Source organism: Candidatus Omnitrophota bacterium, from assembly GCA_041650805.1.
GTDB lineage: Bacteria > Omnitrophota > Gorgyraeia > 2-01-FULL-45-10 > 2-01-FULL-45-10 > JBAZKM01.
Map to the genome: position 1 here is coordinate 57,672 of JBAZKM010000002.1, position 57,671 is coordinate 115,342.

The following is a 57,671-nucleotide window of genomic DNA, read 5'->3' on the forward strand; positions in this document are numbered from 1 at the left end:
CATCTCTTTCACCGTCGTCTTACCGTTGCTCCCCGTAACGGCTATCACCGGGATGGCAAACTTAGCCCTGTGGTGCCCTGCTATATCATGGAACGCCTTTATGGTGTCGCGCACCTTTATTATTATGGCCTTACCCCCGGGCAATTTCCCTCTCCATGACGATACCATGACGCCCCTGGCGCCTCTTTTGAGGGCATCCTTCGCAAAGAGATCGCCGTCAAAAGACGTTCCCTTGATGGCCAGGAAGAAGCCCCCTTCCGGGATCGTCCTGGAATCGGTCGATATCTTCGACGGCTCTACGATATCATTCATCCTGCCGGACAGGAGCTCACCCGCCGTAACCCTTACCATCTCTTCTACTTTCACGCCTTATCCTCTATTCAATAAGACCGATCTCGCGACCTTGCGGTCGTCAAAAGGCATCGTCTTGTCGCGTATTATCTGGTATCTCTCATGGCCCTTGCCCGCTATCACTACGATATCGTCTTTTGAGGCCATGCCCAGGGCCCGCCTTATGGCTCCGCGCCTCTCTTCCACTACGACGTAATTCGAGAATTTACCCCGTATGCCCGTCTCTATCTCCCCGATTATCTCCCGCGGTCTCTCGAACCGCGGGTTATCGGACGTAAGTACTACACTGTCGGAAAACCTGCATGCCACCGCTCCCATACCGGGCCGCTTATTCCTGTCCCTGTTGCCGCCGCACCCGAAGACCGTTATGATACGGCGCGGGGCAAGCCCTTTCAGGACGCTCAATACATTATATAGCGCGTCTTCGGTGTGCGCGAAGTCGACGAATACCCTGAACGGCTGGCCCGCATCCACCGGCTCAAGGCGTCCCGGCACAGAGGAGAACGACTCGATGCCTTTCTTTATAGCGTCGAGAGGTATACCGCAGGCGATCGATGCGGCTGAGGCCGCAAGTATATTGGATATGTTATACTTCCCGATAAGCCCTGTCGCGATCTCCCGTGAGCCGTCCGGCGTAACGAGGACGAACCGCGATCCGTTGAGAGAGAGGCGTATGCCGCGGGCGGATACGGACGATCTCTTGTCTATGCCGTATGTCATCGTCTTCCCACCTGTCTTCTTCCGCAGGCCCGCCACCCTGCGGTCATCGTTATTCAATATAGCGGTGCCGCCTTCCTTAAGATGGTCGAATATCCCGGCCTTCGCCCTTAAATATCTCTTTATCGTCTTATGATAATCGAGGTGCTCTCCGGTTATGTTGGTGAATATGGCCGCGTCAAGCCACACATTATCGGCCCTGCGCTGGTCCAGCGCGTGGCTCGAGACCTCCATGACCGCATCGGTGCATCCCGCCTCCAGCATGCGGCATAGTATCGACTGAAGCTCCATAGGACCCGGTGTCGTATTGGCCGCCGGTATCACGGTATCGCCAAACCTGTAATTTATCGTACCTATTATACCGGGCACCCTCCCCGACATCTTCAGTATATTTTCGATCAGGTACGTTATCGTCGTCTTGCCGTTGGTACCTGTCACCCCTGTCGTTACAAGCCGTTTCGACGGGTCCCTGTAAAAATTCCCTGCAACTACCGGCAGGGCCTTACGGATATCTCTGACGGTTATCTTAGCCACGCCTCTGGGCGCTTTAAACGGCCTATCCGACATCACCGCGACTGCTCCGTTCGCCGCTGCCTTGCCTATGAACTTGTTGCCGTCGACCGAGTGACCCCTGACCGCTATGAAGAGGCCCCTTTTGCGGACCATCCTCGAATCGCTGGTGACATTATTTATCTTCAACCCATAAGCGGCATCTGGCACACTTGCCTTTATGCCCCTTAACAGATCTTTCAGGTAGACCATCACGCCATCCCTATATGAGCGAAGCGCTGCCGCTCTTGTTATTCAGATACTTCAAGGACTCGTCCACGACGTTCCTGAAGACCGGCGCGGCGACGTCCCCGCCGTAGTATACGGGCCGCGGCTCATCGATGCAGACCACTACTGCCAGGACCGGATTATCAACGGGCGCGAAGCCGATGAACGATGCTATAAAACGGTCATGCGAATAGATGCCGCCGGGTTCCACCTTCTGGGCCGTCCCTGTCTTACCGCCGGCCGTGTAATCCTCTATCTTCGCCTTCTTGCCGGTCCCGCTCTCGACGACGCCCATCAATATGCCTCTCACCTTTGCGGCAGTCACAGGCGATATCACCTTCCTCACCACCCTGGACGGGAACTCCTTTATGGAGTGTCCCTGTTCGTCGAGTATCTCTTTCACTATCCTCGGCCTTACCAGAAAACCGTTATCGGCTATGACCGAAATGGCGCAGGCCAGCTGGATGGCGGTCGTCGTCACCTCCTGGCCCATGGGTATCGCGAACATGCTGACCCCGGACCATTTTGAAAGCGGCCTGTTCATGCCCACTACCTCGCCGGGCAGGCCTATGCCCGTCTTCTCATAAAATCCGAACAGCTTCATATACTTATACATGCGCTCCCGGCCAAAACGGCCGGCCACCTTCACCGTGCCTATATTGCTCGACTTCTCGATCACTTCTTTGAATGTAAGTATGCCGTGCGGACGGTGGTCGTGCAGTATGCGCCTGCCTATTTTGTATTCGCCGTTCTCACAGTAAAACTTGTCATTGAGATTGACGGCCTTCTCTTCCAGCGCCGCGGCGGCGGTCACTATCTTGAATACGCTACCCGGTTCGAAGAAATCGTTTATCGCCCTGTTCCTTACGGCGTCGGCCTGCCTCTTTGAAGGATTGTTCAGGTCAAAGTTGGGAAAATTGGCGAGCGCCAGTATGTCGCCCGTCCTGGGGCTCATCACGATTATGGAAGCCGAGCGCGCATTATACTTATCATACATCCTGTAAAGCTCTCTTTCGGCTATATGCTGGATCACTTCATCTATAGTGAGCACCAGGCTGAAGCCGTTCCTGGGGGGTATGAATTCATCCTGATAAGATTTTAACAACTTGCGGCGGGCGTCCTGGGTAGAGGTCAGCCATCCGGGCCGGCCCTGAAGGTAGCCGTTATAAAATAGTTCGGCCCCTTCCAGGCCCCTGTTATCGACATCGGATACCCCTATCACGTGGCTGGCGAGGTCCCTGTTGGGATAGAACCTCTTCGATTCCTTGATCAACCCTATGCCTTTAAATTTCAGCTTCTTTATCTTATACGATTCCATGGGGGTGATCTTGCGTTTTATCCAGACGAACGACTTGTCCCGCGAAAGCCTTCCCATGACGAAGCTCTCTTTCAGGTTAAGTATAGATGAAAGCGCTTTTGCCGTCTTCCGCTTATTTGTCACTTCCCTGGAATTTGCATATACGGAATCTACGTTCAGGTTGACGGCAAGGACGCGCATATTGCGGTCGAATATGGTGCCCCGCCTGGGAGGGATCTCTATGGATACGGTATGCTGTTCTTTCGCTATCTCGACAAAGAAGCCGTGCCTGATCGCCTGGAGGTAAAATAGACGGCCGAGAAGGAAAGTAAGGGATAGGAGAAAAAAAAGAAAGACAACTACCTGGCGTGCTCTAACGGTTCCACTGTGCACGAAGTTATAACATCCTTACGAACTAGGTGAGTAAAATCCGGGTTCTATCTTTCCCTGGCCTGAGCCTCTGCCCTTAAGCCAAGAAATTCGAAAATGCCTAATAAATTTCCCCTCTTCTCGGTGCCGCCCTGTTTAAGCGTCAACTTCTGGGCCTGGGGCGTGAGGCTGGTCACCTTCACCACCTGGCTCCGCCTGGGGAACGTTATGTCTACCTTATGCGACAGGAGGGTCTTCTCAAGCCGTGAAGGCGCCTCCAGGTCGTTTATATTATATTCTAACCCGCTTGTGCGGTCAAGCATATCCTCGAGACGCTTCTCTTTGCCGTCTATCGCATAGCTCAGCTTCAGAAGCTCCACCTGCTGGTGGACATATACAAGCGCCACCAGGGTGACCACCATTATAGATACCATATATTTGATAAATCTTGAGTTCACTTCACTCCACCCTTTCTGCAACCCTGAGCTTGGCGCTCCTTGAGCGCGGGTTCATCATGACTTCCAGCGGCGAGGGCCTCATCGGCTTCTTCGTGATGATACGGACTATACCAAGCGCCGAATACCCCTTGAAGAGGTGCTTCACTATCCGGTCTTCCAGGGAATGGAAGGAGATCACGCATATCCTCCCACCCGCCTTAAGCCACGATACCGCCTGTTTGACGCCTTCTTCGAGCGCCCCCAGCTCGTCATTGACCGCTATCCGGAGAGCCTGGAATGTACGCGTGGCCGGGTCTATCCTGCCGCCCCTGAAACCGACCGTCCTCCGTATAAGGGACGCCAGTTCGTATGTCGTCTCGATAGGCTTTTTCACCCTGGCCTCCGCTATGCGGCCGGCTATCTTTCTGTGGAACCTCTCCTCGCCAAATTTTTTTATTATATCAGATAATTTATCTTCTTTAAACTTATTCACGATATCGAATGCTGTAAGCGTAAGACGTTTATCCATCCTCATGTCCAGGCGCGCCTCGTACTTTATGCTGAACCCCCTGTCCCCTTCTTCTATCTGATAGGAAGATATCCCGCAGTCGAAGATGATCCCGTCCACTTTTTTTACGCCTTCTTTCGAAAGGCCGCTGTCGAGGTGCCTGAAATTATCGTGAAGCAGAGTGAAGGAACCTTCGAAATCCTTCAGGACGGCCCGCGTCTTTTCCAGGGCCGCCTCATCGGCATCGAGGCCGATAAGCCGTCCGCCCGGCGTTATCCTGCCGAGGATCTCCCTGGCGTGCCCCCCTCCGCCAACGGTCGCGTCAACTATCGTCTTCCCCTCTTTAAGATTCAAAGAACTGATGACTTCTTCAAGCATTACCGGTTGATGCACGTCTTGCTGGCTCCGAATACCATTATTATTTTGTCGCTATGTTCAGCTTGCTGCACGTAAATCTCTTGAACATATAATTGTCCATGCCGACATCAGACGGTTCGCAATTAAGGGCCCGCACCTTTCTGAGTCGCTCTATAAAAGTATCTATATTTGCTGTGTACACCGTTACCTTCTTGCCGGACTTTCCGTATCGCGCACCCATATCTTCTCACCTCCTTACGCCGTTTCGCGCCGGACCTACTCTTCCTGCGCCATCAGCCTTTCCGCGATCTCTTCGAACGATCCTTTCGAATTACGGTAGTACTCCTGCCATGCCTCCCTGGCCCAGATCTCTATCCTGTTCGAGACGCCGATGAAGACGACGTCCCGCTTGATCTCCGCGTAGTCCTTAAGATACTTCGGAAGAAGCATCCTCCCCTGCCGGTCGTACTCGATCTGAGACGCGCCGGAGAAGTAGAGCCGGTTGAATTTCCTCGCTTCCGATTTGGTGAATGAGACGGATTTGAACTTTGATTCCTGCGTCTTCCATTCTGTCTCTGTAAATAGAAAAAGGCATTTATCCAATCCTCTTGTAATATAGAATTTCTCTATATCATATTCTTTAAAGGATTCGCGGAACTTGGAAGGTATTATGATCCTTCCCTTCTTATCTATGGTATGTTCAAACTCCCCATAGAACATCTTGACGTTCCTCCCTTTTAAACCACTTTAAACCACTTTGTGCTATAAAGTATACACTACACCCCCCACTTTGTCAATAGTTTAAGAAAGTCGGTATCCTGGAAGACGAAAGAGGGGCAGCACGTTAGTGCTGCCCCTCTTACCTAAGCAGGCCTATAAGCCGGGTTCTGTCCTATCCCGCCTTGCGGCGGAACGAGGCGGTCATCTATCTAGCCCCGCAATTACTTGCGGGATCAAGCGACCTTACCCGGTCAGACATCCCATGAAGGATAGGAACGAGCAATTCCTGATTCTGACCCTATTTGGTCTTGCTCCGCGTAGAGATTGCCTCGTTTCACCCAAATTTGCAAAAGCAAATTTGACTCGTCTCTGTGGCTCTAGATCCTCGCCTTGCGGCGGACGGCCGTTAACCGTTACGCTGCTCCCCGCCTTCGCCAGCTTCTGTTATTCACAGAAGATTGGCTTCGGCGGGTCCTACGAAGCATCCTGTCCCTTTCGGGTTGAATGCGAAGTAGGATTCGGAGCCCGGACTTTCCTCCCCGCCATATTTAGATGGCGAGGCGATCACCCGGCCTGCTTAGATATATCAAAAGAGGCTCGATAAGTTTATCGCCTTATTGGCAAGCTTATCGGCATCCTTATTCTTCGCGCGCTCGATATGTTTTACTTCAAAGCTCTTGAATGTCTTCAGGATAGACACCGCCCTCTCGAACAGCGACCGCATCACGGCGTCTTTGACCTTATACTCTCCGCTCAGCTGACGGGCCACAAGCTCGCTGTCCATATTTATCGTGACCTCCGAGGCGGACAGGTTGGCCATCTCTTCCAGCCCCGCTATGAGGGCGTTGTATTCGGCGACGTTATTGGTCGTCTCGCCGATATATTTGTACACCTCTTTTACCTTCTTCTTCCTGCCGTCAAATATCACCACGCCTATCCCGGCCGGTCCGGGGTTCCCCCTGCTCGCCCCGTCTATATACATCGAAAATTTTCCGCTCATATGTGGTTATATCACTCCTCGCTGTACAATATACGGGCGCAATTGTCACACAGGATAAGGTCGCGCTTCATCCTGATCTCGTTGATCACCTGCGGCGGGAGCACCCTGAAACATCCCTGACACGTATCGTGAGCGACCGGCACCACGGCCAGGCCGTCTTTGCTCTTTATTATCTTTTCGTACTTGTCCAGTATGACCTTATCGACCTTTGACGAGAGGACCGCCCGCCCGGCCTTAAGCTTCTCCGTCTCCGCCCCTATGACCTTCGCCTCTTCCTGGCGCCTCTTCTTCTTTTCGTTGTTTACGGCCTCTTCCGCCTTGATGACCTCTTTCTCTTTCGCGATCTTCTTCTGCTCGGCATCGACCTGGTCGAATATCTTTATTATATCTTCTTCGATGAGAGAATTATCGGCCTTGATCCTGCCGATCTCCTGTTCCATGGCGGTGTACTCTTTGTTCGTCTTTAGCTGATATAGCTGTATCTGCAGCTTCTTTATGCTCCCTTCCTTCGTCTCAAGCTCGACCTCTTTCTCTTTCCTCTTAAGCTGGAGCGTCTTCAGCCCATCCTCCAGGGCCTTCAGCGTATCCATCTTGCCCTTGAACTCTTCGTCCATATTTCTTATTTCGTCCGGTATGGACGCAAGCTCCCGCTCCATTTTCAATATCTGCGTATCGAGCGCCTGCAACTCCACCAGCAGTTTCATCTGTTCTTCAAGGTTTATAACAGCCATAGATAAAAGAATCTCAAGTTAACCTCATTTCTGTGCCGAAAGGACTCTTAGGCAAATTTCTCTGAAATTTGCCACTTCGAATCCTACTCTTCCTATATTTCCTTATTCCGAAAGGGCTCTTTTAAATTTTCTTCGAAAATTTATTGTTTCCCCTTCGGAATAGTTTTGCCGTGCGTATTATACAGCAAAACTTATGGTGGACGCGACAGGATTCGAACCTGTGACCTCTGCGATGTGAACGCAGCGCTCTAACCAGCTAAGCTACGCGTCCCTAGGCAAATTGCAGAGCAATTTGCCACTTCGAAAGCGAAATAATGAATTGTATATTCTCTCTTGAGAATATACAATTCAAAAGAGTGCTTTCGAAGCAACAATGCGGACTCCGCTCTTTTCTGTGTTCCGAAAGGGCTCTTTTAAATTTTCTTCGAAAATTTATTGTTTCCCTTTCGGAATAGTTTTGCCGTGCGTATTATACAGCAAAACTTATGGTGGGCCCGCAAGGACTCGAACCTTGGACCAAGAGATTATGAGTCTCCTGCTCTACCGACTGAGCTACGGGCCCTAAATAACATCTATGAGAAACATCAACCTGTCGGCGAATCCGCCGAAGCACCCCGTAGTTCCCGCATTGATTGCGAAGGCGGAGAGCTACGGGCCCGTAATCGACCTAAGACCTGAATTCACCGCCTCATCGCCGGAGCGATGAGCTTATTGTAAAATCTCTTCGCATCGTCCGAACCGTTTATGTAAGACCACATGAGGCGTATAAGCACGATGCTGCCTACGATCACAAGGATTATCTTAAATGTCCTGACGTTCATTCTGTCGCACCCATTGCCAGGAAGTTCTTCAGTCTCCTCGCCCGGGTCGGGTGACGGAGTTTGCGCAGCGCCTTCGCCTCTATCTGCCGGACGCGCTCCCTGGTGACCTTGAAGACCGATCCTACCTCTTCAAGCGTCCTGGGATATCCGTCGCCTATGCCGAACCTGAGCCGCAGCACCTTCTTCTCGCGCTCGGTCAACGTGTCCAGGACGTCGTCCATCTGCTCTTTCAGCATGGAATATGCCGTGGCGTTCGCGGGCGATACGGCTCGCTTATCCTCTATGAAGTCCCCGAAGTGCGTGTCCCCTTCGTCTCCTATAGGCGTCTGTAGAGATATCGGTTCCTGGGCGATCTTGAGGATGCCGCGCACCTTATCCACAGGCATCCTCATCTTATGGGCGATCTCTTCAGGCGTCGGCTCTTTCCCCTTCTCCTGCACCAGAGACCGCGATATCCTTATCAGCTTGTTGATCGTCTCCGTCATGTGGACCGGTATGCGGATAGTCCGCGACTGGTCCGCTATCGAACGGGTGATCGCCTGCCGTATCCACCACGTGGCATATGTCGAGAACTTGTAACCGCGCTTATGCTCGAACTTATCCACGGCCTTCATGAGGCCTATATTACCCTCCTGGATAAGGTCCAGGAACGAGAGGCCCCTGTTAGTATACTTCTTTGCTATGCTCACTACAAGCCGCAGGTTCGCGGCCACGAGCTCTTTCTTCGCCTTGTTGAACTTCGTCTCTTTCCCTTTTATTATCTTGAAATTTTCTTTTATATCCGCTAAGGGCTCTCCTAATTCGTTCTCTATCTTCCTCTTCCTCTTGAGAAGCCTCGTTATCTCGGTCCTGTTCTTCTTCTTACGGCATCTCGCCAGCTTCTGATCTATACTCGAAAATTCCTCGAGGTCTTCCTCTATCTTTTTGACTATCTCATCGATTACGGGCATCCCCAGGTTCGTCTCTTTGATCAGACGCGCGACCGCGGTCTTATTCCTCGCCTTGCGCAGACCTTCCGCCGCCCTGATAAGCTTCTTCCTCAGGCGCAACCCCTTTATCCTGGGGTCTATGTTCAGGAACTCTTCTATGTTGATCTCATTCTTCAGTATCCTGTTGAGTATGTCGAGGGTCTTGGTCTTTGAGAGCTTGACCTCCATCACCGCGTCCCTGTATTTCTCCTCGGCCTCTTTTATCCTCCCGGCTATCTCTATCTCCTCTTTTCTGGTCAGGAGCGGTATCTGCCCCATCTGCCGGAGGTACATCTTCACCGGATCGTCCACCTGGACGACTTTCGACGTCTCTTCCTTTGCCGCCTCTTTCTTCTCTTCTACCTCTTCTTCCTCAAGCAGCTTCTCTTTGGCAACATCCTCCTCGTTGTCGACGAGCTTGATATTTTCGTCGCCGAGGATCCCCAGTATCTCGTCTATCTCTTCCGAGGAGACGATATCCACGGGCAGGATGTTGTTTACCTCCTCGAACGTCAGGTGCCCTTTCTCTTTGCCCAGGGCTATCAATTCGGAAAGCTCCTTGAAACGTTTCTTTGCGCGGGCAGGGTCCTTCGCCGGAGAGGCCGATTCCTTTTTAGGCGCGGCGGCCAGCTGCCTTATCCTTCCGCGCGGCCTCTTCTTCATGGCGGGCCTGCTCCTTCGGGACACCTTCTTAGCCCTTCTTGACTTGGTCTTTTTCATCATCCCCTGCTTATCTTAACAAGGTCGTTATATTCCACGACGAGTTTTCTCACGCCTTCCTCGTCTTTCAGATCATGCGCGGCCTTTATTGCCGTCTGAATAGCGCCGAGGCGCTCCTTTATGTTGTCTCTCTTTATCCTGGCTATGCAATCGGCGAGCGTCCTCTCTTTGTCTTCGAGGACTTCCGAAATATTCACCGCCTCCGATATCAGGGCGGCTGCCGCTGGGCTGTTATCCAGATAACTTATCACCTTTGCCGGCGTGATCGCGCCCTTCTCGTCATACAGGTCAAATACCGCCTTCACGGAATCCCTTACGGTCTGGTCCCTGAATTCATCCGGAGACAACGACTCCTTGGCCCTCCCGACCATCTTCTCCCCTTCAAGCAGGATCGCCAGCACCATCTTCTCGGCAGTCGCCTCTGTGGCAACGCTGTTCCCCGCTATCTCCGCGGTATACCTGCTCTCGGCATAGTCGGGTTTCACTTTTTTCAGTTCGGTCCTTATGGATTCTTCATCCAGCGAAAGCCGTTCGGCGAGTTTCTTGACAAGGTCGGACCGCACAACGGCGTTCTGTATCTTCGATATCGTAGGGAGCATCTCTCCCACCACCTTCGCCTTACCCTGTATGCTCCGGATATCCACCCTGCCCTTAAGTTTATCGAACTTATATTCAAAAAGGTTCTTTGCCGACTTCACCAATCCGGTAAACTCCTCGGCGCCGAATTTCCGTATATACCCATCGGGGTCAAAACCGGCGGGCAGCTCTGCTATGTAGACGTTGACGCCCTCGGTTATGAAAAGGTCGAGGTTCCTCAGGCTTGCCGCCTCCCCGGCTTCATCCGGATCGTATACCATTATGACCGTGCCGGCGAAACGCTTAAGGAGCTTTATCTGGTCCACCGTAAGCGCGGTCCCGAGAGTCGCGACGATATTCTTCACCCCGGCCTGATACGGCACGATGAAATCGAGGTAACCCTCGACTATAAGCGTATACCCCTCTCTCTTGATCTGTTCTTTACTGAGATTCAGCCCGTACAGATTCTTACCCTTGGAATAGATATACGTCTCGGGTGAATTTATATACTTGGGGAGGCTTGCATCAAGCACACGGGCGCCGAACCCCAGGACCCTCTCCCTGATATCGCTTATCGGGAATATGACCCTCTTCCTGAACCTGTCGTAATAGGTCCCTCTTTCGCTGTTCTTTATCGCAAGTCCGGCCTTTTCAGCCGATATCTCGCTTATCCCCTTCTTCTTCAGGAAACCGAGAAGGCCGTCCCATGAATCCGGGGCCAACCCGAGCTTGAAGGCCCTGGCCGTCTCTTCTCCTATGCCGCGCGACGCCAGGTACTCTCTCCCGGCCTTGTTCTGCGTAAGCGAGGCGCTGAAAAACTGGCACGCCAGCTCATTTATCGCATAGAGCTGGTTCGCAAGGGACGTAAGTTCCTTCCTCTGGCCGCCCGTACGCGGGATAGCTATCCCCGCTTTGGACGCGAGCGTCTCCACCGCTTCGGGAAATTCTATATTCTCGTATCTCATCAGGAACGAAAAGACGTTCCCCCCTGCGCCGCATCCGAAACAGTGATATATCTGCTTATCCGGGCTGACCACGAAAGAAGGGGTCTTCTCGTTGTGGAAAGGACATAACGCCTTGTAATTTCTCCCCAGCTTCTTGAGAGGGATGTGCCGGGAGATCACCTCTACTATATCAACCTTCTCCTGCACCTGATCGATTATGCTATCTGGTATCGCCATAGAGAGACACTGACAAGATGTCCTTTCGTATATTATCTTTTCACCCTGATGAACCCGGAACAGGGTATTATCTTAAGGAGGCCCGCCTTCTTCTCAAGGCTGTCCAGAAGGAGATTCAATCCCAGCGTATCGCTCGCTATGTGGCCTGCGATCACGATATTTATGTGCTCTTCCTTTGCGTTCTTGAAATGCTCTTCGCTAAGGTGCATAGCCACTATCGTCCCGACCCCGGCCTGGGACAAACGGCCGAATATGCGCTTGGGGCCTTCGGTGCCGCCCGTCATATCCACAAATACCTTGCCGGCCTTCTTATCGGGATCTCCGACCAGTATCCTGGGGCCGGCGTTCTTCTTAAGGCCGTCAAAATATTCCGGTATGCCCTTCAGCATGGCGAGCACATGCGAAAGTTTCGCGGGCCTTTTTGTATCGAACATCCTCTGCAGGTGATCGGTCACATGATTATCGGCCGGCGTATGGACACACATATACGGTATGCCTAAAAGCCGCGCTACGTCAACGCTCCTGGAATGGTTAGCCGGAGAGACCGCCCTCTGCACCTCTGCTATGCGGTCTTTCAGCATGCTCTTACCGATATCCATAGGTATGCCGAGCTTATTAAAGACCGCCTCCTGGATATGCATCACGTCGTAAAATGCCGCCCACGCCGCGCCCTCGGGATGGTGCGCCATCACAAGGTCTATATCCTCTCCTCTTTCGCTCAGGCGGTCAGCCGCAAGTATCTCGCCCACCTCCATGTCTATCCCTACCATTACGGTCTTGATATCCTCTTCGGGCGCGCCGTACAGTATCCTTGTGTCGGCGTATGGGTTCCATAATCTCTCCCTGTCGAAAGCCCGCCTGTCGGCCCCCTTTGACTTCAGGAACTCTTTCCTGGCCGCCTTAAGCGCTTCGTTTATCTCTTTTCGCGTCCGGGGGTCTTTATCGATGCCTCTCTTGACGCTGAATTTATATATATCGGCTAACTTCATGCTGAACCCTCCGTTACTGCTGCACCTTCTCCCACTCAGCCGTCTTCTTTTTCTTGCTCGTCTCTGCCGGGGCTATCGACTTGTCTGACGCAAGGGCTTTTACAAGCGCCTCCTTGCTGACCGGAGATCCGCCCATCCTGATCGCAGGCAATAGCCGTGACGCCTTTTCATATATCTCCGGCCCAACCCTCAGTATATGCATACCGGTCAGCGACTTATCGCGTATCGACCATTGGAGATACGGTAACGGCAGGAGCACCATGGTCATAAGGACAAGGCTCGCTATCACAAAAGACCTTGCCACGCCGAAGATGAACCCCCCGGATCTTTCTATCAACGGGTTCCACTGGACCTTGATTATCTTATCCAATATGACCCTTACCAGCTTGAATAGATATCCTGTGCCGACGGCGAGCGCTAAAAAGCTTACAAAGTTACATATATCTATCGGTATTTTAAGAAAATTCTGACAAAGAAATGAACCTATCTTATCATAATAATGGAGGCAGAATATGACACTCGCGAGCGCCGTTATAAAAGGGAATATCTCGTGGCTCAGCCCCTCGCTAAACGCAACGTAACTTATTCTCATTACTATAATTACGACTAAAATATCGATCCAGTTTATACTCTTCAATATCTCCATGGCACCCTTTTGGATTTTAGATATGGGGAAACTTTTAAAGTTTATCACATAATCGGCAGATTGTCAAGGGAGGGCCGTGCTGAGGGTGGGTAATAAAAAAGAGGCCCTTATCATTATCCAGCAAGGACCTCTTTTTTCGGTTATAGTCGCCTTTACGCGTGATTTAAACGCGATCTCGTGAACCTGGCCTCGACTGCAGCCATATCCCTCGCGATCTCGTTGTACATCCTCTTTGCCTTCCTGTACATCATATACTTCGACATCTTCCTGCCTGCCATCCCATAAAGCCGCCTCGTGCTCGTATAAGGCATACTCCCCTCCTTTTTTGTCCTATTTCGGTAATGAAACCCTTGTGAAGCTGACCTTGAAAGAGTTCATAAAAGCTATGGTGAATATCTTGTTATCCGCGACCGCATAGAACGTGCCGGATATCTTGCATATCACCTTATCCAGGCCATGACCTTCATTGTGTTCTTTAAGCACATGGAATTGCCTTCTGCGTATCTCTCCGCCGTGGTTCTGCACCTCCATCCATTTTTTGAAGTTTGTCGCCTCGCTGAGACGCGTGATCTCCTTTATATAATAAAAAGATCTCCGCTCCGTCCGGGCGACAACGCCGTCCCTCTCGAAGATCTCTTTCAGGGAGATATTCTTCACCCTGCTGGGGATCGATGTCAGTTCCTTGAACATTACCTCTCTCATTGAAGTTCTCCTCAATACTTTTTAAAACTATTTAATTACTCCTCTAAAAAATAGTCCTTTTCATGGACCTTATTTGGCTCAACTCAAATATACCCTACTATTTAGGGAGAGTCAATAACCTATATATAACTTTTTTATATTTTAACAAGAGACCTTAGGTCTACCCCCTTTTATAAGCGCCTTCAGGTGGGGTTCCAGTTCCTCGAGCTTTAGCTCCTTCATCTCTCCCGTCTTACGGTCTTTAAGCTCTACCGCATTCTTCTTCGCATTCCTCTCCCCTACTACTATCTTAAGGGGTACCCCTATCAGGTCTCCGTCCTTGAACTTCACGCCGGCCGATTCGTTCCTGTCGTCGAAGAGGACGTCATGACCGGCCTTCTTCAATTTCGCGTATACCTCTTCCGACACCTCTTTGACTTTCTTACTGTCGATATTGAGCGCGATTATCAATACCTGATACGGCGCGATCGAAAGGGGCCATATGATACCGTCTTTGTCATTACTCGTCTCTATGAGGCTTGCCGCTATGCGGTTGACCCCTATCCCGTAACACCCCATGATCATAGGTTTTTCGGCGCCGTCTTTATCCAAAAACTTCGCTCCCATTGCATCCGAGTACTTGGTCCCGAGCTTGAAGGTATGTCCGATCTCTATCGAGTGGCGTATCTCTATGGCTTTACCGCAGGCCGGGCACGGGTCGTCCGCCCTTATCATGCGAAGGTCCGCAAATTCCGTCAGCTCGAAATCGCGTCCTGTATTGACGTTTATGAGATGCGTGTCTTTTTTATTGGCGCCCGTAATGAAGTTCATCATATTCCTCACGCTCTCATCCGCGACTATGCGCACGCCCTTCAGCCCCACCGGGCCGGCGTAACCTACCGGTGAACCGGTCGTCTCTTCGATGGTCTTCTGGTCGGCAAGCCCCAGCGCCGCGCACTTAAGGTAATTTTTAAGTTTCGTTTCGTTCGCGTCGAGATCCCCCCTGATGAGCAGGGCGACCGTCTTATCGTCCGCTTTGTAGATGAGCGTCTTGACCAGCCGCGAGGTATCGACTTTTAAAAGTTCCGACACCTTCTCTATAGTAGTTATATCCGGCGTCTCGACCTCCGTTATCGGCATCTTCTTTTCGGTTTTCGGTTTTCGGTTTTCGGTTTTCGGCCTGCATGCCGCTACCTGTGTGCTCGCTGCGTATTTACATTTCTGACACATTACTATCTCGTCTTCGCCCGCCTCCGACGGGACCATAAATTCGTGGGAGATATTTCCGCCCATGATCCCGGGATCCGCCTCTACCGGTATATAAGGGAGGCCGCACCTTTCGAATATGGCGCAATAGGCATCGTACATCTTCTTATAGCTCTTCTCCATACCTTCGATATCACGATCAAAACTGTAGGCATCCTTCATTATGAACTCGGACGTACGCATTACACCGAAACGCGGACGCGGCTCATCCCTGAATTTCGTCTGTATCTGGTAAAGGATCAGGGGAAGGTCTTTGTAGGATTTGGCGTTATGGGCGACCAGGTTCGTCACAATCTCTTCATGCGTAGGCCCCAGGACCAGCTCCTTGCCGTGCCTGTCTTTGAATTTTATCAGGACGTCTCCCAGGAGATCATACCTCGCTGTCGTCTTCCATAGTTCGGGCGGATGGATGGCCGGGAGCAGAAGCTCCTGCGCCCCTTTTGCGTCCAGCTCTTCCCGGATCACAGCGCCTATTTTGTTCAACACACGGACGCCGAGCGGGAGATACGAATAAGCCCCCGATATGAGCTTCCTTATGAAACCGCCCCGTACCATAAGCTTATGGCTTATGACTTCCGCGTCCTGCGGATCTTCTTTAAGTGTAGGTATGAATGCCTCGGTCCAGCGCATATTCTCCTTCCTGTATGTTATCCTGCTATGGGCTATGAGCTTTGGGCTATGAGCTTTAAAATCCCTTTTACAAAATCCTTCTCTTTCAGCCGTTTCAGGATCTTTCCGTCCCTGAACAGTACCCCCGAACCCTTCCCTGCCGCGATGCCTATATCGGCCTCCCTCGCCTCTCCCGGTCCGTTCACCTCGCACCCCATGACTGCAATGGTCAGGGGCTGTGGGCCGTGGGCTTTGGGCTTTGGGCTTTGGGCCGTGAGCTTTCTTTCCAACTCTCTGACGATCCGCCCGAGATCGACCTGGCAGCGGCCGCAGGTCGGGCATGATATGATATCGTGGCCGAATCTACGAAGGCCCACCGCGCTCAATATCCTGCGCGCCGCGATGACTTCATCTACCGGGTCAGCCGTGAGCGAAACACGTATCGTGTCGCCTATGCCGTCCAGGAGAAGCGTTCCTATCCCGATGGAGGATTTGACTATCCCGGAATCATGGGGTCCAGCCGCAGTGACACCGAGATGGAGGGGATAATCGCACCGCGCCGCTATCCGGCGATAGGCATCGATGGTCGACACGACATCGGACGCCTTGAGAGAGATTATTATATCATAAAAATCCATCTCTTCAAAGAGTTTGACATACCGAAGCGCCGCCTCAACAAGTCCAGAAGCGACGTTTTTCCCGTGGACCGTGGACCGTGGACCGTGGACCGGAAGGACCGACCCCGAATTGACCCCTATGCGGATCGGTATCCCCGCCCTCTTTGCCGACCGCACGACTTCCCTTATCTCGTCGACCTTACGCATATTCCCGGGATTGAGCCGTATCTTATCCGCTCCCGACTTGATCGATTCCAGAGCGAGGCGATGATCGAAATGTATGTCCGCGACGACCGGGATATCTGTACGCCTCTTGATCTCCTTAAGCGCCTTCGCGTCATCCGGGTCTTTTACAGCAAGGCGCACTATCTCGCAGCCTGCCTTCTCGAGTGCCTTTATCTGCCTGACGGTATCTTCGAGTGACGATGTCTTCGTCTTGGTCATCGACTGTACCGAAACGGGCGCATCGCCGCCTACCTTCACGCCGCCAACCCTGACGACCCGGCATCTCCTCCGCTTTATCATCGTTTGAACCACCCGCCCATCTTTTCCGCTATCCTGAAGTTCATGATGTCGTTGTAAAAGACGAAGACCGTAAGAAGTATGAGTAGGCTCACGCCCACGTTGGCTATCATCTCCTGTGACCTTGCCGAGAGCGGTTTGCCCCTGACCTTTTCGAGCGCCAGGAATATTATGTGCCCACCGTCCAGCACCGGCAGCGGCAGAAGGTTGAATATCGCCAGCGAGGCGCTCAGTATCCCCATCAGATGCAGGAGGTATATGAGGCCGAGCTCGGCAGCCTTGCCGGTGATCACGAATATCCCTATAGGCCCTGTCATCGATTCCTTGAAAGAGAGCTGCCCGGTGATTATGGCAAAGAGCGACTTGTACGTTATGGCGGTGAGATGCATCAGCTTGACCCACCCCTTGCCGAAAGATTCGAACAGGCCGTATCTGATCTTCTCTATCTTCTGCGACGGCGAGATCCCCACGAGCGCTATCTTCGTCTCCTTACCGAAAATATCCTTCGTCTTCCGCACCACCGGTCTTATCTCAACGCTGGAGATGCTATCCCCCCTCTGCACGGAAAGGGTCAGGACGCCGTCGACCTGGCGGTGTATTATCTCCGTCATGTCTTCCCAGTACTTCACCGGCCTGCCGTTCACAGCCGTTATCCTGTCGCCGACCACAAGGCTCCCCTCGGCAGGGTATCCTTTCAAAAGGCCGCCCACCTCCGTAGTGAGCGTCGGGTTCCCGAACATGAATATGACGGAAAATATAAGGAACGCGAGAAAGTAATTGAGGAGGGGCCCGGCAAATATTATGGCGAACCTTTCGGACACCTTCTTCGACATGAATTCCCACTTCTGATGCGTAATAGCTTCACCCGGTTCGTCGCCTGCCATCTTGACGTACCCGCCGAGAGGGACCAGCGATACGAGGTATTCCGTATCTCCCCTCTTCACCGAGAATAGCTTCGGCCCGAAACCGAAAGAAAATTTTTCGACCCTGACACCGCACCGTTTTGCCGCTATGAAGTGGCCTAATTCATGCACAAGGACCAATATGCTCAATACAACAAGGAACGAGATTAATGATAACAAAGTCGTCGCGCCTCCTCCCGCGCCCACTCCCCGGCTTCGATGATATCGTCGAGAGTGGGGTCTTTTATATTTTTATGCCTGGCCATCACCTTTTCTATTATACAGGGGATCCCGGAAAATTCTATACTGCATTTCAGATATGCCGCCACCGCCTCTTCGTCGGCTACGCTTAAGGCCGCCGGTTGCGTGCCGCCTCTCCGGGCCGCCTCACGCGCCAGGCCGAGACACGGGAATCTCCCGGTGTCCGGCTTCATGAAAGTGAGCGGACCTGATCTCAGGAGGTCCAGCCGTTTTGCCTTACTCCCGGAACGCGAAGGGTATGTCAACGCGTACTGTATCGGTATCCGCATATCCGGCACCCCAAGCTGGGCGAAGACGGTCCCGTCTACCAGCTCGACCATGGAATGCACTATCGCCTCCGGGTGTATCAGTATATCTATAGAGCTCTCCGGCACCCCGAAAAGGTGGTGGGCCTCTATCACCTCCAGGCCCTTATTCATCATCGTGGCGGAATCTACGGATACTTTCCTGCCCATGCGCCATTTCGGATGTTTCAGAACGAACTCGCGCGAAAGCGAATCGAACTTTGACCCTGGTATATTCAAAAGAGGCCCTCCGCTGCCGGTCATGTAGACCTTCCTCAGGGACCCGCGTTTCCCTTCGAGGCATTGAAAGATGGCGCTGTGTTCGCTGTCGACAGGCACGATCTCGACTTTATGATCACGGGCAAGTTTCATCAGTATCGAGCCGCCGCTCACAAGCGCTTCCTTATTAGCAAGGGCGACCTTCTTCCCGTGCTTTATGGCGCGCGCCAGCGGGACGAGACAATGGTTACCGCTTACGGCAAAGAGTATCCTGTCTGCATCGCTTCTCGAAACTATTTCGGTAAGGCCGCGGGGGCCGTACACCACTTTTGTGGAAGACGGGACCATGCACCTTATACGCCCTGCCGCCTGGGCGCTGCCGACACATATGATCCCGGGCCGGAAACGCCTTGCCTGCGCCGCGAGGAGGTCTACGCTGGAATCCGCGGAGAGCGCCGACACCTTAAGGTCATCTTTGAGATCCTTTATCACTTCCAGCGCGTTGGTGCCTATCGAACCGGTAGATCCGAGTATGGCTATCCGCTCTTTCATCGTATCACTACTTTCATATAGAAATAGAATATGGGCGCGGTGAAGAGAAGACTGTCGATCAGGTCCAGGAAACCGCCGAAGCCGGACAACCCGGTGCCGGAGTCCTTCGCTTCGCAATCGCGTTTGATGAGGGATTCCGCAAGATCACCGACCTGTGCCAGTATGCCGAGGAGCGCCCCCAGGGTGAGCAGGTGGGTATAAGAAAAACCCGGGAGGTAGGCCTTGCTTGCCACTGCGCTCGCCACACTGAAGATAAGACCGCCTACCGTGCCTTCTATCGTCTTCTTGGGACTTATCCTGGGTATCAGGTTATGCTTACCGGCAGACGTCCCCACAAGGTAAGCGCCTATATCCCCCATCTTCGTGGTAAGCACCAGGAACGCCACAAGGAGCGTCCCCTGAGGTAGGAATTTTATCTTTATGAAGAATGAGAAGAACCATGCTATGTACAGCAGGCCAAACATCGTCACGGCAATGCTAGTGAGCGCCTGTGAGCTATCGCGCCTTATGAATTGCAGGACAAATATAAAAAGGCACGCGAAGACGATGAAGAAAGGCTCTATATCGAAGTAGCCTTCCGTGCCCATCTCCAGGTATACGATGACGGGTATAAGCATACCTATCGTGACCGCAAGATACTTATAGACGGAGACGCCTTTCTTCTCTACAAGAGAGAAGAATTCGGACAGGGCGAATCCTACCATAATAGACGCAAGCAGCGCGAAGACCCAGTTGGGGAAGAAGAACATTATGATGGCTACAAGGGTCACTATCAATATCGATGTCACTATCCTCTTCTCAAGCATAGAATTAAGCGCCGAACCTCCTCTCCCTGGTCCCGTATTCAGATACCGCCTTTTTGAGGTCGCTCTTTTTAAAATCCGGCCACAATTTCTTCATGAAATAAAGCTCCGAGTAGGACAGTTGCCACAGCAGGAAGTTGGATATCCTGGATTCGCCGGAAGTCCGTATCATGAGATCCGGGTCGGGCAGGTCTTTCGTGTACAGGTTCCGGGAAAAGAGTTTTTCATCTATAGAACCGATGGGCGTCTTACCTTCCGCCACATCGGCAGCGATCGAACGGACCGCGTCGATCATCTCCGTCCTGCTGCCGTAATTGAGCGCCAGGTTAAGTATGAGGCCCGTATTATCCTTTGTCGATCGGATCATCTTCTCCAGCTTTACCTGTGTGGCCTGCGGCAAGGCGTCTATACGGCCTATTACCGAAAAACGTATATTGTTCTTATTGAATTTGTCCGCCTCCCTGTCGAGATATTCATCCAGGAGCATGAAGAGGCCCTCTATCTCCCTCTTGGGCCTTTTCCAGTTCTCCGTGGAGAAGGTGTACAGGGTCAGGACTTTTATGCCCAGCTCACGCGCCCCTTCTATCGCCTGCTCGGCCGCTTTTACGCCGGCGCGGTGCCCGGCAAGTTTAGGCAGATGCCGCCTTTCGGCCCACCTCCCGTTCCCGTCCATTATTATCGCGACGTGCTGAAGCATAATTACTGCCCCCGAAACCGCTTCTAACGACAAAGGGGGACTACGTTTTCCCGCAATCCCCCGTCGTTATATTGTATGCGCGCATTTATGATATTACGCGATTATTTTATTGACGCTTCCTGCTCCGCGGCCTTCGCCTCTTCCTCTGCCTTGGCCGCGTCCGATATCTTTGCCTGATCGTTCTCGTAAGAGCTCTTCGTTATCTCTTTCGGGAGTATGACTATCTCCACCCGCCGGTTCCTGGACATGCCCTCTTTGGTATCATTGGAGGCGACCGGCCTGTATTCGCCGTACCCGATGGCGGAAAGCCTCTGGGGCTCTATGCCGCACACGTCTATAAGATAATGGAGTACGCTCGTGGCACGCGCAGTGGATAATTCCCAGTTCGACTTCCACCCGGAACGCCTTATAGGCATGTTATCGGTATGCCCCTCTACGCCTATATTCCTGTCAGGAAGTTTCTCCTTTATCACGGAAGAGACCCTGTCCAGGACGGAATGGGAGTCGTTCTTGAGCTGCGCCTTGCCGGAATCGAAGAGTATCTCATCGGCCATGGTGATGATAAGGCCCCTGGAGGCCAATTCGAGCAGGATCTGTTTATCCCTGATCTCATTTGCGAGCCGGTCCTCCAGCATCTTCCTCGCCTCTTCCAGCTCATTCACCTCGCTGGTAAGTTTCTTTATCTGCTTCTCCTGTTCCGGTTTTCCTTTATAGAAATTGACCGCGCATCCCGAAGAGACGAATGCAACGAATATCGCGGCCGCACACAATGCCATAATACGCTTCATAAAGAGATCCTCCCGTTGGACTGTCTCATAGTACCACCCTGATTTTTCAAAGTCAAGGCCGTCATGCGGGGGCGCAATACGGGAAAGGCCGAGGGCGCTTCCCTATGCCCCCTTTTTAAATGTCTGACCCCTCTCGGACCCGACCGATATGAGGACTATCCTGGTCCCGACGAGCCCCTGTATCCTCTTCAGATAGGCCTTTGCGTTACGCGGGAGCATAGAGTATGAAGTTATGCCGGTCGTATCCTTTTTCCATCCGGCCATCTCCTCATAAACCGGTTCGCAACCGCTCAGGACCTTCATGTCCGACGGGAATTCCTTATACGTCTTTCCGCCGTACCTGTAAGAGGTGCATACCTTTATCGAGTCGAGCTCGTCCAGTACATCGAGCTTCGTGACGACTATCTCCCCTATGCCGCTAACCCTGACCGAATGGCGCACTATGACGCTGTCAAACCATCCGCACCGCCTGGGCCTTCCGGTGGTAGCGCCGAATTCCTTCCCTTTTTCCCGTATCTTATTCATAAGGTCTTTGGAAAATTCGGTCGGGAACGGCCCCTCGCCGACCCTCGTCGTATAGGCCTTCACGACGCCGACGACCTTGTCGATCTTTGTAGGGCCGACGCCCGTGCCGGTCGACGCGCCGCCCGCCGTGGAGTTGGACGAGGTCACGAACGGATAGGTCCCGTGGTCTACGTCCAGGAGCGTCCCCTGCGCCCCTTCAAAGAGGATCTTCTTACCCGACTTCACCGCATCATCCAGGAGAAGCGTCGTATCGCAGACGTACTCTCTTATATCTTGCGCATATCCCGAATACTCTTTATAGATGTCATCGTAAGAAAATCCGTCGATGCCGTAAATCTTCGTAAATATAGCGTTCTTCTCATCCAGGTTGCTCTTAAGCTTCTCGCGGAAGACGTCCTTATTCAGGAGGTCCACGAACCGTATGCCGGACCTGGCAACCTTGTCGGCATAACACGGCCCGATGCCTTTTTTGGTCGTACCTATCTTTCCCCGCTTCTCCTCCTTGAGCTCATCAAGCTTCCTGTGATAAGGGAATATGATATGGGAATTTTCGCTCAGGAGGAGACGGCCCTTCACGCTGATCCCTTTCGACCCCAGCATCCTTATCTCTTCCAGGAATGCCCTGGGATCGACGACCACACCGTTCCCGATGACACACATCTTCCCTTTATGAAGTATGCCTGAAGGCACCAGGTGGAGTATAAATGAGTCCTCTCCTATCACGACAGTATGGCCGGCATTATTGCCGCCCTGATATCGCACTATCAGATCGGCCTTTGCCGCAAATATATCGATGACCTTCCCCTTACCTTCGTCTCCCCACTGCGCACCAACTATTACTATGTTCGGCATATATTTACCTTTATATTTAACGTCTCTGCGTCGCCTGCGGTATCTGAGGCGGCCTCGGAGGAGGCTGAACGGGCGCGGGTGTCACCGGCGGCGGAGCGGGCGGCTGCATGATCTTCGGAGGGGCAGGCGGCGTGGTCGGTGTCGAGATGCGCGTGGCCTGGATACGCTGTGCCTGCGCGATCACTTCGAGCTGCTGGGAGATGTTCTGGGCCCGTATCTGGTTCGCCGCCTGATTTACCCTGATCAGTATCTTCTTCACGGCTTCCTTATCCAGCTCTTCAAGCGGTGTCGGCTTTCCGTTGACCATATACGATATCGACTCTTTGCCTTCCGCGTCTTTAGCCGTTTTAAGTTCCGGGATATAGCTTAATATCTCCCTTTCGAATTCGAGCGTTCCGCTGATGCGTTTTATCATGTCTTCCTTGCTCAGTTCCGCCTTGCCCGGGTCCGGGGCAAGGGCCGCATCTTCGTCGGAAATGACTATTTTGGCCGGCTGGGGTTGCGGGGCGGCGGCAGGCTTCCCGGGGGTTAAAGGCGTTTTGGCAGACACCGCGCTGCTCTTATTCCCGGTGAGCTTCTTCCATAACCTGGGTATAAGCCCTTCCTTTTCGGTCTGGGCCAGGACGACCGCCGGCAACAGGACCAGGACAGCTACCGCCGGAATCAATGGACTCTTTTTCATAAATACCCTACGGGGCCATCGTGAAGATCTTCTTCGCTATGTCCGGATATCTGGCTATGAACCTGAGCTCATCTTCTGTCAACGGCTCTTGCGTATGGACGTTGGCATATCTCACAAGCTCGAGGATCTTGGTAGCCTCTTTCTCGTCCTTGAACTTTATTTCGAGTTTCTCATATACGTTCCTGAAACCTTTTATGCCGCTGTATTCACCGGCCGTGATCTGCCTCCCGGTCTCTATGATCTCTGGCTCGCCCCTCCCCAGGGATTCGTAATCGTACAGCTCGTAGTTCCTACGGTCCTTGAGGGCGCCGTCGGCGTGTATCCCGGATTCATGCGCGAACGCATTCGCTCCGACGCCCGGCTGGTTTACCGGTATCGGTACGCCGAAAGCGTAGGAGGCATACTTCGCGATCTTCCACGCGTGCGAAAGTTTTATATTCTCGTCAAGCACATACCTGTCCTTGAAACCGCTCGAATACTTTAACGCAAGTATCACGCTTACAAGGTCCGCGTTCCCCGCGCGTTCGCCCATGCCGTTGACCGTCGTATTTATGTATGCGTCCACCCCGCCGTCTATGGCGGCCTTTGCGCCTGCCACGGAACAGGCGACGACCATGCCGAGGTCGTTATGGCAATGCAGTTCCAGGGGTATCTTCACCTCTTCCGCCAGTATCTTTACGCGCTCATAGATGGTGAAAGGGTCGTCATAGCCAAGGGTATCACAGTACCGTATCCTGTCCGCCCCGTGCTTTTTGGCGGCCCTGGAGAACTTTATGAGGTAGTCGATGTCGGTCCTGGACGCGTCCTCCGCGTTCACGCCGACGAACTCTATCCCGAGCCTCTTAGCCGTGTCTACCGCATCCGTCATCATCTTTATCACGTCGTCTTTCGAGAATTTTCCGAGGAATTTCCCCTGTATCATCTGGTTGGACGTCGAGATCGACAGGTTCAGGTTCTTCACCCTGGTCACGGCGCATGCCTTTTCGACATCTTCCCGTATGGCCCGGACCCATCCGCTCAGGACGATCGGCTTCAGGAAACCGATCCTGGCAAGCTCCAGGTTGGCATTCAGGTAATTCGTCTCGTGGCGCGTGACCGGGAAACCGAATTCCGACTGAGATACACCCATCTCATTCAGGTATATGTTTATCATCGTCTTCTGCAGTTTCGCGAGGCCCAGCCTCGACGTCTGCACGCCGTCCCTGTTCGTGACATCTACTATTCGTATCTTATGCTCTTTTTTCATGCGTATCTCCGTATCTCCTCCGCACGCTTCCGCGTGCTGTATCTGCTACAGTTTGACCAGCTTGACTTCCTCTATATTATTCGCCTTGCGGATCTCATCCAGCACCTTTTTCGAGACCTCGCTGTCGACATTCAGTACCGTGATGGCCCTTCCTCCCTTATCCTCGCGGCCGAATGACATGCCGGCTATATTTATCTTGTTCTTGCCGAGGATGGTCCCTATCTGCCCGATGATGCCGGGAACGTCCTTATTGAAGACGACGAGCATGTAGCCCTGGGGCACGCAGTCGACATAGAACTCGTTTATCTTCACGATCCTGGGGTCGACCTTGGTGAACAAAGTCCCGCTTATCGAGTTGGTGGTCTTTTCCGTCTCGACCTCTACCCATATCAGGCTTGCGAAGTCCTGGACTTCGGCCGTCTTGGTCTCTATGATATTTATGCCCCGCTCCTTCGCTATGACAAGGGCGTTGACAAAATTTATCGTCTCCTGCAGTATAGGCGTAAGCATGCCTTTAACCAGGGACACGGTAAAAGGCGCAAGGTCGTATTTTATGATATCGCCTACATATCTTATCTTCACGCGCTTGATGTGCCCGTCGGCAAGCTGGGAGTGCATAGAACCTATGTTCTCGGCAAGCTTGAGATACGGTTCGATCGTTCTGAGTATCTCGGAATCTACGCACGGTATATTCACGGCGTTCCTTATACAGCGGTTCAGGAGTATGTCCTTTATGGTATTGGCTACGTCGATCGCCACATTCACCTGCGCCTCTTCCGTGGACGCGCCCAGATGCGGGGTCAGCACCACCTTATCAAGCTTCAGAAGCTTCGAGTCCTTCGGCGGCTCCTTTTCATAGACATCGAGGGCGGCGCCGGCTATCTTACCGGCCTCTATGGCCCTGGAAAGAGCCCCTTCATCTATGATCCCTCCGCGGGCGCAGTTGATGATCCTCACGCCCTTCTTCATTATATCGAATTCTTTATCGGAGACGATGCCCTTCGTCTCTTCGGTGAGCGGAGTGTGGACCGTAATATAATCCGCTTCTTTAAAAAGTGTCTTAAGGTTTACCGATTCTATTCCCAGTTCCTTCGCCTTCTCCAGCGAAAGATACGGGTCGTACGCGACGACGCGCATATCGAAACTGAGCGCGCGCCTTGCGACCTCGGTACCTATCCTGCCAAGCCCCAGGATGCCGAGCGTCTTTCCGTACAACTCCACGCCCATGAATTTCTTGCGCTCCCACTCGCCCTTCTTCATGGAACAGTCGGCCTGGGGGATGTTCCTTGAGAGGGCAAGCATCATCGACATCGTATGCTCCGCCGTCGAGATGGTATTCCCGCCCGGCGTATTGACTACGATGATGCCCTTCTTAGAGGCAGCCTCTACGTCCACGTTGTCGAGCCCTACACCGGCCCTGCCTATGACCTTAAGCCTGTCGGCGGCCTCTATTATCTCCCTGGTGACCTTCGTCCCGCTCCTGACGGCAAGGGCATCGTAGTTCTTTATCGCCTTCTTCAGCTCGTCGGGGGTGAGCTTGGTATTTACGTCTACCTTGAACTCCTTCTCCTTCTCAAGGATATCGACCGCCTCTTTGGAAAGAGAATCGCTGATCAGAATTTTGAACGGCATATAAATCTCCTTTGATAAATTCGTTTCGCCTTATTTTTTCGATAAGATATTCTTCGCCGCATCCACGCCGGCACCCGGTTTGAACTTATGACCCAGCTTTGCAAGTCCCTGTTCCAGCGCCTTGACCGCCTCGACCGTATGTTCCTCGTCGATCCCGCCCATGTGGGCAACCCTGAATATCTTCCCTTTCAGCTGCTCCTGGCCGCCGGCGAAAGTCACGCCGAATTCGGTCTTCAGTATCTTTATGAGGGCGTCGGCATCCATCCCCTCCGGGGTCTTCACTCCCGTAACGGCCGATGACGGCGACCTGGAGAATATCTCCAGGCCCAGCGCCCCTGCCGCGCTGCGGACCGCCATGGACATATTCCTGTGTTCCCTTATCACGCTGTCGATCCCTTTTTTATTGATCATCTCTACCGCCTTCTTCAGGCCGATGACGAGCGTGATCGCCGACGTGAACGGCGTGTCGGTATCGAGGTACGATTTCTTGTACTTTTTGAAATTGAAATAGAACTTGGGCAGTTTCGACGTCTCTACCGATCTCCACGCCTTCTGGCTCACCGTACAGAAAGCAAGCCCAGGCGGTATCATAAGCCCCTTCTGAGAACCGCATATCGCTATATCGACTCCCCAGGCATCATTTTCGAAATCGTCTGCCCCGAGGCCGCTTATCACGTCGACCACGAGCAGGGTCTCCGTGCCTTTTAAGATCTCGCCGGCCGCTTTTATATCATAGACGGTAGCGGTGGACGTTTCGCAGAGCGTAGTATATACGGCCTTGACGCCGGGATTCGCCTTGAGCGCGTCCCTTATCGCCTCCGGTTTCGGAGCCGTGCCCCATTCAACATCGATGGGTATGACCTGGACACCGTACGCCTTCGCTATATCCCCGAACCTCTCGCCGAATTTCCCTCCCCTTACAACTACTATCCTGTCGCCTGGTGAGAGTATGTTGACTATGGAGGCCTCCATGGCTCCGGTCCCGCTGGAGGTGAACGTAAAGACGTCGCCTGAGGTCTTGAATATCTTCTTAAGGCCCTCCGTCGCGTCTTTGAATATGGCCTGGTATTCCTTGGTCCGATGGTGGATCATGGGCCTGGCCATCTCCTGCCGTATCTCTTCCGGAACGGGTGTAGGACCCGGTGTCATCAGATAATGCTTAGCCACGTAAAGCTCCTCCTTATTTTGGGTATAGGGTATGGGGTATAGGGTATAGAGGACAACCTCGATACTCAATACTCAATACTAATCTCTATTTTTTCTTAGCGATATTTGCTATAACTTCATCTACGATGCCGTAGGCCTTCGCCTCTTCGGCAGACATAAAATAGTCCCTGTCGCTGTCCTTCTTTATCTTCTCGACGGACTGCTTGGTATGTTTCGCCAGTATCTCCTCGAGGCTCGTTCTTAACCGGAGGATCTCCTGTGCCTGTATGCTTATATCGGCCGCTGCGCCCTGAACGCCGCCCCATGGCTGGTGTATCATTATGCGGGAGTGCGGGAGGGCATACCTCTTACCCGTTGTGCCGGCCGCCAGCAGGAGCGCGCCCATGCTTGTGGCCTGGCCCACGCAATAAGTATTCACCGCGGGCTTTACGAATTGCATCGTGTCGTATATTGCCAGTCCGCTCGTGACCGACCCTCCGGGCGTATTGATATATATGTTTATATCCTTGTCCTGGTCCTCCATCTGCAGGAAGAGAAGCTGGGCGATGATCAGATTTGCGACATTGTCGTCTATTGCCGTCCCGATGAATATGATGCGGTCTTTCAGGAGCCGGGAATATATATCATACGCCCGCTCCGCCCTGCCGGTCGATTCTATTACCATAGGAATCAAGATACTCATACGGACCTCCTCGGTTCTATTCCTTTTCCGTTATCTCCGCTTTTTCCAGAAGGAACTTTATCGTCTTCTCTTCTTTTATCTTCTCCGCGAGATTATCGACCAGGTCCTCCTTTTCGTAGTACTCCCTGACCTTCACTACGTCCTGGCCCGTTTGAGCCGCGATAGACTTGAACGCATTCTCCACATCGGCTTCCGCCGTCTCTATATGCTCCGCCAGGGCGATCTCATCCAGTATGAACATGAGCCGGACCTGCCGCACGGCGTCTTCCTTGAACTTGCCGGCAAACTCGCCCTCTTTCTTATCCAGGTCCTCTTTCCTGAACCCTTTCTCCATGAGCCGCCTCTTTGAATCCTCTACCATGTGATGGAGCTGCCTCTTGACCATGGCCGACGGCACCGCGAAGACGTTATCGTCGGTCAGCTTCCTGAGAAGCTGGTTCTCGACATCGACTTCGGAATCGAGCTTCGCCCTGTTCTCCAGTTCGGACCTGATCTCGCGCCGCACTTCGTCGAGATTGTTCTTACCTATATCCTTGGCAAATTCATCGTCGAGCGCAGGGAGGGTACGGGACTTTATGCCGTTCACTTTTATGCGGTAGACCGCCTTTTTGCCGGCGACCGCCTTATCGGGATACTGTTCGGGGAGCGTCACCTCTATATCGCGTTCCTCGTCCTTCTTCATGCCCACCATCTTCTCATTAAGGCCCGGTATGAAGGACTCTTTCTCTACCGAAAGCCACACGTTCTCCCTCTTCTTATGCGCCGGCTTCGAATCGACAAAGCATTCCATGTCGCTCATAACGTAGTCCCCGAGCTGGACGGGGCGTCCGTCTTCGGCGACATATTTGGCATTGATCTCCCGTAAACTTTGCAGCATCTTCTCCACATCTTCGTCTTTGATGACCGTCTTCTTCTTTTCGACCTTGATCCCTTTGTAATTCTTGATCTTGAACTTCGGGCGCGTGTCGACCCTGGCTTTGAACGAAAGGGTTCGGCCCTCTTCAAAATTGACGTCGGTTATTTCCGGCAACCCTACCGGGCGTATCTTGTGTTCTTCGACCGCTTTCCTGTAGGCCTCCGGGATAAGCCGCTTCAGCACCTCTTCCTTCGCATTTGTCACGTAATGTTTTTTGACCAGGTCGCGCGGGGCCTTTCCCGTCCTGAAACCCGGTATGGCGGCGACTTTGGATATCTCGTCATACACCTCTTCGAATGCCTTTTCGATCGTCTCTTTCGGGACATCGATCTCAAAAAGGGTCGCGCACTCTTCTGTATTTTTAGCTTTTATCTTCATTGGGTAATTGTCCGAAGAATAAGACCGGTATTATATCACAAAAGATCTACATTGTAAATTTTTCACCAAGATATATCTCTCTGGCCTGCGGGCTCGATATGAGGTCTTCCTTGGTCCCTGCTATCAATATCTTACCATCGGCCATAAGGTAGGCGCGGTCGGTTATGGTCAGGGTCTCCCTAACGTTGTGATCCGTGAGGAGTATCCCCAACCCCTTGTCCCTGAGCTCCTTTATTATCTCCTGGCACTCGGCGACGGCTATGGGGTCTATGCCGCTGAACGGCTCATCCAGGAGTATGAAGAGCGGGTTCGTGACAAGGGCGCGCGTTATCTCCACGCGCCTCTTTTCGCCCCCGGAAAGCGTATATGCCTTATTCTTCCTGAGGTGCGTTATCTTAAGCTCGTTCAACAATTCATCGCATCGTCTTCTTCTCTCCCTGGGGGAGAATCCCAGCGTCTCCAGCACGGCCATTATATTCTCTTCCACCGTCAGTTTCCTGAATATGGACGGCTCCTGCGACAGATACCCTATGCCGTATCTGGCGCGCATATGGAGAGGCATGCCGGTTATGTCCTGTCTGTCAAAGATGATGGTGCCCTCGTCCGGGGCCACGATGCCGGTGACCATATAGAACGTCGTGGTCTTGCCGGCGCCGTTAGGGCCCAGGAGCCCGACCACCTCGCCCCGTTTGACATTGATATCTACGGAGCTGACAACGCGCCTTCCGCCGTACTGCTTCACCAGTCCCTTCGTCTCCAGCAGATGCATAAGCCCGCCTTACTTAAGGAATTTTTCCTGCAGGTCGCCTTCCTGCATTATCACCACCCTGGGGTTGCCCGTGAGAGTGACCTTCTTTTCACCCTCGTTGTATATCGCCTTATCACTGTAAGTGATATTGGGCCCCCTGGCTATCTTCACGTTACCTTCGGCAACGATATCATTGACCTGCTTCGTCTTCGTATCGAGGTGCACGGTGATCCTGTCGGCATCTATATTGCCGTCGCTGGAGGCCACCTTTACGCTCTTGTCGAAATAAGCGAGGTTCTTCTCATAATCGAATACCGCTTCGTTCTCGCATGTTATGACGGTCTCCGTATTCGCCTTCTTCCCATCGTCGCCTTTCTTATCTCCCGGAACGCCGCTGACCGCTTCTCCGGGAAGGTCCATGTGTCCCTGGGCAAAACCCTGTGTATTTTCTATAACCGCTTTGACGTTCTCTTTCAGGACCACATTGTTCTTCGTCTTGTCGTATATCCCCTTATCGGCGGTCAACGTAGCCTCCGCCTCGTCACCGAAGGTCTTGGCCACCACCTTATTCATCCTTATCTCTTCAGACGTGACCGCTTCAGCCGACTCGCCCGTAACCTCCCATTGCTTTTCGCCTTTATCGCTCAAGCCCTCCAGGTTGAAAGAGAGGATCTTCTGCTGTACTCCGGTGTTGCTGGCAGGACCGGCCGCATCCGACTCCTCCCTGGAGGGCTCCCTGGAGACAGGCGCCTCCTTCTTTGCGCATCCGTCAGCCGTTATCACAGCCAGGCCTATCATCGCTACATAGAAAAGGCGCATTGTACGCTTCAGGTCCGCCACTCTACACCTTACACTTTCTTCTGGGTCTTCCACCGCCGGTGTATCCACACCCACTGTTCCGGGTAACGCCTTATATATGTCTCGACTACGTCCGACCATCTCTGCGTATTGGTGACGAGATCCGCCTTCTTGTCACCGGTATCCGCAAGCTCTATAGGTTTCTCTATGACCAGCGTATGGCAGCCGTTCCTCCTGATGATGAACGCCGGTATGAGAGCGGCCCCGCTCGCCTTTGCCAGCAGGACAGGCCCGGCAGGCGTATAGGCCCGGCGCCCGAAAAAGTCGACGAAGACGCCGTCCACCGAATCGACATCCTGGTCGCCCAGGATACCCACTATCCAGTTATCCTTCAGTGCCCTCAGTATCTTCTTGGGCGACTCATCCCTGTATATTATCCTTACGTCGTGCTTCTTTCTGAGACCGTTGAGGAACCTGTCGTACTTCTCGAAATATATGCGTTTGCCTATTACAACGCCCTGGTACCCCTTGACCCTTATCGTCACCGCCAGGAGGTCCCAGTTGCCTATATGGCCCGTCAGTACCACTATCCCCTTGTTCTCCCGCAGGGCGCTGTCGATCACATCTATATTTTCTACCCTGACGATCCTGTCGATATCGGAGCGGCTCATCTTCGGCAAGTTGACGAGCTCGATCCCGTTCTTGCACAGATTCTCGAATACCTGCCTTGCGATGCGGCGCACCTCGCGTTTCGTCTTCCCGGCGCCGAAGGCCCTCTCCAGGTTTTCGATCGCTATGGCCCTGTACTTTACGAGAACGAAGAACGCCGCCCTGCCTATAAGAGTGGCCAGCAGGAGCCCCATCCTGACCGGCAGCAGAGAGAATATCGCCGCGGCGACCCTTGCAAGATAATAGAGATAATACCTTCTGTATTTAAATTTCATCAACCACTTTTGTATATTATTCAGACACTATATAACAATTATTACACTTTGTCAAGATTGGTCCGGTTATGCTATAATCTGTTCTATAATGCGCGCCTCGATATGCATTATCTCCTCGATCCTCTTCATCGCCTCCGCCTCCTCCCTTTTCGCAGAGACGGGGCGGCTGGAATCCTATCTCGAATTCGGACGCAAGGGCTCGAGCGGCCTGGTCGAGGAAGAGGACCTCGGCGATGAGTTCGATTATCTCAAGTACAACATCAAATTCTCCCAAAAACTTAAAGATGACGCTTCGTACTATGTGAAGTACCAGCACTATAAGAAGGACTTCGACACCCTGCAGGGCCTCTCCAATAATTTCGATTATGCCGCCGTGGGCCTCGAGGCGCCCCTCTACTCGAACGATCTCTATTCGGTCAGGATAGGGCCTGACTTCGAATTCAAAGACAAGGATTACAACGATGCCTACGACCTTAATTATGACCAGTTTAAGCTCGACTTCCCCATCACGTTCAAAAAGGAGAAGGACTGGACCGTCAGGGTGAACGGCGGCATAAACTCATACCACTATCCCGACGCCCCTAAAGACCAGTTCAAGATCAACTCAAAGATCAATGTAACTAAGAAATTCCTGGATGAGCGGCTTGAGGTCGCGGCATTCTACAAACTGCAGTATATCGAACGGGAGAAGATAGCCAACCGCCTCGAGCGCACCTGCGGCGGCTCTTTCGAGTTTAAGCTGGAATTGCCGTTCGTGCGGACTTTCGAGGCTGGTATAGAAGAAGGGATGGACAACACCATCATCTACGAGGAGAGGGAGGATTCATACGATTTCAGATACTTCAACTGGCACCTGAAGACGAAACACTCGTTCTCGGACAGGATAAAGACAAATTTCAAGTATGTCAACATGACCCGCCAGTATGCCGATTTTGACCATAATTTCGGCGGTTTCATATTCGAGAATAACTGGTCATGCAGGGCCTTCGAGATCAAAGACCACACCCTCGACCTGAAGTTCACCTACTTCCACAAGCAGTTCCGTTTCCCGTATGTCTCGAACCCGTACAATATACACAATGACAACGTCATCCCTGAGATCGAGTTCGAGAAGAAGCGCGACTGGAGATTTACCGCAAGCCCGGAGGTCAGGTTCTACAACTTCCCTGCCAGGAGATCGAAGGACAAGAACTACTATATCTTCAAGCTATCTATGGAGAAATGGCTCTTTAAGGAGTCGTTCCTCGTCGGATTCGATTACCGCTACACCTTCAAGAACTACCGCCACCTGCCGGACATCATCGAAGACCTCTTCCGCATACGTGCGGAGTACAAATTCTGACGCAAACCGAATTGGTCACAAGGTCACCAGGACACAAAGTCACCCGTAAAAACTTTAACTGGTGACGTGGTGACCTGGTGACCTGGTGACCTGGTGACTTTTACTTGAAGAACTTCGACGTGACGTGGTCCCACTTGCTCTGGGATTTGAGGATCATGTCGCAGATCTCGCGCACCGCCCCGCGGCCGCCGGCCTTCGAAGTGACGTAATGGGCGCTTCCCTTCACCTCTTCGACCGCGTTCGGGACCGCAACTGCGAAACCAACGCGTTTTAATACGGGGATATCTATGAGGTCGTCGCCGATGAAGCAGACCTCCTCCGGCTTGACCCTGAATTTCCGAACCACCTTATTGAACGGCACGATCTTGTCTATGTACCCCTGGTATGTCCTTGCTATCTTCATGTCCCTGGCGCGCATCTTGACTATGCGCGTCTTCTTCGCGGTTATGATGACGGTCTTTATGCCGGCCCTGTTAAGGAGAGAGATGCCGAACCCGTCCTGCACATCGAAAAATTTCAACTCTTCCCCGTAGATGCCGTAAACGATCCGGCCGTCTGTCATCACGCCGTCTATATCGAGTATGACGACCTTGACGCGCCTGGCCCGCTCCGCGAGATCATGCGGCATCGTCATACGAGCCCCGCCTTCAGCAGGTCCTGGACGTCCAGGAGCCCCACCGGACGCCCGGCGCCGTCCACGACGGGTATCTCGTCGATGCGCTTCGAGCGCAGTATGTCGAACGCCTCGGCCGCAAGCCTGTCTTTTCTTATGGTGATCGGGTCCCTGGTCATGACCTCTCTCACCTTCCGGTTGACCAGATGCGGGTCGCACTCGATATGCCTGCGCAGGTCGCCGTCGGTGAATATGCCTGTGAGGACGCCGCGCGAATTTACGACGCTCGCGCTGCCGGCCCGCGCTTTCGTTATGGCGAGGAGCACCCTTTTGACGGGCATATCTTCCCTGACTATAGAATTCGCGGAGCCCTTACGCATGATATCGTCAACCTTGAGCAGCAACCGTTTTCCCAGTATGCCGCCCGGGTGGTAGAAAGCGAAATCCTTCTCCTTGAAGCCCTTCTTCTCCAGGAGCGCCACCGCCAGCGCGTCGCCGAAAGCGAGCATCGCCGTAGTCGATGTGGTCGGCGCCAGGCCCATAGGGCAGGCCTCCCTCTTCACCGAGGCGTCCAGGACGTAATCGGCGGTCTTCGCAAGTGTCGACTTCGTGTTGCCTACCATAGCGACCAGCTTCGCCCCTATCTTCCTGACCATAGGCAGGAATTTTATTATCTCCTCGGTCTCGCCGGAATTCGACAGGGCAAGCACCAGGTCGTCCTTGGTGACCCTGCCGAGATCCCCGTGAAGGGCCTCCGCCGGATGGAGATATAAAGACGGTGTGCCGGTCGAAGATAGCGTTGCCGATATCTTCTGCGACACAAAACCCGGTTTACCCATGCCGGTCACTATGACACGCCCCCTGATCCGGCAGATGACGTTGATGACCCGTTCAAAGTTGCCGTCTATACGCCCTATCAGCTTCGATACGGCGTCGCTCTCTATCCGCAGGACCTTTTTTGCTATCGCTCTCGACATCTCTTCGTCGCCTCTTCTATCTTCTTTATGTCCTGCAGCATGCTTTTGAGACCGCTCAACTTAACCATGTTGGGCCCGTCGCTCAATGCCCTGTCAGGGTCTTCGTGCACCTCCAGGAAGATCCCGTCGGCGCCGCACGTGACCGCCGCCCTGGAGAGATAGGGGATGAACCGGCTCTCCCCTCCGGACCTGTCGCCTTTGCCGCCGGGCATCTGGACGGAATGCGTTGCATCGTATATCACCGGGTAACCGAACTCTCTCATGATCAGGATGGACCGGAAATCGCTTACCAGGTTATTGTACCCGAAACTGACGCCGCGCTCGGTAAGGAGTATCTTCTTCGTGCCGGCCGACTCCATCTTCCTGACGGCATGCTTCATATCCCACGGGGCGAGGAATTGCCCTTTCTTTATATTCACTACCCTGCCGGTCTTCGCGGCGCTGACTATGAGGTCCGTCTGGCGCGAAAGGAAGGCGGGTATCTGTATTATGTCCAGTACCTTCGCCGATTCTTTTATCTCATCCTTACAGTGGACGTCCGATAAGACAGGGAGGCCGGTCTTCTCCTTTACCTTCCGCAATATCGCCAGGCCCCTTTTGAACCCCGGGCCGCGGTAAGAATCTAGCGAGGTCCTGTTGGCTTTATCATAACTGGATTTATATATGAGGGGGATGCCGACCGATCCGGCTATCTCTTTGAGGGCCTTCGCATGGCGGATGGCGCTTGCCTCGGACTCTATCACGCACGGGCCGGCTATGAGGACGAGGGGATTGCCCGGCCCTATCCTGATATTCCCTATGCTAACGGCGCGGCTCACGGACATTTATTCGCCTGACTTTTCCCGCAGGATCATCTCCTTGACACGTATGAGATCGTCCGGCGTGTCTACACCTATGGTATCGAACTTCGTCTCGACCGTCTTTATCTTATAACCGTACTCCAGGACCCTCAGCTGTTCGAGCTTTTCGGCCTTCTCAAGAGACGACTCCGGCAGGTTCCTGAACGTGAACAGGAAATCTTTGGTGAACGCGTACAGGCCTATATGCTTATAATATACCGGCCTCTTCTTCCTGTCTTCCTCGTTCGTCCGGTTATACGGGATGGCGTATCTTGAAAAGTACAGCGCGTATCCATTCTTGTCTATGACGGCCTTGACCACGTTGGAATTGGTAAGCTCGCTTTCGTCGTCTATCTTCTTTATCACCGTCGCCATCTGGGCCACCTTTTCGCTCTCCAGGGCCATGACGAGGTTATCTATCATTATGGGCTTCACGAGCGGCTCATCTCCCTGGATATTGACGGCGATATCGACATCGAGGGGGTTGACCACCTCTGCGAGCCGGTCGGTGCCCGACGGCTGGGCAGGAGACGTGTAGATCGCCTTGCCGCCAAAGGACTCCACCACCTTCATAATACGTTCGTCGTCACAGGCGACGACCAGCGAGTCGAGCGTCTTCGCCTTTTTCGCGTTCTCCCACACATGCTGGACCACCGGTTTCCCCAGGAGCTCCGCGAGGACCTTGCCCTGAAACCTTGTCGCGCCCCACCTGGCCGGTATGACACCTATCGCTTTCATCTCTCCAACTCCCTCTTTATGCGTTCTATCAGTTCCGCGGACGTGACTACCGCTATCCCCACTTTACCGACGACTATCCCGGCAGCGCAGTTCGCTATGTGGGCCGCCTGTATCGCATCCGCCCCGGAGACCAGCGACAGCGTATAGCTGGCTATGACCGTATCGCCGGCGCCCGACACATCGAAGACCTCCTGCGCGACGGTCGGTATCTGTTCCATCTCTTTCGACTTCTGGAAGACGGCCATCCCGTCCTCACCGAGAGTTATGAGCGCGATCTTACAGCCTATCTTATTGATGAGCGCCGCACCGGCCCTGCGCAGCGTCGCCTTATCCTTTATCTCGAACCCTACCGCCCTGGCCGCTTCGTGGTTATTGGGTGTTATGAGACTTATGCCGCGATAGTACCTGAAGTGCTCCTCTTTGGGATCGACGGCGATGATCTTTTTGCGCGCCTTCGCAAGCGGCACTATCCTCTTCAGGAGCCTGGGCGTTATTACACCCTTGCCGTAATCCTCTATTATGACGGCGTCCAGGCGGTCTATCGTCTCTTCGACATAATTTATCATCCTGGAGACCATTCGGTCATCGAGCGGTTCGATATTCTCTTTATCTATCCTGACCACCTGCTGGTGGTGGGCCACGACGCGCGTCTTCAGGGTGGTCGGCCGCGACCCGTCGGTGAATACGCCCCTCACGTTGACACCCCTCTGTTCAAGCTCCCCCCTGAGGATCGCGCCGCGCTCGTCATCCCCAACCACCCCCGCTACATGGACATTGGCGCCCAGCGACCGCAGGTTATTGGCGACGTTGGATGCTCCGCCCGGCATGAAACTTTCGTTCCTGACCCAGACCACCGGGACCGGCGCCTCGGGCGATATGCGCGAGACATCCCCCCAGATGAATTCGTCCAGGATGAGGTCCCCTATGACCAGGACATTCGCGTCCTTGAAGTTGCTTATGACCTTTTTGACACTGTTAAGATCGAGTCTCTTCATATGCTAAAGTCTCTCTATGACCGAGCGGTAGAGAAGCGGTATCATTATCTCGTGGTGGCCTATTATGTTGTAGGCCTTCCCGCCTTTCGAAGTAGGCCGCGATAGGATGTTCTGGGACGGCCTGTACTGCCGTATCATGTCAAAATTGGCGCTGGTGAAATGTTCGACCTTATGGCCAAGATTCCTTGAGACCGTAAGGGCTTTCAGGAAGACCTCGGGTAGGACCACTGCCGAACCGAAATTAAGGGCAACCCCTCCCTCCAAGCGGGAGACGCTGTAGATGAAGTTCCTGAAATCGAGCAGCGACCCTTCCCCTATCGCCTCACCGTTAGCCGACGGGTGCTGGTGTATGATATCGGTCCCTATCGCAACGTGGACGGTCACCGGTATATTCAGTTCGTAGCCGGCCGCAAGTATGCTGAATTTTTTGTTCGGGAGCTTTTGCCTGGCGATCTGTCCGCCGAGCGCCTCTCCTATGCCTATGCCTTTGGTGAAACCCCTGTTTATCGCCTCGTTTATGAAAGAGGCCGTCTCCCGCGCCATACCGAAAGAGCCGTCCAGGATGCCCTCTCCGACATCTTCGCTGGTCCGCCCTATCATCGCTATCTCGGTATCGTGTATTATGCCTGCGCCGTTCAGCGCCACGGTCTTTACCACCCCGCGCTTCATCAGGTCGATTATGAGCGGCGACAGGCCGCACTTTATGACATGCGCCCCCATCATCGTTATGACCATCTTCTTCCTGCGGCGGGCATCGACTATTGCATCGACGAGGGACTTGAGATCGCTGCTGACCAGTATGTCGGGAAGGGCGGCATAAAAATCGGCAAAGGAAGACCCTTTCGCCGTAAGCCCCGCAAAGTCCTTTATCGATACTTTGCACTTCCGCGCGTTAAGCGGGATCGTCTTTATCTTTGTCAGGTCTATTCTCTTTCGCGCCATATCATCTCACCGTTATAGTAATATGAAAATATTATGCGAAATTATATCATGAATGTATTTTAGCGTCAATTCAATTAACCCTCCGCGGTGAGGGTGGGGCGGCCGGTAACTCTCATACGCTGAACCGTATGGTCAGGATGTCTCCGTCCTCCACGACATAGTCCTTGCCCTTCAGGTAAAATTTACCGGCCTCTTTCACCTTCTCTTCGCTCCCCAGCGCCTCAAGGTCGCCGTACTTGATCACCTCGGCGCGTATGAACCCCTTCTGAAGGTCGGTATGGATGGCTCCGGCCCCCTCGGGCGCGGTCGAGCCGGAGCGTATATTCCACTGTCTCACCTCGTCCTCGCCTACCGTAAAGAACGATATGAGGCGAAGCGTCGTGATCAGAAGACGCGTAAGCAGGTTCACCGCAGGCTCTTCTATGCCGAGCGACCCCAGGAACTCTTTGCGTTCTTCTGCCGATTCAAGCTTCGAGATCTCGCGCTCGACCTTCGCCGACACCTGCATCATCCCTATCCTCACCTGCCGGTACGCCTCTTTTAAGGGCTCCAGGAGATCGGCTTTGGCAAGATCGTCCTCGGAGACGTTCAACACCACGAGCATCTCTTTGCGCGTTATGAGGGGATAGCTGGATATCGCCTTGAGCTCGTCCTGGGAGAGGTCCAGCAGGCGGAGCGGCAGCTCTTTGTCGAGGTGCGTCTTCATCTTGATAAGGATCTCTCTCTCTTTTATGGACGCCTCGTCCTTTATCTGCTTGATCTTCTGGTCTATCCTCTCCAGGCGCTTCTCCAGGAAGAGGAGATCGTGGAGTATAAGCTCTGCGTTGATGGCGTCTATATCGCGCTTCGGGTCGACGGACCCGCTCGCATGGTATACGGAATCGTCCCGGAATGCCCGCACGATGTGGCATACTGCATCGAGCTCGTTTATGTCCGCGAATATGTCCCCTTTTGCGATCGTCTCCTTTTCAAGCTTGGGGAGAAGCTCTATATCTATCCTTGCCCTCACCGACTTCTTCGGCTTATACATGCCGACCAGGCGGTCAAAACGCGCATCTTTTATTTCGGCGACCCCCTTTATCGGTTTGTTGGAGACGAGCTCCTTTTCAGACAACGTATGGTCGGTCAGGAGCTCGAATAAGGTCTTCTTCCCAACCTGCGGCAATCCTATTATGCCTATCTTCAAAGGGCCCCTCTCTTTCTTACCTGCCTAGTACGAATCGAACGATGTCCTCGACCTGTTGAGTATGAAATGATAAAAGAGATTATACGGGATAGACAGATATTCCTGGAATACCATCTTCACATCCACCTCTTTACGCCACCATCTATGCGGATCATATTCATGCCCGCCGGCATCGAAGTTATATATCTTTATACCCGTCCCCCTGAAGACGAGGCCGAACGTCATGAGCGCACGCCTCATATGATAACCGTTCGTGACCACTATGAGCGACTTGAGGCCCATCTCTTCCATAACCTTCTTTACGGCGACGGCCTCTTCGTATGTAGACGTCACGTCCCTACCCGTGACGAGGATGTCCGCCGCAGGGACCCCGAAGTGCGCGAATACGGCTTCTATGAATTCCTTTTCCGGCACCTTCTTCATCGCCAGTATGCTGGTCCGGAAATTCCATTCCTCGGTCAAGCTCTCCTCTTCCGGCAGCAGGGATATGACTATCCTTTTTGAATACCCTTCCCTGTAAAGTTCCGACGCCTTCCTGAATCTCGGCTCCATGTCGCCGTTAAGGGGCACTATACAATCGGCCTTCTGAACGTTGTCTCTTACCGCAAGGAACGTTGCCGGCAGGGGGAGCCACGCATGGCGGCTTGCGACGAGCGCTGCCGCAATGAGAGCGAAGACAGCTATCCTTACCGCAAAGTCCTTCACGCCTGCTCCCTCTTTAACTTTTCCAGGAAGATCTTCATGTTCTTAAGATCTATCCTCAGGTTGAACCTGTTCAGGAATGACATGCCCAGAAGCCCGTCCCCGAAACCGGTATCAGGCGTATCCTCCGTGAGGATGGCCGCCATGACTTTCTTCTCCTCTATATGCTGGACCATTACGCTTTCAAGGATGATCATCTTCGCGCGTATGCGCCGGTTACCGGCCAGGCGTAATTCCACCATCCCTTTAGTCCGGTCCGAGAGGTCCACGCCGAGCCGCCGGGCCATATCGTTTGACAATACGACTATGGAGGCGCCCGTATCCAGGACAAGCCTTGCGCCGGTCTTGCCGTTCAGTACGGTATCTACCAGGATGCTCCTGGATGTTATATCCTGGGTGATCTCGATCTCCCTGACCCCGAACTCTTCCCTGTATCTTTTCCTCTCGCGCTCTTCCTTCACCCATTTCTCATATTCATCGAACCGTCTCTCCCTTGCCTCCCGGAATTCCTTCTCCTGTTTCTCCATCTCTTTACGTTTCTCTGTCCACTCTTCCTGCATACGGCCGGCCTCTTCCGGCGAGGACCTCTCTATCTTCCTTATCTGCGTCCTCCCGCACGTAACCGTGCCGAAGCCGACGCTTATCTCCACATTATGCTCATCCTCTTTCGTCACTATCCCTTCGATCGACCCGCCGTTCTCGAAATAGACCGTGTCCGCCCCCGCATTCCCGACGATGCACGATACCGTCAACAGAATAACGGCAAAAATGATGGCACCATTTGAAATTGTTAATTGGAAATTAATTTGACATTTGCAATTGGTCATTTGGCATTATCTATTTTCAATATTTTCCCTGCCGCCGCAACAACTTCCTCGACGGTGACCGCTTCGAGGCATTTGAAGCCGATCTTACAGTTGTGCGCAAGGCAGACGCCGCAGCCGACGTCCTTATGCAGCACGATATCACCCTTGCCGGACGGTCCCCATCTTACCGGCGACAGCCCCCTGTCGTTCCTTCCGAATATCGCGACGACGGGCGTCCCGACCGCACAGGCGATATGGACCGGGCCGGAGTCGTTCGATATGAGCAGCTTTGAGCGCCGGAAGATGCTCGCCAGGTCCGCCACCGTCGTCTTTCCCGAAAGGTCCAGAACTCCCGCTTTCATGGAACCTGCCACTCCTTTGCCCGTCTCCACGTCTCCCTTTCCGCCCGCCACCACTATCTTTGCCCTGAACCTATCGCACAGGACCTCTCCGAGCTGCGCGAAATTCTTACAGGGCCATCTCTTTGACGGACAGCTGGCGCCCGGGTTCAACACGATCACCGTATCTTCTCTTCTTATGCCGTTCCCGGCAAATATGGAATCTATCTTCTTCTCGCTCTCAGGCGAAAGCGGCATGTACAACGAGAGGTCTTTGGGCTCTATGCCCATATGGCGCACTATATCGAGCGTATATTCGCTCTCGTGTTTCATCCCAAGCTGCTTAAGATGCGGCAGCCTCTTGGTGAGCAAAAAACCCCATTTCTTATCGTACCCTATCCTTTCGGGTATCCCGGCCAGGAAGGCGATGATGTGCGTCCTCCCGGTGGGATGCAATATGACAGCGGCATCGAACCTGGAGCGGCGTAAGGCGCCCGCGAAACTCAATGTCCCCCGGAGACCTTTGTGGGCGCCGTCTTTATCATATATAAGGACCTCGTCTATATAGGGGCTGCCCATGACTATATCTGCGGCGTGAGGCCTTACCATACATGCGATATGGCTGGCCGGATACGCTTCTCTTATCGCCCGCATAGCCGGCGTAGACAACACCACATCCCCTATCCGGTCCAGCCGTATTATCAGAATTTTATTATAGGACGGCTTTTTTAACTGGTGACTGGTGACTGGTGACTGGTGACTATTCATATCCCTCCAGCATCTCCTTCGCCGTCTCGAAGACCTCTTCCGGGGTGATCAACGCCATACATTCCAGATTATTCCTGCACACAGCGCTCTCGCACGGCGAACAGACGAGCTTCTTATTTATTACGATATCGAATTCCCCCGTCGGACCGTACTTTTTCGGGTCCGTAGGGCCGAATAATGCCAGGGTCTTGGTGCCGACGGCGCAAGCCAGGTGTAGGGGGGCGCTGTCATTGGTGATGAGGAGACGCGCCCTCTTCAGGAGAGCGGCAAGCTGGCGGATATTGGTCCTGCCCACAAAGTTATGCGCCCTCCTGCCCATCTTTCTCATGACGGCATCCACTATCAGGGCATCCTCTCCGGCGCCTACGAAGACCACTTCCGTGCCGCATTCCTCCATAAGCCGTTCGGCGACCCTTGCGAACCCCTCTCCCCGCCACCTCTTTAAATGGCTCTTTGCCCCCGGGTTTATGACAACCACAGGATCGCCTATCTTACTCTCCTTCAGCATGGCGAGGACACGTTCATCTTCATCCTCCGGTATATGTATATATGAAGGCTCATCAAGGTAACCCATCCCGAACGGTTCCAGCCTGTACAGGTGCCGCTGGCTCTTGCGCACTATCTCTTTAGGGAATCTCTGTATGGTGCCTGTGCGGTACTTAGGGCCTATCAATAACGGGAATATCGTATTCCGCAGGTCTACTACGAAATCATAATGCAGGCGCTTCAACTTCAGCTGAAGCCGCCGCTTCGCGGCGATGGACATATGCTTGTCATAGATCAGCAGTTTAAATATCGCCGGGTCACGTTCGAAGATCTCCTTCCCGCGCGGGCCGACCATCAGGTCCAGCCGCGCCCCGGGGAACTCTTTCTTAAGCCGCTGTATGACGGGCGTCGTGAGTATTATATCCCCCACGTTGCTGAGCGTTATTACAAGTATCCTGTTGACCTTGGATCTATCTATTACCATATGACTCCTGACTCCCAACCCCCAACCCCTAACTCCCAGCCAGCATGCTTTCCGCCTCGCGCAACACGTCCTCGACGAGGATCGCGGCCATACAGCGGTTGTCCGTACACGAAAGGTCATAGCATGGGATATCGCATCCTTCGTGGCGCGAGATCACGCGGTAGTTCCCCTTTCCGTAAGGCCCCGTTATCCCGGGGGATGTCGGACCGAAGAGCGCTATGACCTTCGTCTTCATGGCCACAGCCGTATGCATGGGCCCTGTATCGTTCGCCACTACAAGGTCCGCGCGCTCCAGCAGCGCGCCGAGGCCCTTCAGGGTAGTCCCCCCGCACGTTATTATGATATCATGCTTTACCATTTCGCTTATCTCTTCGGCAAGGACTATATCCTTGGTAGCGCCGGCAAGAGCGACCTTTACACCATATTTATCTATCAACAGATCGGCCAGCCGTGCAAAATTCTCTTTAGGCCAGCGTTTCGGCCCCCAGTTCCCTCCCGGGCACATCACCACAAGGAGATCTTTATCTGCCACGCCTTTCTGCCTCAGCAGGTCTTTAATGAAACTTCTGTCGGCATCGCTTATGAAGAATTCGTAGGAGTTGTCCCGCGCCGCTATGCCGGATGCCCTTGCTATATTAAGAAAATATTCGACCTTATGTGTTTCCTCCGCGGGCTCGTCCACCACCTTAGTGAGGAAGGCGGACCGGCGTTTCGCGGCATAACCCACCCTTTCGCGGACTCCGGCAAGCATGGTCATCACGGCCTTCGTGACGGACCTGTGCAGTATGAACGCCGTGTCAAAATGGGCGGCGCGCAGCGAAGATATAAGCCTGAGCTTGCCCGGAAGGCTCCTGTGGATCCCCTCTTCATCGTATATGATTATCTCGTTCAGCCTGGGGTTGCCCTCCAGCACCTCGGCGCACCTCGGGTGAATGAGACATGCGATATGGCTGTCCGGGCAGGCCTCGCGCACGGCCCTTATGAAAGGGGTTGAGAATATCACGTCACCGACCCAGTTGACGTTTACGATCAGTATTTTTTTTACTTTTTCCATAATATATAGGGCACGTTCTTATAATCGTTCTGCACCACCCTGAAGAAGGCGTGATAACCCGAAAGCTTTATCCGGAAGACAAAAAGGTTATTGGCCGTCGGCGATATCCTCACCCTCTTTATCTCATACTGGTCATAGGATTTAGATATGCTCTTCGGCTTCGTAGCGAATGCCGCTTCATAACCGGCCGCGCGCGCCGCTTGCTTCACCCGCTCGTCATAACCGCCCATAGGGTAGCAGAGAAATCTTATCTTTTTACCGAGGCGCGCCTCAAGGACATCCTTTGACACTGTAAGCTCCCTCTCCAGGTCGGCATCGCCGAGGCCGGTAAGCCACTTGTGCGATAAGGTATGGCTCTCTATATCGACTATGCCCGAATCCGACATCTCTTTCACTTCATCCCAATCCATGAAATTCTCTTCGCCTACCAGCCCGGTCACTACGAATATGGCGGCAGGTATGCCGTACTTCTTCAGTATGGGATATGCGTAGTTGTAATTATTTTTATACCCGTCATCGAATGTGATGGCAACGGTATTTGCCGGCGGCCTTTTTTCTCCGTTCATGAGGGATACCGCCTCTTCGATGGGGACGACGTTGTACCTCTTGTCGCGGAGATACTTCATCTGCTTTTCGAAGATCTCCGGGGAGATGGTCATCCTGTCGCTCGTGTCAGTGGTATAACCGACGGAATGGTACATAAGGATGGGCAAACGCCAGATCGAGGCAAAGAAGATATTTGCCAGGACGGCAACGGCGATCCCGAAAAGCCCGATGCCTGCTATAACTCGTTTACGGAACCGCATTAAGGCCTCCCATTTCGCCGTAAAATTTACGGACCTTGTCGGCCATCGTCTCGATAGAAAATCTCCCGCGCACGGTCTCTCCGGCCGCACGGCCTATCCGTACACCCATAGCATGGTCGTCCAGCAACATGCCTATGGAATCGGACAACTTCTTCACATCTCCTGCGGGGAACAGTATACCGTTCTCTCCGTCCCTGACTATATCCGATATCCCGCCCACATCCGAGGATATGCACGGCTTGGCGTGGGCCATCGCCTCCAGAAGCGCAAGCCCAAGTCCCTCCTTTACGGACGGGAAGACGAAGATATCCATGATGGCGATATATTTCGCCGTATCGGACCTGGCGCTTATCAGATACAAAAGATCGTTTACCCCGAGGACCCTTGCAAGCGTCTTTATATTATCCTCGTCCGGCCCGTCCCCTATTATGACCCCCTGCACGACCCTGCCGCGCGAACGCAACTCCGCTATCGCTTTTACAAAAAATTCGTGGCCTTTGACAGGAGAGACCCTGCCTATGGTCCCTATGAGCGGCAGCCCTTCCTTTATGCCCAGGACCCTTTTCAGGCCCTCGATCTCCGCGCCTGAATAGACGTTTGAAGACCTGTCGATGTCGATGCCGCTGTATATGAGCTCTACCCGCTCCGGGGCCACCCCGAAATCTTTGACGAGGCTATCGCGCACCGAAGGGCTTATAGCGATCACTCCCTTACCCCAGAAATCGAATAACCGCCTGCCGATCCTTTTCTTGAAGAACCCGTGGCATGTGCTGACATACGGGATTTTCGCGCGCCGCGCGGCAAAGAACGAGGCCACCTGCGAAACGCGGGTATGAGCGTGGACTATATCTATATCCTCCTCCCGAATGATCCCGGCGATGGCAGGAATGGCGCGTAAGACCTTCGGACCGAATTCGAATTTTGTCTTCAGGTCAACGGCTATGTGCCGGATGCCGGACCTTTCCAGCTCTTTCATCATAGTGCCGCCGCCGGATGCCACGATGCACTCCACGCCTTTCTTCTCAAGCGCCTGCGCCAGGGAGACGACATACTTGGAGACGCCTCCTATGTTCAGATGCGTTGTGACATGCAGCGCTTTCATTGTCCGGACCTTTCTAAAAATTTCTTTACCGCCCCGAATACCTCGTCGACCGTTATCTTCTTCATACATCTGAAATTTTTTGCGCATCTGGGGCTGTAACACGGGCTGCATTTGACCTCATCGCTCCTGCAGATGACGGCGCAATCTTTTGAGGGAGGGGTGTGCCTCACGGGGTCGGTCGGGCCGAAGAGCGCAACGAACGGCGTCCCTACCGCCGAGGCGATGTGCATCGGCGCCGAATCCGGCGTAACGTATACGGCGCACTTTCTTATAAGGCTTGCCAGCTCCAGTATATCCGTTTTCCCTGCGGCGATCACCGGCTTTGTCCTGGCCATCCTCGATACCTGGGCGGCGATATCTTCATCTCCCCTGTTCCCGGTAAGGACGACCCTTATATTGAACTCCTTCGCAAGGCGATCGCACAATTCGCTTATGTAAGCGGGAGGCCAGTTCTTGCTGAGCCACCGGGAAGATGCCCTCACATGTATGCCCACGATCCGGCTGCCCGGGCTGGTCCAGCTCTCTTTGAAGAGCTCCTCAATACGTTTTTCATCGGCTTCGGAAGGCCATAGCTCCAGGGTCTTATTATCGGGCTTTATCCCCGCCAGCTTCAGGACCCTGAACTGGTGCTCTATCGGGTCCAGGTACGGGGCATCGTCTTTTATCCGGCGGTTAAGCAGAAAGGAGAACTTACGGTTATCGTACCCGTATCTCAGGGGCCCATACGACAGGAATGCCAGCACGTGGCTCTTCTTGCTGTTCTGGAGGTCTATAACGATGTCAAAACAATTTTTCCTGAGCTCCCCGCCCAGCCGTAATAATCCGCCTATACCGCGGTCCCTTCCTTTAAGATCGCAGACGATCTTATCATCTATGTAAGGACAGCCGTTCAACGCCTCGCGCGATTCGCGTCCCACAAGGACCTTTATGCGCGCGTCGGGGAACCTGGAGCGGATCGCCCGGAGCGACGGTATGCTCAATATGACATCACCCAGGGCGCTCATCTTTATCACGAGTATATTCTTCGTCTTAAGCGCTTCTTCGTATACGGCGACCGTCCCGGTCATCATGTCGCTTAAGGCATAATGTCCCTCGACATTCTTTCTCCCCTCCAGGGCAAGCTTTATCCATGATGCCCTGTCCGAATACAACCGGTACATCTTCTCGGCCATATCTTTCGGGTTCAGCGCGGATGTGAGCAGCCCGTTCTTACCGTCTTCGATTATATCGACCACCCCGCCAACCCTGGTCGCCACTACCGGCACTCCCGAGGCCTGTGCCTCTATGATGACCCTGCCGAACGCCTCCGGGGTCACCGTAGCCGATACGAGGAGATCGAGATCTTCCATCACCTTGGGTATATCATGGCGGGCCCCTGAAAACTCTATAGTCCGGTGAAGCCCAAGGCGCCTGACCAGCAATTCGAGCTCTTCCTTATACTTCTCTTTGGGCGCCTCGCCGACTATCAGCGCCTTGAGCTGCGGGATCTTCCGGTTGAGTATAGAGACCGCCTTTATGAAATCGGCGTGCCCTTTCAGCGGGGTTATCCTGGAGACCATGCCTACCGTAAACCCTTTAGGATGCCAGGAGACGGGGTCCCTGAATTTGAACCTCTGCACGTCTACGCCGCGGGGTATCAGGCGTATCCGTTCACGCGGTACGCCGAAGTCCGACGCCATATGTTTCGCCATTATATTCGATGCCACTATCACGTACCGCCCCCACCCCATCACCTCGCTCAACGGGTGTTTTTTGTAATGGCCGTGTGCCGTCGTGATAAAGACCCTGCCCGTGATACGGCAGGCAAAGAATGCGATCAACGCCGGCACCCTGGAACGGGCATGGACTATATCTATATCCTCGTTCCGTATGATATCCGACACTTCCCGGATCATCCTTAATATGTTGAAGACCGACTTCTTGCCCACCGGGAGAGTATAGTGGCGCGACCCGGCCGCATCCAGCTCTCTCACGAGCCTGCCGCCGGATGAGACCACGATGGCCTTATGGCCGTTCCGGACCAGATAACGCGCGAGGTCGACCGTTCCCGTCTCCACCCCGCCCACATCCAGTGCCGGCAATATCTGAAGTATGTTCATATTCGGCCTACAGCCCCTTATAATATCCTGCGTATAGCTTCGGATATCTTTTCTTTATCGTTCACCTTCTTGACCGGGACCGGGCCGAGCCACGCATCTCCCATGGTGCCGCATAATTCCCCGGGCTTCGCTACGGAGATGTATCCTTCCAGCGCCAGGGCCCGCAATGCCTGTTCGTGTTTTACGGGTCCCTGTCTCCTTTTATCGAGCTCGAAGACCACGGTCCTCTTTCCCGCGCTTATGGCTTCCGATATCATAGAGATGGATTCCCCGGAAACCGCCACCGCCTTACTCAGATGCAATATACCGCCTACCGCGGAATCGATATTATTTTCGTTGGCTATCACCAGCAGGGCGCACCGGCGGTCTCCCCCGAGGCGTTCCCTGAGAAGACGGTCCACGCCGGGAGGCGTCCTCCTCGAAGTGGTCACTAAAAGCCTCGCCCCATGCGCATCACAAAATCTGAGAAGCTCATCCGTTACCTTACCGATCATCTCAGGCGTCAATATGAATTCCGGCGTGTCTCCGCCGATCAGCAGACCCGCGTAATTTCCGTCCGCGGGCAGGGCCATCGCCGCGGAAAGCCGTTTCCCGCACTCCGCGAGCGACTTCTCGTCTATCAGGTTCGGGGCGATGACCGTAGAGACGACGTTGGGCCTATGCGGCATCCCGTCGTGCCGCGGCACAAAGAGGGCGCTGAATTTCCCGGCGCCCAGGAATGAAGGCTTCATCACGGCAAAATTCCGGGCATTATTCTCTCTGGCCATGAAGACGTTCACCGGGGAAGCGGACGAACCGCACGATACGACAAAATCCGCATAAACGGACATCAACTTATCATAGGAATCTCTTTTGAGGAAGCTCCTCATGCATCGCATACAGCCGTGGCACCTCCAGGTCGAGGACGCGGCACAGAGGGTCAGGAGCATCCTCGAAAGCCTGCTCTTATACTGCACGTCGACAGTGACGATCGCGGTATCTTCGGGCCGGTAACCGCGTTCCGCCCTGAGCTGCCTTATCATGAGGGCTATGGCCAGCGACTGGTTGAGATGGCCGACCCGCCCGTCGTTCAACACCAGGACCGTTTTTACGGGGGTGGATTTCCATCTCTTGTGCAGCCATAACCACTGGTCAGGATATTTACGGACGTACGATTCGAGCAAACTCGCGAACCTTTGGGCGTTATCCTTTACGTCTCCGGAAGACGCATCCCTGAAATCTATATATTTTTCGAGAAATAACTTGTGGTAAGGGCCTTTCTGCCTGACGATAAAATTGGGCAGGACTACGGAATCCGTCCTCTTCGCTATCTCCATAGGGCCGGAGTGGCTTGAGGTCGGACGGCCGAAGAAGTCGACGAACATGCCCTGCTTGCCTGCATCCTGGTCGGAGAGTATGCCTACCATCTTCTTTTCGTAGAGGGCGCGTATCAGGTTCTTGGTCGACATCCCTTTGCGGATGACCGTGCACCCCTTCGACTCCCTGAGCCGGTTCAGTAGCTCGTTCACCCGTTTCATCTTCTGCTCCCTTGCCAGGACCGATATGGGATATCCTTTTATGGCGCTCACGAGACTGGAAAGCTCCCAGCAGCCGAAGTGTGCCGTCAAAAGCATCGTGCCGCGCCCTGAGACGGCGGCATCGTCTATCCTCTTCATGTTCACGACTTCAACATAGGTATCTACGTATTTCTTATCCACCTTGGTAAGGTTGAGTATCTCCACGAATGTCTGCAGGAGGTTCCGGTAAACACCCTTTGTGATGCGCCTCAGCTCCGCCGGCCCTTTCTCCCCGGCGAACGCCGCCTTAAGGTTCGCGTACGCTATCAGACGCCGTTTCTTATTGAAGAAGAACGCCGCATCGCCGATCCGGCGGCCGAACCACAGGGCGGCGCTTATGGGGATGATGCTGAATATCCTGTTAAGGATTATTATGGCTACATACGCTATGTAATCGAGCAACGAGATCCTCCTTACCTGAAACGAGCGACATCTCCACCGCCAGGACCATGACGCGGCAATCGGTTATATAGAGGCCGAGCCGTGTCAATTTGACGAAGTCCTTTTCGGTGGTCACGATACAGTCGAATTTCCTCTCACTGCACCGTTTCGCGATGTACTTCATGTCCCTGTCCGTATAATTATGGTGGTCGCCGAAACGCAGGTGCTCAACTATGCCGGCGTTAAGGTCTTTTACCGTATCTTCGAAGTAGCCGGGGTCTCCTATGCTGGAGAGGAGCATCACCCTCTTCCCGTTCACGCTTTCGAGTGGCACGTTATCCCTCTTCTTCACATCATAAAAATATTTAGGCGTGTGGACCGCTTCCAGGAAGAGGATCCCCTCTTTCACCGGTCTTATCTCCGACTTTACCTTCTCAAGGTCGCATCTCGCTTTATTGACCTTTGTAAATACCACTATATCCGCCCTGGATAAGGCGCTCTTCGGTTCTCTCAGTATACCTCTCGGGAAGAGATGGCCGTTGCCGAACGGGTCCCTGGCATCTACCAGCACTATCTCAAGGTCCCGCGAAAGTTCCCAGTATTGAAATCCGTCGTCGAGGACAGCTATCTCGCTTCCGTAAAGCCGGATGGAGCGGTGCGCGCCCTTTACCCTGTCTTCGCCTACGATCACGGGCACATCGGGAAGCGCCTTCTTGAGCATGGCCTGCTCATCCCACCCGTATCCCCGTATAAGGACGCTCCCTTCCCTGCGCAGCGTCTCTTTAATAAGTCGGGAGAGCATGATCACAAAAGGCGTCTTGCCGGTCCCGCCAAGGGTGAGGTTACCGACGCTCACCACTTTCATGGGCGCTCTATGACTCCGGAATATGCCTGACCTGTACAATAGCGCCCTGACAAAGACCCCCGCCCCGTAACAGAGCGAGACGAGATACAAGAACCACTTGACGGGGACCGTCCAGAACGATCCCCTATCCGTCTCCGTCATAAGGGAATATATGAACGCGATGATATTCATAAAATATCCTGTTTAAAACGGCCCACCAGGGCCCGTATCACATCCAGGTTCTTATCCGTCGCTCCGCGATTCGCGAGGATCACCTCTTTTGCCTTATCGCCCAATCTTGAAATCTCGGCCTTGTTACGCAGAAGGAACCCGCACTGACGCAGGAGATCATCCTTATCCGCTACCTGGAGCGCCGCCTTTTCCCGCAAAAATGCCGATGCCACATCCCGGAAATTGAACATATGCGGCCCAAAGATCACAGGTTTCCCGAAAAGGGCCGGCTCTATGGGGTTCTGACCTCCGTGTCTGACAAGGCTACCGCCGACGAAGACGATCCCGGCAACAGAGTATATGTCGCGCAGGTCGCCGATGGTGTCGAGGAGGTAAACGAGTCGGGAGTCGGGAGTTGGGAGTTGGGAGTGTTGAGAATTGAGCAGAGAAGAGACGCGGACCGTATCAAAACCGAAACGCTTTATGACGGCCTCTATGGACGGGGTCCGCTCGATATGCCTGGGCGCGATCAGGAGCCGCAGGTCAGGAAAATTCCGGAGAAGGTCTTTAAAGACTTCCGTAACGGCCTCTTCCTCCCCTTCGTGGGTGCTGCCCGCGACAAAAAGCATAGACCCGTCTCCCAGGCCGAGAAGCGTCCTGATATCACCTGCCGGGGTCTCCTTACCCGCGGAGACCATATCGAACTTCATATTGCCGGTCACAAGGACCTTGTCTTCCGGCGCTCCCAGCGCCGATATCCTCTCTGCGTCAAGGCGGCTCTGCATGCACAGCATCTTTATCTTCTCCACGATCCCCTTCAAGAAGGCCCTGCCCAATCTGTATTTGCCGAAAGACCTGTCCGATATCCTTCCGTTCACCAGCACCGACGGGATCGACCGGCGATGGAGCTCAAGCAGCAGGTTGGGCCATATCTCCGTCTCCACCATTATGAAGAGGCGCGGGCGTATGAGATCGAGCGAGCGGCGGACAGTGCTCCTGAAATCGAGGGGAAGGTATAGGATGATGGCGTCCCCGGAAAAGGCCTTCAGGGCAGCCTTATTCCCGGCCCTCGTTATCGTAGATATAACTATCCCGTTCCCCGGGAATGCGCTCCTAAGGGCCGGTATGAGCGCCTTACAGACGGAAACTTCTCCTACGCTGACGGCGTGTATCCATATACGGTCCCTGCCGGACCCCAGCCGCCGGGCCTTTTGGGCATCATATACCCCGAACCTCTCACGGAAATCCCCGTGGAACTTTCCCCTGAATATGAGCGCGGGCAGATAGAATACCGCGAATATGAAGAACGCTATGTCGTAGAGCATCTCACCCGTTCCTGAATTTTACGCTCTCGGATGCGCCTTGTCGTATACCGCCTTGAGGCGCTCCGTCGTAACGTGCGTGTATATCTGTGTCGTCGACAGGTTCATGTGGCCCAATAGCTCCTGGACACTGCGCAGGTCCGCGCCGCGGTCAAGAAGATGCGTCGCGAATGAGTGGCGCAGCGAGTGCGGCGATATCGACTCCGCGATACTGCACGCGCGGATGTACTTGTTCACTATACGCCGGACGCTTCTATCCGTCAGGCGCCTGCCCGATTTATTGAGGAAGACGGCATCCTTATCCTTTACCTTTGCTTCCGCCTTTTTTGCCGCATATCGCCTGATGGCCCCTGTCGCCATCTCCCCGATCGGTACCAGCCGCTCTTTCGACCCTTTACCCAGGACCTTCGCTACCCCGCTTATAAAATCTACATCATCGGTATCCAGCCCGACAAGCTCGCTCACACGCATGCCTGTAGAGTACAGCGTCTCCAGGATCGCCCTGTCCCTCAACCCTGAGATATGGCTCACATCCGGCGCCTCGATAAGCCTGGCCATCTTATCGACATCCAGGAATGTCGGCAGTTTCTTGTCCAGCTTCGGGGTAGATATCGACGTTATGGGGTTGGTCTTTATGTACCCTTCCCTGTACAGGAACCTGAAGAGGCTCCTCAGCGAGGCGAGCTTCCTGGCTATGGTCGTCTTTGAATAGCTCTTTGCCCGCATCTCCGCCAGGAACCTGCGCAGGTCCAGGTGGGTTATATCCGTGATCTCTTTTTCACCCAGGAAGGAAGAGAAAGAATTAAGGTCTATGGTATAATTTATTATCGTATGGCGCGAGGCGTTCTTTTCGACCTTCAGATAATTTATGAATTTTTCGATGTGCCGTTGTATCATGCAGACGGTTCTTTTTCGGGAAGTTTTCTCGAGGTGTATTTACAGGCCGGGTATTTGGTGCACCCGTAGAACATGCCGCGCACGGAACGCCTCTCTATAAGCTCACCTGCGCAACCCTCATTCGGGCATTTCACGCCGGTGGTGATCGACTTGGCGTTCTTGCATTCCGGGTATCCCGAACAGCTCAAGAATTTTCCCCGCCTGCCCCATTTTATGACCATCGGCCGGCCGCACTGCTCGCATACCTGGTCCGTCTCGGTGAGCTCCTTCTTCATATCCTTCATGTTGATCTTCGCCGCTTCGACGGAATGTATAAAAGGCGAGTAGAAGCTCTTGAGCACGATCAGCCAATCGGCCTCACCTTCCTCGATGCCGTCCAGCTCATCTTCAAGGCGCGCCGTAAACTCCACATCGAGCACCTTCGGGAAATGTTCCATGAGAAGGCGCGTAACGATAGTGCCGAGCTCCGTAGGCCTGAAGTACCCGGAGTCGCGCCTCACGTAATCCCTGGAGACTATCGTCTGTATTATGGGGGCGTACGTCGACGGCCTTCCTATGCCGAGCTCTTCCAGCGCCTTCACCAGCGTGCCGTCCGAATAGCGCGGGGGCGGCTTCGTAAAATGCTGGCTGGGTATGAGCTCTACCAGGTCGAGCGGCTCGTCCACCGACAGTATCGGCAGTTTGCTCTTGTCGTCCTTCTCCTCCGCCTCGACCTCATAGACAGCGGCATAACCGTCAAAGAGGACCTTCGTCGCGCTCGCCTTGAAGAGATACTCGCCCGCCTTTATGTCGACCGTGGTCTGGGAGAGGAGCGACGGGGTCATCTGACTTGCGAGGAACCTGTTCCATATGAGCTGGTAAAGCTTCATCTGGTCGGGAGAGAGGACGTGCTTCACGGTGTTCGGATCTATCAGAGGCACGGTCGGCCTTATGGCCTCGTGCGCCTCCTGGGCCGACTTCTTCGACTTGTAAACATTCGGCACTTCCGGATAATATCTCTTGCCGAATTTTTCCAGTATATAATCCTTGGCCGCCTTCTGGGCCTCTTTCGATATCCTTACGGAATCTGTCCTCATGTAGGTTATGAGACCGACGCTTCCCTCTTTCCCTATCTCCACTCCCTCGTAGAGCGACTGGGCTATCTGCATCGTCCTGGCGCCGGAGAACCTCAATTTATTGAACGCCTCCTGCTGCAATTTACTGGTCGTGAACGGCGGATACGGGTTCTTCTTCTTCTTCGTCTCCCGGATATCGGAGACGACATATACTTCACGCTTCAGTGTCTCTACGGCGCGTTCGGCGTCTTCCTTACGGCATATCTCTATCGCCTTGCCCCTGTACTTATCGAGTTTTGCCCTGAATCTGTCCTTTTCGGAATCGGCCCTCCTCTTAAGGTCCGCCTCTATATCCCAGTATTCCTGCGGCTTGAAGAGCTTTATCTCATCCTCGCGCTCGACGATAAGGCGGACGGCGACAGATTGGACCCGCCCCGCGCTAAGGCCCCTGGAGACCTTCTTCCAGAGGAGCGGGCTCAGAGTATATCCGACTATCCTGTCAAGTATGCGGCGGGCCTGCTGGGAGTTCACAAGGTTCATGTCGATGTCCCGCGGGTGCTTGAACGCGTTGACCACCGCGTCCTTCGTTATCTCGTCGAACGTCACGCGATAGAACTTCTTCTCCTTATCCTTCAGGGCATTACCTATATGCCAGCTTATCGCCTCGCCTTCCCTGTCAGGATCGGCAGCAAGGTATATGGCCTTCTTATCCTTCGCCTCTTTCTTAAGCGCCGACAGGTTCTTCTTCCTGTCGGATATCACTATATATTCCGCCTTGAAATTGTTCTCGACGTCTACTCCCAGCTTCGACTTGGGAAGGTCTATTATATGCCCCATGCTGGAGACGACCAGGAAATCTTTTCCAAGGAATTTATTTATCGTCTTCGCCTTCGCCGGCGACTCCACTATAACAAGGTTCTTTGCCATTTAATCTCCCTTTTTTACGAATTGTTTCCCGGGCAGCTCTTTGACCATGCGTTTCAACTGAAGCCCCAGGAGCGCCTTCGACGCCCTGGGCGCTACCAGGCGCGCTTTTGCGATTATATCATCTATGTAGAGCGGTTCGTCCGACAGGACCCTGTATATCTTCCTTTCATCGTCCGTCAGAGAATTATAAAGATATGCCTTCGTCATCCTGGCTATCGCCCCGCCCTTTTCCGGTCCCGCCTCGCCGGAAAGCGTTTTAAGATCAGGCACAGAAAGCTCTTCCATGATATCGTCTACGGAGACCGCCATCCTGGCGCCGTCTTTTATAAGTTCGTTCGCGCCCGCGCTCGTACGCGACGAGATCTTGCCCGGAACGGCGAAAACGTCCCGCCCCTGTTCCAGCGCGAAGTTCGCGGTTATGAGGGCGCCGGAGTTGCGCGCCGCCTCTACCACCACGACACCGAGCGACAGGCCGCTTATTATGCGGTTACGCTGCGGAAAGTTGCCCGGGAGCGGCGCTACGTCATCCTCGAACTCCGTCACGACAGCGCCATGCCCCGCGATCCGGCCGTAAAGTTCCTCGTTCTCCGGGGGATAGATGTTGTCATGGCCGCTCCCCATTACGGCAACGGTACGCCCTCCGGCCATAAGAGCGCCTCTATGGGCGGCAGAATCTATCCCGCGCGCCATACCGCTCACTACGGTCACTCCCCGGACCGCCAGTTCATACGCAAGCTTTTCGCACGTCTCGATGCCGTACGGGGACGCCCTCCGCGAACCGACAAGGGCCACCGCCAGTTTATCCTCCGGTAGAAGCGTCCCGTTCACGTAGAGGACCTTCGGTGGATCATAAATATTCTTAAGGTTCTCGGGATACTCCGGGTCTGTAATTCGAATCTTCTTAATTGTCATTACCCAGCCACTTACTTCCTCTTCACGATAAGCCCGAACGCCACCCAGCTCGCCAGCAGTATGACAAGGGTGGCCCCGATCCCGTTCAGGGTCAGTATATTACGCTCCAATCCCGCCTTTTCGCGCCTGAATATATCGAGGAGATACTCTTCCTCCGAATTCTTGAACACCTTATCGGCCTTCGCCTGTTTGACTATTATCGCCCTGGCCCTATCCTCTACCGCCGCCTTCCTGTGAAATAAGGGGACCCCGATCAATACATAATTGAACGCAAGCACGAGAAAGAGGGTCGCTCCTATCCATATGCGGGTCTTCCGTATCATTCCTTTGTCTCCTCCGGGGCCCTGGTCACCATCTCCGCTATCCTGTCCACCGCCTGGCGTATTGTGAGAGAGCCCGTATCGACGGTGAAGTCCGCCCTCGCGTAGAACGGCCCGCGCTTGGCGAGGAGATCCCTTATCTTGCGCTTCGGGTCTTCCACGTTGAGAAGAGGCCTGTGTTTGTACTTCTTCGTCCTCTTCATTATCGTCTCTTCGTCCGCTGTGAGACATACGACGAGGCCGTTAGACTTCATATTCGCGATGTTCTCTTCCCGCATGACCGCGCCGCCGCCGGCGTCTATAACGACGTTCTCCATGCCGGAGACCTGCGCTATGATACGGCTCTCGACCTCCCTGAAATACCCCTCTCCCTGCCGGGTGAATATCTCGTTTATGGTACACTTCTCCTCTTTCTCAATGAGGTCATCGGTAGAGATATAACGCATATTGAGCTTGCGCGCGAGCGCCGTGGCGATCGTCGTCTTCCCCGTTCCCATGAATCCTATGAGTATAATGTTCTTCAATTTTTCAGCTTTCAGCTTTCAGCTTTCAGCTTTCAGCAGCTATCAGCCTGCCTGACGGCAGTCAGGTTTTTGTTTTAGCTGATAGCTGTGAGCTGACAGCTGATAGCTCTTACGTCCTCTTCACCTGCTCCAAATACCCTTCATAATTCCTCTTCATCTCAGCGATAGAATCGCCGCCGAACTTCTCCGTCATCGCATTGGCGACCTCAAGCGCCGAAACCGCTTCACCGATAACGCCCGCCGAAGGCACGGCGCATATATCCGAACGCTCCACCGCCGCCTTGAAGGCGGCCTTCGTCTTTATATTAACGCTGGAAAGGGGCTTCCTGAGCGTCGATATCGGCTTCATCACTGCCTGCATTACGATAGCTTCGCCGTTAGTCATACCGCCCTCTATACCGCCGGCGTTATTGGTCCTCCTGCAGAAACCGTCTCTCTTATCATAGAATATCTCGTCATGCACTATCGAGCCCCTGCGCCTGGCGACTTCGAACCCTATGCCGAAGCTGACACCCTTTACGGCCTGGATGGACATGACGGCGCGCGCGA

General features: G+C 53.6%; 58 protein-coding genes, 2 tRNA genes and 1 other RNA gene (2 of these 61 cut by a window edge). 1 reads left to right on the top strand and 60 read right to left on the bottom strand.

Features of this window, described 5'->3' with window-relative positions; all coding sequences use genetic code 11:
* From murF to WC515_01950, 36 genes are all read right to left on the bottom strand, one after another.
* On the bottom strand, positions 1-366 hold the start of the coding sequence (gene murF, locus WC515_01775; protein ID MFA5146096.1) for a UDP-N-acetylmuramoyl-tripeptide--D-alanyl-D-alanine ligase. The gene continues 1,005 nt to the left of window position 1, outside the view; the window shows 366 of its 1,371 coding nt (coding positions 1-366); the start codon lies at positions 364-366; its stop codon lies off the left edge, out of view.
* A 3-nt stretch (positions 367-369) separates the two neighbouring features.
* Entirely contained in the window at positions 370-1,830 is a 1,461-nt protein-coding gene (locus tag WC515_01780) for a UDP-N-acetylmuramoyl-L-alanyl-D-glutamate--2,6-diaminopimelate ligase (protein MFA5146097.1), read from the bottom strand.
* 10 nt (positions 1,831-1,840) lie between these two features.
* Positions 1,841-3,535, bottom strand: coding sequence for a penicillin-binding transpeptidase domain-containing protein (locus WC515_01785; protein MFA5146098.1), 1,695 nt, complete (start codon positions 3,533-3,535; stop codon positions 1,841-1,843).
* A gap of 44 nt (positions 3,536-3,579) precedes the next feature.
* Positions 3,580-3,945, bottom strand: a complete 366-nt coding sequence (locus WC515_01790) for a hypothetical protein (protein ID MFA5146099.1) — start codon at positions 3,943-3,945, stop codon at positions 3,580-3,582.
* A gap of 25 nt (positions 3,946-3,970) precedes the next feature.
* The gene (rsmH, locus tag WC515_01795) at positions 3,971-4,849 is read right to left on the bottom strand and encodes a 16S rRNA (cytosine(1402)-N(4))-methyltransferase RsmH (GenBank protein ID MFA5146100.1); all 879 of its coding nucleotides are present in this window, start codon (positions 4,847-4,849) and stop codon (positions 3,971-3,973) included.
* Between the two features lie 25 nt (positions 4,850-4,874).
* Positions 4,875-5,054, bottom strand: coding sequence for a hypothetical protein (locus tag WC515_01800; protein MFA5146101.1), 180 nt, complete (start codon positions 5,052-5,054; stop codon positions 4,875-4,877).
* Between the two features lie 35 nt (positions 5,055-5,089).
* Entirely contained in the window at positions 5,090-5,533 is a 444-nt protein-coding gene (gene mraZ / locus WC515_01805; GenBank protein MFA5146102.1) for a division/cell wall cluster transcriptional repressor MraZ, read from the bottom strand.
* A 140-nt stretch (positions 5,534-5,673) separates the two neighbouring features.
* An RNA gene (gene rnpB / locus WC515_01810) (RNase P RNA component class A) lies at positions 5,674-6,113 on the bottom strand.
* Positions 6,114-6,119: 6 nt separating this feature from the next.
* Entirely contained in the window at positions 6,120-6,533 is a 414-nt protein-coding gene (locus WC515_01815; GenBank protein ID MFA5146103.1) for a ribonuclease HI family protein, read from the bottom strand.
* A gap of 11 nt (positions 6,534-6,544) precedes the next feature.
* Complete coding sequence (locus WC515_01820) at positions 6,545-7,264, bottom strand: C4-type zinc ribbon domain-containing protein (protein MFA5146104.1); 720 nt, start codon at positions 7,262-7,264, stop codon at positions 6,545-6,547.
* A 194-nt stretch (positions 7,265-7,458) separates the two neighbouring features.
* Positions 7,459-7,535, bottom strand: a tRNA-Val gene (locus WC515_01825).
* 215 nt (positions 7,536-7,750) lie between these two features.
* A tRNA-Ile gene (locus WC515_01830) sits at positions 7,751-7,826 on the bottom strand.
* Positions 7,827-7,944: 118 nt separating this feature from the next.
* Complete coding sequence (locus WC515_01835; GenBank protein ID MFA5146105.1) at positions 7,945-8,085, bottom strand: hypothetical protein; 141 nt, start codon at positions 8,083-8,085, stop codon at positions 7,945-7,947.
* A complete protein-coding gene (rpoD, locus tag WC515_01840; GenBank protein MFA5146106.1) occupies positions 8,082-9,776 on the bottom strand; it encodes an RNA polymerase sigma factor RpoD in 1,695 nt (564 codons plus the stop codon). The genes WC515_01835 and rpoD overlap by 4 nt, the downstream gene beginning before the upstream one ends.
* Positions 9,773-11,530: a DNA primase gene (gene dnaG / locus WC515_01845; protein MFA5146107.1), complete on the bottom strand. Its 1,758-nt coding sequence runs from the start codon at positions 11,528-11,530 to the stop codon at positions 9,773-9,775. The genes rpoD and dnaG overlap by 4 nt, the downstream gene beginning before the upstream one ends.
* A 32-nt stretch (positions 11,531-11,562) precedes the next feature.
* Complete coding sequence (locus WC515_01850) at positions 11,563-12,519, bottom strand: NGG1p interacting factor NIF3 (GenBank protein ID MFA5146108.1); 957 nt, start codon at positions 12,517-12,519, stop codon at positions 11,563-11,565.
* Between the two features lie 13 nt (positions 12,520-12,532).
* The gene (locus WC515_01855) at positions 12,533-13,165 is read right to left on the bottom strand and encodes a CvpA family protein (GenBank protein ID MFA5146109.1); all 633 of its coding nucleotides are present in this window, start codon (positions 13,163-13,165) and stop codon (positions 12,533-12,535) included.
* 152 nt (positions 13,166-13,317) lie between these two features.
* A complete protein-coding gene (locus WC515_01860) occupies positions 13,318-13,476 on the bottom strand; it encodes a hypothetical protein (protein MFA5146110.1) in 159 nt (52 codons plus the stop codon).
* Between the two features lie 19 nt (positions 13,477-13,495).
* On the bottom strand, positions 13,496-13,867 hold the full coding sequence (locus WC515_01865; protein ID MFA5146111.1) for a hypothetical protein: 372 nt from the start codon (positions 13,865-13,867) through the stop codon (positions 13,496-13,498).
* 141 nt (positions 13,868-14,008) lie between these two features.
* Complete coding sequence (locus WC515_01870) at positions 14,009-15,742, bottom strand: proline--tRNA ligase (GenBank protein MFA5146112.1); 1,734 nt, start codon at positions 15,740-15,742, stop codon at positions 14,009-14,011.
* Positions 15,743-15,774: 32 nt separating this feature from the next.
* Positions 15,775-16,860, bottom strand: coding sequence for a flavodoxin-dependent (E)-4-hydroxy-3-methylbut-2-enyl-diphosphate synthase (gene ispG, locus WC515_01875; protein ID MFA5146113.1), 1,086 nt, complete (start codon positions 16,858-16,860; stop codon positions 15,775-15,777).
* The gene (gene rseP / locus WC515_01880; GenBank protein MFA5146114.1) at positions 16,860-17,942 is read right to left on the bottom strand and encodes an RIP metalloprotease RseP; all 1,083 of its coding nucleotides are present in this window, start codon (positions 17,940-17,942) and stop codon (positions 16,860-16,862) included. The genes ispG and rseP overlap by 1 nt, the downstream gene beginning before the upstream one ends.
* Positions 17,930-19,078: a 1-deoxy-D-xylulose-5-phosphate reductoisomerase gene (locus WC515_01885; protein MFA5146115.1), complete on the bottom strand. Its 1,149-nt coding sequence runs from the start codon at positions 19,076-19,078 to the stop codon at positions 17,930-17,932. The genes rseP and WC515_01885 overlap by 13 nt, the downstream gene beginning before the upstream one ends.
* Complete coding sequence (locus WC515_01890; protein MFA5146116.1) at positions 19,075-19,884, bottom strand: phosphatidate cytidylyltransferase; 810 nt, start codon at positions 19,882-19,884, stop codon at positions 19,075-19,077. The genes WC515_01885 and WC515_01890 overlap by 4 nt, the downstream gene beginning before the upstream one ends.
* Positions 19,885-19,888: 4 nt before the next feature.
* Positions 19,889-20,578 (bottom strand): isoprenyl transferase, encoded by a 690-nt coding sequence (locus WC515_01895; GenBank protein ID MFA5146117.1) that lies wholly within the window; start codon positions 20,576-20,578, stop codon positions 19,889-19,891.
* Positions 20,579-20,679: 101 nt separating this feature from the next.
* Positions 20,680-21,366 (bottom strand): OmpA family protein, encoded by a 687-nt coding sequence (locus WC515_01900; GenBank protein ID MFA5146118.1) that lies wholly within the window; start codon positions 21,364-21,366, stop codon positions 20,680-20,682.
* Between the two features lie 102 nt (positions 21,367-21,468).
* Positions 21,469-22,743, bottom strand: coding sequence for an adenylosuccinate synthase (locus WC515_01905; GenBank protein MFA5146119.1), 1,275 nt, complete (start codon positions 22,741-22,743; stop codon positions 21,469-21,471).
* Between the two features lie 16 nt (positions 22,744-22,759).
* A complete protein-coding gene (locus WC515_01910) occupies positions 22,760-23,425 on the bottom strand; it encodes a hypothetical protein (protein MFA5146120.1) in 666 nt (221 codons plus the stop codon).
* A 7-nt stretch (positions 23,426-23,432) separates the two neighbouring features.
* A complete protein-coding gene (locus WC515_01915) occupies positions 23,433-24,671 on the bottom strand; it encodes a homocitrate synthase (GenBank protein ID MFA5146121.1) in 1,239 nt (412 codons plus the stop codon).
* 45 nt (positions 24,672-24,716) lie between these two features.
* Positions 24,717-26,303 carry a phosphoglycerate dehydrogenase gene (gene serA / locus WC515_01920; GenBank protein MFA5146122.1) on the bottom strand — a complete coding sequence of 529 codons (1,587 nt, stop codon included), beginning with the start codon at positions 26,301-26,303 and terminating at the stop codon, positions 24,717-24,719.
* Between the two features lie 30 nt (positions 26,304-26,333).
* The gene (locus WC515_01925) at positions 26,334-27,470 is read right to left on the bottom strand and encodes an alanine--glyoxylate aminotransferase family protein (GenBank protein ID MFA5146123.1); all 1,137 of its coding nucleotides are present in this window, start codon (positions 27,468-27,470) and stop codon (positions 26,334-26,336) included.
* A gap of 85 nt (positions 27,471-27,555) precedes the next feature.
* The gene (gene clpP / locus WC515_01930; protein ID MFA5146124.1) at positions 27,556-28,152 is read right to left on the bottom strand and encodes an ATP-dependent Clp endopeptidase proteolytic subunit ClpP; all 597 of its coding nucleotides are present in this window, start codon (positions 28,150-28,152) and stop codon (positions 27,556-27,558) included.
* 16 nt (positions 28,153-28,168) lie between these two features.
* Positions 28,169-29,446 (bottom strand): trigger factor, encoded by a 1,278-nt coding sequence (gene tig, locus WC515_01935; protein ID MFA5146125.1) that lies wholly within the window; start codon positions 29,444-29,446, stop codon positions 28,169-28,171.
* Positions 29,447-29,492: 46 nt separating this feature from the next.
* Positions 29,493-30,215, bottom strand: coding sequence for an LPS export ABC transporter ATP-binding protein (gene lptB / locus WC515_01940; protein ID MFA5146126.1), 723 nt, complete (start codon positions 30,213-30,215; stop codon positions 29,493-29,495).
* A gap of 9 nt (positions 30,216-30,224) precedes the next feature.
* Positions 30,225-31,013 carry an LptA/OstA family protein gene (locus WC515_01945; protein ID MFA5146127.1) on the bottom strand — a complete coding sequence of 263 codons (789 nt, stop codon included), beginning with the start codon at positions 31,011-31,013 and terminating at the stop codon, positions 30,225-30,227.
* 29 nt (positions 31,014-31,042) lie between these two features.
* The gene (locus WC515_01950) at positions 31,043-31,936 is read right to left on the bottom strand and encodes a lysophospholipid acyltransferase family protein (protein ID MFA5146128.1); all 894 of its coding nucleotides are present in this window, start codon (positions 31,934-31,936) and stop codon (positions 31,043-31,045) included.
* An 88-nt stretch (positions 31,937-32,024) separates the two neighbouring features.
* Here WC515_01950 and WC515_01955 point away from each other — a divergent pair, with 88 nt between their 5' ends.
* Positions 32,025-33,278 (top strand): hypothetical protein, encoded by a 1,254-nt coding sequence (locus WC515_01955; GenBank protein MFA5146129.1) that lies wholly within the window; start codon positions 32,025-32,027, stop codon positions 33,276-33,278.
* 100 nt (positions 33,279-33,378) lie between these two features.
* Here WC515_01955 and WC515_01960 read toward each other — a convergent pair whose 3' ends face one another.
* The 24 genes from WC515_01960 to aroC form a co-directional block, all read right to left on the bottom strand.
* On the bottom strand, positions 33,379-33,912 hold the full coding sequence (locus tag WC515_01960; protein ID MFA5146130.1) for an HAD-IIIA family hydrolase: 534 nt from the start codon (positions 33,910-33,912) through the stop codon (positions 33,379-33,381).
* On the bottom strand, positions 33,909-34,868 hold the full coding sequence (locus WC515_01965; protein MFA5146131.1) for a KpsF/GutQ family sugar-phosphate isomerase: 960 nt from the start codon (positions 34,866-34,868) through the stop codon (positions 33,909-33,911). The genes WC515_01960 and WC515_01965 overlap by 4 nt, the downstream gene beginning before the upstream one ends.
* Positions 34,853-35,686 carry a 3-deoxy-8-phosphooctulonate synthase gene (kdsA, locus tag WC515_01970; GenBank protein ID MFA5146132.1) on the bottom strand — a complete coding sequence of 278 codons (834 nt, stop codon included), beginning with the start codon at positions 35,684-35,686 and terminating at the stop codon, positions 34,853-34,855. The genes WC515_01965 and kdsA overlap by 16 nt, the downstream gene beginning before the upstream one ends.
* Before the next feature lie 6 nt (positions 35,687-35,692).
* Positions 35,693-36,445 carry a 3-deoxy-manno-octulosonate cytidylyltransferase gene (kdsB, locus tag WC515_01975; GenBank protein ID MFA5146133.1) on the bottom strand — a complete coding sequence of 251 codons (753 nt, stop codon included), beginning with the start codon at positions 36,443-36,445 and terminating at the stop codon, positions 35,693-35,695.
* Positions 36,442-37,440 (bottom strand): D-glycero-beta-D-manno-heptose-7-phosphate kinase, encoded by a 999-nt coding sequence (gene rfaE1, locus WC515_01980; protein MFA5146134.1) that lies wholly within the window; start codon positions 37,438-37,440, stop codon positions 36,442-36,444. The genes kdsB and rfaE1 overlap by 4 nt, the downstream gene beginning before the upstream one ends.
* Before the next feature lie 3 nt (positions 37,441-37,443).
* Positions 37,444-38,382 carry a hypothetical protein gene (locus WC515_01985; protein ID MFA5146135.1) on the bottom strand — a complete coding sequence of 313 codons (939 nt, stop codon included), beginning with the start codon at positions 38,380-38,382 and terminating at the stop codon, positions 37,444-37,446.
* A 112-nt stretch (positions 38,383-38,494) separates the two neighbouring features.
* Positions 38,495-39,568, bottom strand: a complete 1,074-nt coding sequence (gene ychF, locus WC515_01990; protein MFA5146136.1) for a redox-regulated ATPase YchF — start codon at positions 39,566-39,568, stop codon at positions 38,495-38,497.
* A 24-nt stretch (positions 39,569-39,592) separates the two neighbouring features.
* Positions 39,593-40,273, bottom strand: a complete 681-nt coding sequence (locus WC515_01995) for a YdcF family protein (GenBank protein MFA5146137.1) — start codon at positions 40,271-40,273, stop codon at positions 39,593-39,595.
* Positions 40,270-41,022 carry a retropepsin-like aspartic protease gene (locus tag WC515_02000; GenBank protein MFA5146138.1) on the bottom strand — a complete coding sequence of 251 codons (753 nt, stop codon included), beginning with the start codon at positions 41,020-41,022 and terminating at the stop codon, positions 40,270-40,272. Before WC515_02000 ends, WC515_01995 begins: the two co-directional genes overlap by 4 nt.
* Before the next feature lie 71 nt (positions 41,023-41,093).
* On the bottom strand, positions 41,094-42,182 hold the full coding sequence (gene waaF, locus WC515_02005) for a lipopolysaccharide heptosyltransferase II (protein MFA5146139.1): 1,089 nt from the start codon (positions 42,180-42,182) through the stop codon (positions 41,094-41,096).
* Positions 42,175-43,152, bottom strand: coding sequence for a glycosyltransferase family 9 protein (locus WC515_02010; protein MFA5146140.1), 978 nt, complete (start codon positions 43,150-43,152; stop codon positions 42,175-42,177). Before WC515_02010 ends, waaF (WC515_02005) begins: the two co-directional genes overlap by 8 nt.
* A 28-nt stretch (positions 43,153-43,180) precedes the next feature.
* A complete protein-coding gene (gene waaF / locus WC515_02015; GenBank protein MFA5146141.1) occupies positions 43,181-44,206 on the bottom strand; it encodes a lipopolysaccharide heptosyltransferase II in 1,026 nt (341 codons plus the stop codon).
* On the bottom strand, positions 44,194-45,012 hold the full coding sequence (locus tag WC515_02020; protein MFA5146142.1) for a polysaccharide deacetylase family protein: 819 nt from the start codon (positions 45,010-45,012) through the stop codon (positions 44,194-44,196). The genes waaF (WC515_02015) and WC515_02020 overlap by 13 nt, the downstream gene beginning before the upstream one ends.
* Positions 44,999-46,114 (bottom strand): glycosyltransferase family 4 protein, encoded by a 1,116-nt coding sequence (locus WC515_02025; GenBank protein MFA5146143.1) that lies wholly within the window; start codon positions 46,112-46,114, stop codon positions 44,999-45,001. The genes WC515_02020 and WC515_02025 overlap by 14 nt, the downstream gene beginning before the upstream one ends.
* Positions 46,111-48,213, bottom strand: a complete 2,103-nt coding sequence (gene waaF / locus WC515_02030; protein ID MFA5146144.1) for a lipopolysaccharide heptosyltransferase II — start codon at positions 48,211-48,213, stop codon at positions 46,111-46,113. The genes WC515_02025 and waaF (WC515_02030) overlap by 4 nt, the downstream gene beginning before the upstream one ends.
* A 17-nt stretch (positions 48,214-48,230) precedes the next feature.
* Complete coding sequence (locus WC515_02035; protein ID MFA5146145.1) at positions 48,231-50,171, bottom strand: ELM1/GtrOC1 family putative glycosyltransferase; 1,941 nt, start codon at positions 50,169-50,171, stop codon at positions 48,231-48,233.
* Positions 50,131-51,186, bottom strand: coding sequence for a tetraacyldisaccharide 4'-kinase (lpxK, locus tag WC515_02040; GenBank protein MFA5146146.1), 1,056 nt, complete (start codon positions 51,184-51,186; stop codon positions 50,131-50,133). Before lpxK ends, WC515_02035 begins: the two co-directional genes overlap by 41 nt.
* Positions 51,183-52,490 (bottom strand): 3-deoxy-D-manno-octulosonic acid transferase, encoded by a 1,308-nt coding sequence (locus WC515_02045; GenBank protein MFA5146147.1) that lies wholly within the window; start codon positions 52,488-52,490, stop codon positions 51,183-51,185. Before WC515_02045 ends, lpxK begins: the two co-directional genes overlap by 4 nt.
* An 18-nt stretch (positions 52,491-52,508) precedes the next feature.
* Complete coding sequence (xerC, locus tag WC515_02050) at positions 52,509-53,384, bottom strand: tyrosine recombinase XerC (protein ID MFA5146148.1); 876 nt, start codon at positions 53,382-53,384, stop codon at positions 52,509-52,511.
* Entirely contained in the window at positions 53,381-55,366 is a 1,986-nt protein-coding gene (gene topA, locus WC515_02055) for a type I DNA topoisomerase (protein MFA5146149.1), read from the bottom strand. The genes xerC and topA overlap by 4 nt, the downstream gene beginning before the upstream one ends.
* Positions 55,367-56,278, bottom strand: coding sequence for a DNA-processing protein DprA (dprA, locus tag WC515_02060; protein ID MFA5146150.1), 912 nt, complete (start codon positions 56,276-56,278; stop codon positions 55,367-55,369).
* An 11-nt stretch (positions 56,279-56,289) separates the two neighbouring features.
* Positions 56,290-56,601 (bottom strand): hypothetical protein, encoded by a 312-nt coding sequence (locus tag WC515_02065; protein ID MFA5146151.1) that lies wholly within the window; start codon positions 56,599-56,601, stop codon positions 56,290-56,292.
* The gene (locus WC515_02070; protein MFA5146152.1) at positions 56,598-57,122 is read right to left on the bottom strand and encodes a shikimate kinase; all 525 of its coding nucleotides are present in this window, start codon (positions 57,120-57,122) and stop codon (positions 56,598-56,600) included. Before WC515_02070 ends, WC515_02065 begins: the two co-directional genes overlap by 4 nt.
* 109 nt (positions 57,123-57,231) lie before the next feature.
* Positions 57,232-57,671, bottom strand: partial view of a chorismate synthase gene (gene aroC / locus WC515_02075; protein ID MFA5146153.1) — the end only. It continues 685 nt past the right edge of the window; 440 of the gene's 1,125 nt are visible here — the last part of the coding sequence; its start codon lies off the right edge, out of view; the stop codon is at positions 57,232-57,234.

Coding starts and splice junctions, on each gene's coding strand:
- rpoD (MFA5146106.1), bottom strand. CDS start 9,776: ATGATGAAAAAGACCAAGTCAAGAAGGGCTAAGAAGGTGTCCCGAAGG.
- clpP (MFA5146124.1), bottom strand. CDS start 28,152: ATGAGTATCTTGATTCCTATGGTAATAGAATCGACCGGCAGGGCGGAG.
- waaF (MFA5146144.1), bottom strand. CDS start 48,213: ATGAACATACTTCAGATATTGCCGGCACTGGATGTGGGCGGGGTGGAG.
- WC515_02020 (MFA5146142.1), bottom strand. CDS start 45,012: ATGCGGTTCCGTAAACGAGTTATAGCAGGCATCGGGCTTTTCGGGATC.
- WC515_01855 (MFA5146109.1), bottom strand. CDS start 13,165: ATGGAGATATTGAAGAGTATAAACTGGATCGATATTTTAGTCGTAATT.
- rfaE1 (MFA5146134.1), bottom strand. CDS start 37,440: ATGAAGAGACTCGATCTTAACAGTGTCAAAAAGGTCATAAGCAACTTC.
- WC515_01985 (MFA5146135.1), bottom strand. CDS start 38,382: ATGGCGCGAAAGAGAATAGACCTGACAAAGATAAAGACGATCCCGCTT.
- WC515_02045 (MFA5146147.1), bottom strand. CDS start 52,490: ATGCTCTACGACATAGCGTTCTTCATATTCGCGGTATTCTATCTGCCC.
- WC515_01800 (MFA5146101.1), bottom strand. CDS start 5,054: ATGGGTGCGCGATACGGAAAGTCCGGCAAGAAGGTAACGGTGTACACA.
- WC515_01950 (MFA5146128.1), bottom strand. CDS start 31,936: ATGAAATTTAAATACAGAAGGTATTATCTCTATTATCTTGCAAGGGTC.
- WC515_01945 (MFA5146127.1), bottom strand. CDS start 31,013: ATGCGCCTTTTCTATGTAGCGATGATAGGCCTGGCTGTGATAACGGCT.
- WC515_01915 (MFA5146121.1), bottom strand. CDS start 24,671: ATGAAAAAAGAGCATAAGATACGAATAGTAGATGTCACGAACAGGGAC.
- WC515_01965 (MFA5146131.1), bottom strand. CDS start 34,868: ATGTCGAGAGCGATAGCAAAAAAGGTCCTGCGGATAGAGAGCGACGCC.
- WC515_01885 (MFA5146115.1), bottom strand. CDS start 19,078: ATGAAAGAGCGGATAGCCATACTCGGATCTACCGGTTCGATAGGCACC.
- topA (MFA5146149.1), bottom strand. CDS start 55,366: ATGGCAAAGAACCTTGTTATAGTGGAGTCGCCGGCGAAGGCGAAGACG.
- lptB (MFA5146126.1), bottom strand. CDS start 30,215: ATGCATCTGCTGGAGACGAAGGGACTGGTGAAGCAGTACGGCGGAAGG.
- WC515_01870 (MFA5146112.1), bottom strand. CDS start 15,742: ATGCGCTGGACCGAGGCATTCATACCTACACTTAAAGAAGATCCGCAG.
- WC515_01960 (MFA5146130.1), bottom strand. CDS start 33,912: ATGACGATGCCGCATGATCTCGCGGAGCGGGCCAGGCGCGTCAAGGTC.
- WC515_01790 (MFA5146099.1), bottom strand. CDS start 3,945: ATGGTATCTATAATGGTGGTCACCCTGGTGGCGCTTGTATATGTCCAC.
- WC515_01865 (MFA5146111.1), bottom strand. CDS start 13,867: ATGAGAGAGGTAATGTTCAAGGAACTGACATCGATCCCCAGCAGGGTG.
- tig (MFA5146125.1), bottom strand. CDS start 29,446: ATGAAGATAAAAGCTAAAAATACAGAAGAGTGCGCGACCCTTTTTGAG.
- mraZ (MFA5146102.1), bottom strand. CDS start 5,533: ATGTTCTATGGGGAGTTTGAACATACCATAGATAAGAAGGGAAGGATC.
- WC515_01890 (MFA5146116.1), bottom strand. CDS start 19,884: ATGCTTGAGAAGAGGATAGTGACATCGATATTGATAGTGACCCTTGTA.
- xerC (MFA5146148.1), bottom strand. CDS start 53,384: ATGATACAACGGCACATCGAAAAATTCATAAATTATCTGAAGGTCGAA.
- WC515_01820 (MFA5146104.1), bottom strand. CDS start 7,264: ATGGCTGTTATAAACCTTGAAGAACAGATGAAACTGCTGGTGGAGTTG.
- WC515_01835 (MFA5146105.1), bottom strand. CDS start 8,085: ATGAACGTCAGGACATTTAAGATAATCCTTGTGATCGTAGGCAGCATC.
- serA (MFA5146122.1), bottom strand. CDS start 26,303: ATGCCGTTCAAAATTCTGATCAGCGATTCTCTTTCCAAAGAGGCGGTC.
- WC515_01860 (MFA5146110.1), bottom strand. CDS start 13,476: ATGCCTTATACGAGCACGAGGCGGCTTTATGGGATGGCAGGCAGGAAG.
- WC515_01895 (MFA5146117.1), bottom strand. CDS start 20,578: ATGCTTCAGCACGTCGCGATAATAATGGACGGGAACGGGAGGTGGGCC.
- waaF (MFA5146139.1), bottom strand. CDS start 42,182: ATGAATAGTCACCAGTCACCAGTCACCAGTCACCAGTTAAAAAAGCCG.
- WC515_01955 (MFA5146129.1), top strand. CDS start 32,025: ATGCGCGCCTCGATATGCATTATCTCCTCGATCCTCTTCATCGCCTCC.
- WC515_01815 (MFA5146103.1), bottom strand. CDS start 6,533: ATGAGCGGAAAATTTTCGATGTATATAGACGGGGCGAGCAGGGGGAAC.
- dprA (MFA5146150.1), bottom strand. CDS start 56,278: ATGACAATTAAGAAGATTCGAATTACAGACCCGGAGTATCCCGAGAAC.
- lpxK (MFA5146146.1), bottom strand. CDS start 51,186: ATGAATATCATCGCGTTCATATATTCCCTTATGACGGAGACGGATAGG.
- WC515_02025 (MFA5146143.1), bottom strand. CDS start 46,114: ATGAAAGCGCTGCATGTCACAACGCATCTGAACATAGGAGGCGTCTCC.
- kdsB (MFA5146133.1), bottom strand. CDS start 36,445: ATGAAAGCGATAGGTGTCATACCGGCCAGGTGGGGCGCGACAAGGTTT.
- dnaG (MFA5146107.1), bottom strand. CDS start 11,530: ATGGCGATACCAGATAGCATAATCGATCAGGTGCAGGAGAAGGTTGAT.
- WC515_01850 (MFA5146108.1), bottom strand. CDS start 12,519: ATGAAGTTAGCCGATATATATAAATTCAGCGTCAAGAGAGGCATCGAT.
- WC515_02065 (MFA5146151.1), bottom strand. CDS start 56,601: ATGATACGGAAGACCCGCATATGGATAGGAGCGACCCTCTTTCTCGTG.
- WC515_01780 (MFA5146097.1), bottom strand. CDS start 1,830: ATGGTCTACCTGAAAGATCTGTTAAGGGGCATAAAGGCAAGTGTGCCA.
- WC515_01900 (MFA5146118.1), bottom strand. CDS start 21,366: ATGAAGCGTATTATGGCATTGTGTGCGGCCGCGATATTCGTTGCATTC.
- WC515_01905 (MFA5146119.1), bottom strand. CDS start 22,743: ATGCCGAACATAGTAATAGTTGGTGCGCAGTGGGGAGACGAAGGTAAG.
- WC515_01910 (MFA5146120.1), bottom strand. CDS start 23,425: ATGAAAAAGAGTCCATTGATTCCGGCGGTAGCTGTCCTGGTCCTGTTG.
- waaF (MFA5146141.1), bottom strand. CDS start 44,206: ATGGAAAAAGTAAAAAAAATACTGATCGTAAACGTCAACTGGGTCGGT.
- WC515_02010 (MFA5146140.1), bottom strand. CDS start 43,152: ATGGTAATAGATAGATCCAAGGTCAACAGGATACTTGTAATAACGCTC.